Source organism: Mycobacterium pseudoshottsii JCM 15466 (assembly GCF_003584745.1).
Classification (GTDB): Bacteria; Actinomycetota; Actinomycetes; order Mycobacteriales; family Mycobacteriaceae; genus Mycobacterium; species Mycobacterium marinum.
This window is the reverse complement of sequence record NZ_AP018410.1, coordinates 1,211,099-1,268,769: the sequence shown is the minus strand read 5'-3', so window position 1 is coordinate 1,268,769 and position 57,671 is coordinate 1,211,099. Positions and strand designations below refer to the sequence as shown.

Here is a 57,671-nt window from a genome sequence, read left to right as displayed (position 1 = left end):
GCCGCCCGCGCTGGCACTACAGATCGTCCAACGTCACGGCTACGACATCGCACCCATCGATATCTGCGGCACTGACGGCGAAATGACCGTGTTGAGCTATGTCTGGCCCGACCAGCACGCCCGGATGAAGCGGCTGCGCGGCGCGATCGCCGTCGCGCGGGACGTCCCGGCACAGCTCGAACGCAAGACCGCCGCCGACGGCGTCGCCGGGCTGACGCTGCAAGACGAAACGCTGACGGTGTTGTGGCATTCGATCACCTGGCAATACCTGGCCGCCCAGGAGCGTGCCGCGATCCGCGACCGAGTCGCGGAGCTGGGCGCACAGGCCGGCCCCCGCTCACCCTTCGCCCACCTCACCCTCGAGCCCGCACGCGACGAGGGCGGTCGGCTCAAGTTCCTGGTACGTCTGGCCAGCTGGCCGTCCGGCGAGGCCCGGGTTCTAGGCCAATGCCATCCGCACGGGCCACCGGTGAACTGGCAGTAGCTTTCTCGGCGCGCCATCGCCCAGATTTCGTTAGCGTCGGCCACCGCACAAGCGGGCCACCCGGGCCGGCGCCAGGCGCCGGTATCCGCGCGGATGTCTAGCCCTGCGATTCGTCCAGCATCTCGGAGATGGGCACGGCGGCGGCGATTTTGGCACGTACCTTCATGACCTTGCCCGGCACCCCGCCACCGACCACGCCAACGAGCACACCATCACGCTCGTAGTAGGCAAGGAACTTTCGTCCGTCGTCCTCGACCAGGTGCACCACATCGGTCGAATGCGGCTCACCAAGGCATTGGATCTTGACGTCGTACTGGTCACTCCAGAAGTAGGGCACCACCACGTTCGAGGACACTTCGCGCCCCAACATCGCCGGCACCACTACCCGTGCCTGATCGGCTACATTGCTCCAATGTTCCACGCGGACTTGGTGTCCCATTTGATCCCGCCAGGATGCAACATCACCGAGCGCCCACACGTTGGGCGCGCTGGTACGTCCGGCGGCGTCACAAACCACGCCGTTATCGACCGCGATGCCGCTACCGTCGAGCCACCCGGTCGCCGGGTGCGAACCGATGCCGACAACCACCAGATCGGCGTCGAGTTGCGTGCCGTCGGCCAGCACCACGGTGTCGACATGGCCGTCGCCGCGGACCTCAGCCACCCCAACCCCGGTGCGAACATCGACGCCCTCACTACGATGCAGCCGCGCCACCAGCTCGCCGATCTGCTCGCCGAGCACCGCCGCCAGCGGCGTTGGCTGTGGTTCGACCAGCACCACCTCCACCCCGAGACCACGCAGACTGGCCGCCACCTCACACCCGATGAAACCGGCACCAATCACGACCGCGCGCTTGGCGGCCGAGGCGTGGCTGCGCAGCGCCATACATTCGTCAAACGAGCGCAGCACCCGAATGCCCTCGAGTTCGGGGAAGGCCGGAATGCGCCGGGGCACCAATCCGGTTGCGATAACCAGCTCGTCGTAGCCGAGCACCGTCCCGTCGGCCAGCGTCACGGTTTGCGCGGCGGTGTCCAAGCCGGTTGCCGCCGAGCCCAGCCGCAGGGTGATGCCCTTCTCGTCGTACCACTCGCGTGGCTTGAGCGACACGTCGTCGACCTCACTGCGCAGCACCTCTTTGGACAGCGGCGGTCGGTCATAGGGCAGGTGCACCTCGTCGCTGACGATCGTGAGCTGACCCTCATAGCCGGCCCGACGCAGCTGCTCGGCGGTGCGGGCGGCCGCCAGCCCGCCGCCGATGATCACAATCCCGTTGGCCGCCGTGGCGCCGGGATCCTGGGTCACACCTTCACTACTGGTCACGTGGTGTTCATACACGATGGCGTGTCAGTACTTCAAGGCGCCCTTGTCAACGGGGATCTGTGCCCCGCTCAGCGTGCCAGAGCCGTCGCCGGCCAGCCAGACCACGACATCGGAGACCTCCTCGGAGGTCATTAAACCTTTGTACTGCAATGGCATTGGCGGGAAGCTATGCAAGAAGCGGGGATGCTCGCCGAATACCTGCATCATCACGTCCGGCTCGATCATCGGCGTCTCGACCGAGTACGGATGAATGGAGTTGACCCGGATGTCGTACTCGCCGAGTTCGATGGCCAGGGTGTTCGTCAGCGCCACGAGCCCGTGCTTGCTCGCCGCATAGTGACCGTTGCCCGGTGTGGCCTTCAAACCTGCCGACGAGCTGACGACGATGATCGACCCGCCATTGCCAGCCTCGATCATCGCGGGCACCGCCGCGCGCAGCGTTCGCCAGGTGCCGCTGAGGTTGACGCCGATCACGGTGTCCCACTGCTCATCGGTGAGTTCCCAGAGCCTGCCCCAGCCCAACACCCCGGCATTGGCTACCACCACGTCAAGCCGACCGAATTCCTCGACCCAATCGGCGACCAGTTGCTGCAACGCCGCACTGTCGCGGACATCCGCCTGGCGCGCTAGTACCTTGCGACCTTCGCTCTCCACCGCGCGGATCGTCTCGCTGAGGTCTGCCGCGGTGGCCGGTGCGTAGGTGATGCTCTCGGATACCGGTCCGCAGATGTCCATGGCGATGATGTCGGCACCCTCGCGCGCCAACCGCACCGCATGCGATCGCCCCTGCGCGCGCGGCCCCGGTGACTAAGGCCACCCGTCCATCCAGTGATCCAGTCTGTGCAGCCACGTACACCCCTCTCGCCGAATGTCAGGCTAGCAGCGAAACTGAAACGTGTTCTAACGCGCCCGCCGGCGCTGGCATGTCGTGGCGTCCGGCACGCCACCGGCCCGACGCGCCTGGCGGGGCGCCAGGATTCGGCTCAGATCTCGGAGATGATCTGGGCACGCCTGCTGGCGTACTCCTGCGCGTTCAGCGCCCCACTGGCATGCAGCGATTCCAGCTCTTGGAGGCGCTCGGCGATGGAGGCTTGTGGGGTCGCACTCGGCTGGGCCGCACCCGCGGGCATCTGCTGCTGGGCCGCACGGCGCACCACCGCTTGGATCTGTTGGCGCAGGACCGGATTCGATCGGATGTCCACCATCCGGTTTAGCGGAATCCCGTTGGCCTTGAGGATCTGCAGAATCTCCATCAACGGACCGGCCTGTCCGCTGAGGTCGTATGTCCTGTTGTCTTCTGCGACGGTGAACTGTGCCGGGACCAGGCCGTTGACCAGCGCACTGCGCTCCCAGTCGATCAGGTATTCCCGAGTGGCGGGGTTGACCAGCACGACGAGTTTGCGCGCGGTGAGGTTGCCGAGGCGGGTCACGCTGGCGATGACCCGGTCTTCGCTGTCGAACGCCGCGATCCCAGGACCCGAGATATGCAGGTGGACCTTCACCAGGGGGCGGTCGTTGATCCGGGTGCCGGTCTCGGTCAGGCCGGTGATTTGGGCCAGCGCCAACACTCCGCTCTGCTCGAGCTCAGCGGACTTGGCCGCCGATTTCGCGCCGAAACTGGTCAGCGCCAGCGCAATCAACACATCGGCCACGGTGATGAGCAGGCCCACATACAACATCCACGACAACAGGCTGCCCACGTCGAGGGCAAAGTAGACGATCAGGAAAATCGGCCCGACCAGACCGCCGCAAAGCAGCACCAGCAACTGCATCTTCAGGTAGCGCGCCAGCATCTTGTTCTCCTCGGGTCGCCGGGAAATTGATGCCAGATTAGCGCCCTTTGAACTGGGCGAAGACCAAACACGACCGTCGGGTGGCGCCGGTGCCGCGATCGATGGCCGCCGACCGCGCACGTTGCACGGCGGCAAAGGTGATCCGGTTCTGGTGCAGGCAATTCGGCGGCGGGCAGACAAAAACCAGGCCCGGATAGCCGATCTCGGCTATCCGGGCCTGGTTTTGACTGGTGCTGGATCCGGTTGGATCTACTTGATGATCTTGACGACCCGGCCGGCGCCGACGGTGCGGCCACCTTCACGGATCGCGAAGCGCAGACCGTCGTCCATGGCGACGGGCTGGATCAGCTTCACCGAGATGTTGGTGTTGTCACCGGGCATCACCATTTCGGTGCCCTCCGGCAGCGTCACCACACCGGTCACGTCGGTGGTGCGGAAGTAGAACTGCGGACGGTAGTTGTTGAAGAACGGCGTGTGCCGACCGCCCTCGTCCTTGGACAGGATGTAGACCTGGCCCTCGAACTCGGTGTGCGGTGTGGTGGTGCCGGGCTTGACGACGACCTGACCGCGCTCGACGTCCTCACGCTTGATACCACGCAGCAGCAGACCGACGTTGTCACCGGCCTGGCCCTGGTCCAGCAGCTTGCGGAACATCTCCACACCGGTGACCGTGGTCTTGGTGCTGGTCGGACGGATGCCGACGATCTCGACTTCCTCGTTCACGTTGATGATGCCGCGCTCCACACGACCGGTAACCACGGTGCCGCGGCCGGTGATGGTGAAGACGTCCTCGACGGGCATCAGGAACGGGCGATCGGTCTCGCGGACCGGGTCCGGGATCGACTCGTCCACCGCGTCCATCAGCTGCTCGACGGACTCGACCCACTTCGGGTCGCCCTCGAGCGCCTTGAGCGCCGATACTCGCACCACCGGTGCGTCCTCGTCGAACTCCTGGGCGGCCAGCAACTCGCGGACCTCCATCTCGACCAGCTCGAGCAGCTCCTCATCGTCGACCGCGTCAGACTTGTTGAGCGCGACCAGGATGTAGGGCACACCCACCTGGCGAGCGAGCAGCACGTGCTCACGGGTCTGCGGCATCGGACCATCGGTGGCCGCAACCACCAGAATCGCGCCGTCCATCTGAGCCGCACCGGTGATCATGTTCTTGATGTAGTCGGCGTGACCCGGAGCATCGACGTGGGCGTAGTGCCGCTTCTCCGTCTGGTACTCCACGTGGGAGATGTTGATGGTGATACCACGCTGACGCTCTTCGGGCGCGTTGTCGATCTGATCGAACGCGCGCGACTCGTTCAGCTCCGGGTACTTGTCGTGCAACACCTTGGTGATAGCCGCGGTCAGCGTGGTCTTGCCGTGGTCAACGTGACCGATGGTCCCGATGTTGACGTGGGGCTTGGTCCGCTGGAACTTCGCCTTCGCCACTTCTGTGTCCTCCTGGACTGTTGGTGCTTAAAAAAGCAGTGTGTTGTTGATGTTTTCACTTATGCCGCGGAGTAACCGAGCCAGGTTACTCCCTGCCACCCTGGTGCCTTGCTCGGGTTCCCAACTCATACCGCCAGGCTCCCGGCTTGCCGGCCTTTACCTACTGCTGGGCTCCGTGCTCGTGGCTCACTCGCCCGTCGCCTTCGCGATGATCTCCTTCGACACGTTCGCCGGAACTTCGGCGTACGAGTCGAACACCATGGAGTAGTTCGCACGGCCTTGAGTCTTGGACCGCAGGTCGCCGACATAGCCGAACATCTCCGACAGCGGCACGTGCGCCTTGACGACGCGAGCACCACTCCGCTCCTCCATGGCCTGAATCTGACCACGGCGGGAGTTCAGGTCGCCGATCACATCGCCCATGTAGTCCTCGGGCGTGGTGACCTCGACGGCCATGATCGGTTCCAGGATCACCGGGTGCGCCGCTGCCGCGGCCTTCTTGAGCACCTGTGAACCAGCGATCTTGAATGCCATTTCCGAGGAGTCGACCTCGTGGAAGGCGCCGTCAAGCAGGGTGACCTTCAGGTTCACCAGCGGGTAGCCGGCCAGGACGCCGTACTGCATCGCATCCTGCGCACCGGCGTCGACCGACGGAATGTACTCCCGCGGGATACGACCACCGGTGACCTTGCTCTCGAATTCGTAAGTTGCACCGTCTTCGCCGGTGAACGGCTCGATGCTGATCAGCACCTTGGCGAACTGACCGGAGCCACCCGTCTGCTTCTTGTGGGTGAACTCGACCTTTTCCACCAGCCGCTTGATGGTCTCCTTGTAGGCGACCTGCGGCTTGCCGACGTTGGCCTCGACCTTGAATTCCCGGCGCATGCGGTCCACCAGGATGTCCAGGTGCAACTCGCCCATACCGCCGATGACGGTTTGGCCGGTCTCTTGATCCAGGTGCACCTTGAAGGTGGGGTCCTCCTCGGCGAGCTTCTGGATCGACAGACTGAGCTTCTCCTGGTCGCTCTTGGTCTTGGGCTCGATCGCGACCTCGATAACGGGATCGGGGAAGGTCATCGACTCGAGCACGATCTGGTTGTTCGGATCGCTCAGCGTGTCACCGGTGGTGGTGTCTTTGAGGCCGATCACCGCGTAGATGTGACCCGCCGACGCGGTCTCCACCGGGTTCTCCTTGTTGGAGTGCATCTGGAAGAGCTTGCCCAGACGTTCCTTCTTGCCCTTGGTGGAGTTGATGACCTGGCTGCCAGAGTCAACCTTGCCCGAGTACACCCGGACGTAGGTGAGCTTGCCGAAGAAGGGGTGCGTGGCGACCTTGAATGCCAGCGCCGAGAATGGCTCGTCGGTCGAGGGCTTGCGCACGACCTCCTCGTCCTCTTTGCCCGGCACGTGGCCGATGGCGGCCGGCACGTCCAGCGGGGAGGGCAGGTAGTCGATGACGGCGTCCAGCATCGGCTGCACACCCTTGTTCTTGAACGCGCTGCCACACAACACCGGATAGGCCTCCGAGGTGATGGTCAGCTTGCGGATCGCGCCCTTGATCTCGGCTTCGGTGAGCTCTTCGCCGCCGAGGTACTTCTCCAGCAGCGCTTCGTCGGTTTCGGCGACGGCCTCGAGCAGCTTGGTGCGGTACTCGTCGGCCTTCTCCTGCAAGTCCGCGGGGATGTCGACGACGTCGTACTTCTCGCCGAGCTTGGCGTCGGCGCTCCACACCTTGGCCTTCATCTCGACCAGGTCCACGACGCCTTCGAAGTCGCCCTCGGAACCGACCGGCAGCTGGATCGGGATGACGTTGGCGCCCAGCCGCTCCTCCATGGTGCGCACGGAGAAGTAGAAGTCGGCGCCGATCTTGTCCATCTTGTTGACGAAGCAGATGCGCGGGACGTCGTACTTGTCGGCTTGGCGCCACACCTGCTCGGACTGCGGCTCGACACCTTCCTTGCCGTCGAACACGGCCACGGCACCATCGAGCACACGCAGGCTGCGCTCCACCTCAACGGTGAAGTCGACGTGGCCCGGGGTGTCGATGATGTTGATCTGGTTGTCGTTCCAGAAACAGGTGGTGGCCGCGGAGGTGATGGTGATCCCGCGTTCCTGCTCCTGTTCCATCCAGTCCATGGTGGCGGCGCCGTCGTGCACCTCACCGATCTTGTAGCTGATACCGGTGTAGTAGAGGATGCGCTCGGTCGTCGTGGTCTTGCCAGCGTCGATGTGCGCCATGATGCCGATGTTGCGGACCTTGGTCAGGTCGGTCAGCACGTCCTTCTGTGCCACAGAAGTCTTCCCACTCTTTCGGTTGCTTAGTTAGCTATCAGTTGCCGCCGGGTTTGCTCCGACAGCTCGCCCCAGGACTCTTACCAGCGGTAGTGCGCAAAGGCGCGGTTCGCCTCGGCCATCTTGTGCGTGTCCTCACGCCGCTTGACGGAGGCACCCAGGCCATTGCTGGCATCCAGGATCTCGTTCGCCAGGCGCTCGATCATGGTCTTCTCCCGGCGTTGCCTCGAGTAGCCGACCAGCCAGCGCAGCGCCAGCGTGGTCGACCGGTCCGGCCGCACCTCGACGGGCACCTGGTAGGTCGCACCACCGACGCGGCGGCTACGAACTTCCAGCGCGGGCTTGACGTTGTCGAGAGCCCGCTTGAGGGTGATGACCGGATCGGTGCCGGTCTTGTCGCGCGCCTGCTCGAGCGCACCATAAACAATGCGCTCAGCGAGCGATTTCTTCCCCTGCAACAGGACTTTGTTCACCAGTTGCGTGACCAGCTGGGACCCGTAGACGGGGTCGTTGACCAGCGGACGCTTGGGCGCGGGCCCTTTGCGCGGCATTAGCTCTTCTCCTTCTTGGCGCCGTAGCGACTGCGAGCCTGCTTGCGGTTCTTGACTCCCTGGGTGTCCAGCGAACCGCGGATGATCTTGTAACGCACACCGGGAAGGTCCTTCACCCGGCCACCACGAACGAGTACCATCGAGTGCTCCTGCAGGTTGTGGCCCTCGCCCGGGATGTAGGCCGTGACCTCAACCTGACTCGTCAGCTTCACACGGGCAACCTTCCGAAGCGCCGAGTTCGGCTTCTTCGGGGTGGTGGTGTACACGCGAGTGCATACGCCACGGCGCTGCGGGCTGCCCTTCAGAGCCGCGGTCTTGACCTTGCCGATCTTGTCCCGACGACCCTTGCGGACCAGCTGCTGAATGGTTGGCATCTACCGGCTTTCTTTCTCGCTGTTCACGTTTGCTGCGGGCCCCGTAACACTGCCCGCGCTATTTTGAAGTTCCTGTACTGCAGTTATGCCCCGCAGCTGCACCCCGCGGCCGGGTGTGTTGCATACGATGGCCCCGAACTCAATCCGCTTGGCCGCCAAAAACATGGACATGCGAATTGGCCCGGCATCCACGCCCTCACGTCAGGCGCTGTAGGCCGCCAGGCACGAACAACCACAATACCCGCCTGCGGTTAGGCAGGTCAAAGCGGCGGCTGAACTGACCATAGAACAGCCAATCAAGCGCCCTCGGCCCGGCCCCACCCCACCCGCGAGACACTCGAGCCGCGGGCCGGCACCCAAGATCATCGGGCGACGTCAGAGCGATTCCGCGCCGGTATGCGAGATGCGCTTTTCCATCCCCGCCGCCAGGCGCAGCACCATGTCGGAGAAGACCGCGTCGGTGTCGATCTCTTCCATCAAACCGGTCATTTCGAGCAGCACGAACCCGTGCAGTGCCGACCAGAACTCCAGCGCAGCGTGGAAAGCCTGCTCGCCTTCGAGGCCATATGAGGACAACACGGCGATCACCGACGCGGCGGCGGCCCTGGTCGCGGCGGCGTACTCGGGGTCTTCGCCGCCCGGAGGCATCCGGGTGAATGCCGAGTACCGACCGGGGTGGTGGTGGGCATAGCTGCGATATGCACCGGCCATGACCAGCACCGCGTCATCGCGCGAACGCCCCTCGCCGACCCTGTTCAGCATCATGATGATGTCGTCGATCACCCGGACCCGCACCGCACCACGCAGGTCCTCGAGGCTGACCACGTGGTTGTACAGCGATGGCCCCTTGGTCCCCAACTGAGTCGCGAGCGCATTGATGGTCAGCGAATCCCAGCCCTCTCGATCCAGGAAGGTCAGGGCACCGTCGACAATGGCATCGCGGCTCAGCTTGGCGGGGCGCGACGTAGATTTCGCGGCCCGCGGGCACCCAGCCGCAGACGGCCCTTCCGCCGAAGCTGCCATGACTATCGCCCTTCAATTGCACTGGAGCTGGTCGCCGCCGCTGCGCGGCGAACTGCAGTTGAACTAATGACTCTAGTTGACCGGACCCACAACGACCGGGCCCGATGAGGCGGTGTCGGAGGTCGCCCGGGCAAAGCCGAGGCCGCACCGGTTGAAGCCGGTGCAAAATCCGTTGAAGGGCTGTCGCCGTGCCGGCCGGTACACCTAGGCTGAGTACACGGCTCAATCAAGTGCGAAGACGCGCCCGACGAAGGGGGCCCGCAGTGAAATGGACAACCGCCGCCGGATCGCTGGCGACCAGCGCGCTCGCCGTGGCTGTCCTGTCAACTGCCCCGCCGCCGGTCGCGAATGCCAAAAACGGTGACACCCATGTCACGGGGGAAGGCATCGTGCGCACGCTGGACTGCAACGACTCCACGTTGTTCGTCAACGGCACGGGGAACATCATCACCGCGAAGGGAACCTGTTGGGCGGTCACGGTTATGGGTTCGTCCAACACGGTCGTGGCCGACACCGTGGTCAACGACATCACCGCCTACGGCTGGGACGAAACGGTGTTCTTCCACAACGGCGATCCGTTCATCTGGGATCGTGGCCGTGAGCTGGGCATGGTAAACCGGCTTCAGCGAGTAGGCCCCTGAGGCCACACCAAGTAATCGTCCCCTCCCCCGCCTAGGAATTGAGGAGCCCATGCGCGCCCACCTACCGATGCCCCGACTGGCCGCGATCGCGCTGACGGCGATCGCCGTCCCAACAGTTCTCGGGCTGGCCGGCTGCAGTGAGACCGCCAGTCCCCCCGGGCCCTCCAGCACCTCCGGGTCAGCCACGCCGACGAGCGGCCCAACCGCGGCGCCGACCACCTCCGGCGGCCCGACCACGACCGCGTCGATCGAAATCGGCAACATGCTCAACTACGGATCGATCGGGACCACGGCCACCCTCGACTGCGCCGACGGCAAGTCGTTGAATGTCGCCGGCTCGGAGAACAACCTGACCGTGACCGGCACCTGCGCGACGGTGACCATCGGCGGGACCAACAACAAGATCACCTTCGACAAGATCGATCAGCGACTCACCGTCTTGGGCATCGACAACACGATCACCTACAAGGCGGGCGAACCCAAAGTCGACAACATCGGGTCGGGCAACAACATCGAGAAGGGCTGACGCGGGCCCACCGCGCGACGAGCGGCCCGAGCAGGGCCGAAGTTGGCGCTCAGGCGTCCCCCTCTTCGCCGCACTGGCCGTAACGCCCCAGGGCACCGGCGAGGACTTTCTCCATGTACGCCAACAGGTCCCGCATTTCATGCAGGCGTCGGCTTCGCTCCGGCGGGGCACCACCCAGTGCCTTGAGGCCGGTGTCCGCCAGGTTCTGCAGGTCGGCCATGGTTCGCAGACGCTCACGCTCGCCTGCCGCGAAGGCGTTGGGCCGCAACCGATAAAAGGTGCGCCGATCCCCGGCGACCGCGAGTCGCTCGATGAACCCGAATTGGATCAGCATCCGGGCAGTGGTGCTGATCCCACCACTACTGGCCGCCAACGCAGTCGCCAGTTCCTCTGAGGATTGGCGCTCGGGATCACACACCAATAGCCAGCCCAGCAATCGGCCCGCCAACCGAGTCAGACCGCTGGACTCGAAATATCCGCCCATCTGCTCGACGAATTCCATAATGTCAGCCTCGGTGCCGGCACGATCGACACCCTCGTTGACGCTCACAAATTTCACTGTACTCTGAAACCTTAGTAGATTTCATCTAGACTGCCCGGTAGGTCTACAACAACTTCATGCGCAGGAGGGGAAGCCACCGATGAGCGCTCCAGGCTTCACCACCGGGCAAGGCGATCGAAGCGGACCGCTTCGGGTCGGCAAGCCCATCTGCAAGATTCCTCGGGGAAGACGATGATTGGCATTCTCAAGCGTGCGTGGATACCGCTGCTCATTCTGGTTGTGGTCGCGATCGCCGGTTTCACGGTCCAGCGAATCCGGACCTTCTTTGGGGCCGATGGCATCTTGGTGACGCCGAAGGTCTTCGCCAACGACCCCGAACCGTACGACCCCAAGGTGGTGAAGTACGAGATCTCGGGCTCCGGTAGCTACGCCAACATCAACTACCTGGATCTGGACGCGAAGCCGCAGCGCATCGACGGCGCCTCGCTGCCGTGGTCGCTCACCTTACAGACCACGGCACCGTCGGCCGCCCCCAACATCCTGGCCCAAGGCAATGGCAGTTCGATCAGATGCCGGATCATCGTCGATGACGTGGTGAAGGACGAGAGGACCGCAACCGGCGTGGACGCCCTGACCTACTGCTTTGTGAAGTCCGCATGACCGCGACCACGACCGACACGCCGACCGACGTGGTCCCACCGGCCGAACACCCGCCCCGACCGTTCATCCCGAGGATGATCCGCACCTTCGCAGTGCCGCTCATCCTTGGCTGGGTGTTGCTCATCGCCGTCCTCAATAGCGTTGTGCCGCAACTGGAAGTAGTCGGGCAGATGCAGGCGGTGTCGATGAGCCCCGACGCCGCGCCGTCGATGATCTCGATGAAACACATCGGCAAAGTGTTCCGCGAGGGCGACTCCGACAGCGCGGCGATGATCGTGTTGGAAGGCCAGGAGCCGCTCGGCGCCGCCGCCCACAAGTTCTACGACAAGATGATCACCAAGCTTCGCGCCGACACCAAGCACGTCCAGTCGGTGCAGGACTTCTGGGGCGATCCGCTGACCGCGACAGGTGCACAGAGCGGCGACGGCAAGGCCGCCTATGTGCAGGTGAAGCTCGCCGGCAACCAGGGCGAATCCCTGGCCAACGAGTCGGTGGAAGCGGTGAAGACAATCGTCGACAGCCTGCAGGCGCCACCCGGCGTCAAGGTGTATGTCACCGGTTCGGCCGCGCTGGTCGCCGATCAGCAGCTGGCCGGCGACCGCAGCCTGCAGTTGATCGAGATGGTCACGTTCACGGTGATCATCGTGATGCTGCTGCTGGTCTACCGGTCGATCATCACGGCGGCGATCATGCTGACCATGGTGGTCCTCGGGTTGCTCGCCACCCGTGGGGGCGTGGCATTCCTTGGTTACCACCGGATCATTGGGCTCTCGACCTTCGCGACCAACCTGCTCGTGGTGTTGGCGATCGCGGCCGCCACCGACTACGCCATCTTCCTGATCGGCCGATATCAGGAAGCGCGCGGGCTCGGTCAGGACCGAGAATCGGCCTACTACACCATGTTCGGCGGCACTGCCCATGTCGTGCTGGGCTCAGGTCTGACGATCGCCGGTGCCACCTTCTGCTTGAGCTTCACCCGACTTCCGTACTTCCAGACCCTCGGTGTCCCACTGGCGATCGGCATGGTCATCGTCGTCGCCACCGCGCTGACCCTGGGTCCGGCGCTGATCGCCGTAATGAGCAGGTTCGGCAAGCTGCTCGAGCCCAAGCGAATGGCCCGGGTCCGGGGCTGGCGCAAGATCGGGGCCGCCATCGTGCGCTGGCCCGGCCCCATCCTGATCGGCGCGGTGGCCCTGGCGCTGGTCGGACTGCTGACCCTGCCCGGATACAAGACCAACTACAACGACCGCAACTACCTACCCGCCGACCTACCCGCCAACGAAGGCTATTCGGCCGCGGAACGCCATTTCTCCCAGGCCCGGATGAACCCCGAAGTCCTGATGGTCGAAAGCGACCATGACATGCGTAATTCGTCTGACTTCCTGGTGATCAACAAGATCGCCAAGGCCATCTTCGGCGTCGAGGGGATATCCCGCGTGCAGGCCATCACGCGGCCGGACGGCAAGCCGATCGAGCACACCTCGATCCCGTTTTTGATCAGCATGCAGGGCACCAGTCAAAAGCTGACCGAGAAGTACAACCAAGACCTGACCACCAGCATGCTGCAGCAGGTCAACGACATTCAGACCAACATCGACCAGATGGAGCGGATGCACGATCTCACCCAGCAGATGGCCGATGTCACCCACCAGATGGTCATCCAGATGAAGGGGATGGTGGTCGACGTCGAGGAGTTGCGTAACCACATCGCGGACTTCGACGATTTCTTCCGCCCGATCCGCAGCTACTTCTACTGGGAGAAGCACTGCTTCGACATCCCGGTTTGCTGGTCGCTACGGTCTGTGTTCGACACCCTCGATGGCGTCGACCTGATGACCGAAGACATCAACAATCTGCTGCCGCTGATGGAACGCCTGGACACGCTCATGCCCCAGATGACGGCGATGATGCCCGAGATGATCCAGACCATGAAAAGCATGAAGGCCCAGATGCTGAGCATGCACTCCACCCAGCAAGGGCTGCAGGATCAGATGGCCGCGATGCAGGAGGATTCGTCCGCGATGGGCGAGGCCTTCGACTCGTCGCGCAACGACGACTCCTTTTATCTGCCTCCCGAGGTTTTCAACAACCCCGACTTCAAACGGGGGCTGGAACAGTTCCTGTCCCCGGACGGGCACGCCGTGCGGTTCATCATCAGCCATGAGGGCGACCCGATGAGCCAGGCGGGCATCAACCACATCGACAAGATCAAGACCGCCGCCAAGGAAGCCATCAAGGGCACGCCGCTGGAGGGATCCACGATCTACCTCGGCGGTACGGCGGCGATGTTCAAGGACCTGTCCGACGGCAATACCTTCGACTTGATGATCGCCGGCATCTCCGCGCTCTGCCTGATCTTCATCATCATGCTGATCATCACCCGCAGCGTCGTTGCGGCCGCGGTGATCGTCGGCACGGTGGTCTTGTCGCTGGGCGCCTCGTTCGGGCTGTCGGTGCTGATCTGGCAACACATCCTCGGCATCGAACTGCATTGGTTGGTGCTGGCGATGGCGGTCATCATCCTGCTGGCCGTCGGCGCGGACTACAACCTGCTGCTGGTTGCCCGGCTCAAGGAGGAGATCCACGCCGGAATCAACACCGGCATCATCCGTGCGATGGGCGGCAGCGGGTCGGTGGTGACCGCGGCCGGACTGGTGTTCGCCTTCACCATGATGTCGTTTGCGGTCAGTGAACTGACCGTGATGGCTCAGGTCGGCACCACTATCGGCATGGGCCTGCTGTTCGACACCCTGATCGTCAGATCGTTTATGACACCGTCGATTGCGGCCCTGCTGGGCAAGTGGTTCTGGTGGCCCCAGGTTGTCCGCCAACGGCCAGCTCCGCAGCCGTGGCCCACGCCGGCACCGGCCACCACCTCCGTCTGAGTTCACCCAGCACGCAACCCGATGCGGCGCCCGCCCGGCGGCTCAACGGGTTGCGCTCAGTCGTGGCTCGCCTGGGCGCCGTGGCGACCGGCACCCGCGGCGAAGCGCCCGGCCCCCTCCAAGGCCTCGGCGGCCACTCGGGAAATGCTGGCGAATTCCAGATCGAGAGCCGCGGATTCGGGCAAGCCCCATTGCTGAAGCGCTGAGAGGCGATCCGATCGCAGGCATTGTTGCGGCAGCGCCGCCAGCTGGGCCGCCAACTCCTCGGCCGCTTGCCGGGCTTGTCCGTTGGGTACCACCCGATTCGCCAACCCGATTGCCAGCGCCTCGTCGGCCTGCACCGCACGACCGGTAAGGATCATGTCCATCGCCCGGCTGTGGCCGATCAGCCGCGGCAGCCGCACCGTGCCGCCGTCGATGAGCGGCACTCCCCACCGCCGACAGAACACGCCGAATACCGCGTCCTGTTCGGCCACCCGCAGATCGCACCACAACGCCAGCTCCAGTCCCCCGGCCACCGCGTAGCCACTGACCGCGGCGATCACCGGCTTGGACAGCATCATTCGCGACGGGCCCATCGGGCCCGGACCCGTCCGGTGCACGGCGTTGGCCTCCGCGGTGCCGAAAGCCTTCAAATCCGCTCCCGCGCAGAAGGTTCCGCCATTTCCGCACAAGACGGCCACCGAAGCGGATTCATCCCGGTCGAATTCGGCGAATGCCGAGTAGAGCGCGGCAGCCGTCGGACCGTTGACCGCGTTGCGCGCCTGCGGCCGGTTGATGATCACGGTGGTTACCGGACCGTTGCGCTCGACCTGTACTAGATCACTCACTTCGCCTCCAGGAGTTGGTTTGTGCCGCGGCGTTTCGCCAGTTCAGTGGCGAAGTCGTGGTAGGCGCTACGAAGCTGAGCCCCCGGCCACTTCGCGGGCAGCAGCTCCTCGGGCAACATCGGATCCGAAAGCAGGTGGCGCACCATCGCCGCGGCCAGGGCGAACTGTCCCGGAATGTCTGCTGCCTCTGCCATTTCGGCCATCTCGCCGAGCAGTCGGTCACCTACCCCAGCCCATTCGGTCAGGTCCCACAGTTGCCCGGCCAACTCGGCCGGGGCGTCGTCACGCGCCGTGAGCATCCGCACCCGCTCGGCGACGTCGGCGGCCAGTTCCAGGTCGAGATTGTCGGGACGCAGCCATACCCCTTCGCGCAGTTCTGCGAAACGCTTGTCGTGCATGGTTGTTCGCAGCGCAGCACGGGTTCGCGCATCCGTGCCGACACTGGTCACAATCACCAGGTGCCAGTTCCCCTGCCACGGCCGCACCCGCGGGCGCATGGCCTCGTCCTGCCGCGCTTGGCGCGCCAGCAACCGATCCGAGAGGCGATAGCCATCGGCCGAGCGGATCAGGTCGCCGCCGCTGACCATGCGGGTCAGGGCGACCCGCAGAGCCGTCTCCTTGATACCGAAATCGGCGGTGAGCCTGATCAATTCGCTGACACTGGCCCAAGCGGGATGAGCACCCAGCAAAACGCTGAGCACCACTGATCGCGCTGTCATCGCCGCCACGGTGGCACCCTTCTCAAACCGAAGACGCCCGGCGGCCGTAGTCTCCGAACGGCTCGTCTCGATGCTTCACCGCATCCCGGAAGCCATGCTCGACCGCGTCGGCGACAAAGGCGTGCCCCTCGGGGGTGTGCCGAGCCACGCCGTCGAACACCGTGCTGAGCATCCGGCTGTTGACCACCCCTTGCTGCAGCAGTGCCGAGTTGAGCGCCAGCTTGATCATGATCAGCTGATTGACCGGCAGCGCGGCGATCCGCTCGACCAGGCGCTCCGTGCGCTCATCCAGGTCCTTGGGGTCGGGGGCCTCGACCGCGAGGCCCCACTCGGCGGCCTGCGCACCGGTGATGCAATCGCCGGTGAACAACAGCCGTTTGGCGCGTTGGTCACCGAGCCGGTGTGCCCATAGGCCCGCCGCCGGAACACCCCATACCCGCGTCGGCGGGTAGCCGATTTTCGCGTCGGCGGCGGCGATCACCTGATCGGCGTGCAACGCGATGTCGGTGCCGCCCGCAACGCAGTAACCGTGGATCTTTACCACGGTCGGCTTGTCGGCATGCATCAGGCTGGAGAACCCGCGCACAAACCGGCTCATCATCTGATAGTCGATCATCGGGTCCCAGGGCTGATTGGGTAAGTGGTTGACGGCCTGGGCCTTGCCGTCGAGCACCGTTCCGCGATAGCCGCCCTCGGCGCCGGATGAGGACGACCCCTCGGCATAGGCCGACAGGTCAAATCCCGCGCAGAATCCCTCGCCCCGGCCGGACACCAGAATGACGTGCACCGCCGGGTCAAGATCGGCGCGCTCCACCAGCGCCGAGAGCTCCAATGGGGTGTCCGCGACGATCGCATTGCCCTTCTCGGGCCGATTGAAGGTGATCCGGGCAACCCGGTCGGTGACCTCGTAGGTCATCGTTTTCAGGTTGTCGAAGTCGACCGGCCTGATGGCATGTGTCATCTCGGGGCTCAGCCCTTGACCAGGGCACGTTCGAGGATGGGCGCGAGATCCAGGCCGGTGGGCATGGTCCCGAATGCCCCACCCCACTGACCGCCGATCCGGGTGGCCAGGAACGCCTCGGTCACCGCCGGATGCCCGTGCCGGATGAGCAGCGATCCCTGCAGCGCCAGGCAGATGTCCTCGGCGATCTTGCGGGCCCGGTAGCCAATGGTTTCCAGGTCACCCAGTTGGCGCCGCAGCCCCTCGACGTGGTTGTCCTGGCGGGCATCCTGGCCCGCGCTGTGCGCCAGTTCATCGAAGAGCACCTCGACGCATTCGGGCTTAGTTGCCATGGCACGCAACGTGTCCAGCGCACTGACGTTGCCCGACCCTTCCCAAATCCCCATCAGGGGCGCTTCGCGGTACAGCCGCGGCATGCCGGACTCTTCCACGTAGCCGTTGCCGCCCAGGCATTCCAGCGCTTCGGCGGCGTGCGGCGTGGAACGCTTGCACACCCAATACTTGCTGGCCGCCAATCCGATGCGGCGGAACAGCGCCTCGGTCTGGTCACCGCGCACCGCCTTGTCGGTGGCACCGGCCATGCGTATGGCCACGGTCGTCGCGGCCTCGGCCTCCACCGCCAAGTCAGCCAGCACATTGCGCATCAGCGGCTGATCGATCAGGTAGGCGCCAAAGGCCTTGCGGTGCTGGGCGTGATGCATCGCCCGGGTCAGCCCGGAACGCATGCTGGTGGCGCTGCCCAGGGTGCAGTCCAGCCGGGTGAGGTTGACCATCTCGATGATGGTCGGGACTCCGCGCCCCTCCTCCCCGACCAGCCACGCGGTAGCGCCGTCGTATTCGACCTCGCTGGAGGCGTTGGCATGGTTACCGAGCTTGTCCTTGAGCCGCTGCAGGAACATCCGGTTGCGGGTGCCGTCGGGCAGGATGCGCGGCAGCATGAAACAGGACAGTCCGCCTGGAGCCTGGGCGAGCACCAGGAAGATGTCACACATCGGGGCCGAGGTGAACCACTTGTGCCCGGTGAGCCGGTAGGTGCCGTCGGAGTTCGGGGTTGCCTGGGTGGTGCCGGCGCGCACGTCGGAGCCGCCCTGTTTCTCGGTCATCGACATACCGGCGGTGATGCCGGGCTTGGTGCTGGCCAGCCGCAGTTCCGGGTCGTATTCACGACTGGTCAGCAGGGGTTCGTACACCGCCGCCAGCTCCGGGTTGTAGCGCAGCGCGGGCACCACCGCATAGGTCATCGAGATGGGACAGATGTGGCCCGGCTCGACGGTCCACACCGAGGTTTTGGCGGCCCGCACCACGTGGGCACCCGGCCGATCATCGGCCCACGGCGCCGCGTGCAAGCCATGGCCGATCGCGGTGCGCATCAGCTCGTGGTACGCCGGATCGAACTCCACCTCGTCGATGCGATGACCGACTCGATCGTGGGTATGCAGGATCGGCCGGTTGCGGTCGGCCAGCTCACCCCAGCGCTGCGCTTGGGCGCTTCCCGAGATCGCACCGAGTTCACTCACCTCTTCCAGGCCCCACTGTCCGCCCTCCCGGATCAGCGCTTCGACCAGCATCGGCGACGTCGCGGGGTTGTGGTTCTCCAGCAGCGGAACCTGGTTGGTGACGACATGGGTATCTGACATGCGATCAATGTTACATTTTTCCAACAACCGCACAAAAGGTGTAATGCTGGTGATGGTCCGGCTACCGGGGATGCAGGGCGAAGAACTCCCACAGCATCTCGATGGCCGCCATCATCGATGCTGACCAGCACCACACTGCGGTTGTTCGCACAGCTTGCGACGGAGGTGGCAACCAGACCGCTGACCGTGGCGACCGGCGCGTCACACCGATCCACGTGGCGCCAGAACGCATTCAGGTCCGGCACCGGCGGCCCCGCAATATGGGAGGCGGCGCCGGCCCCGGCGCCCCCCGCGTAGCGAACCAGCGGATCTCCGGTGCCGTGGATGTGCATCACCGACACCGGATGTGGAGACCGGCACGGGTCTAGCTGCGTCCCCGAGACCGGGCCGATCGCCGCGAAAATGCCGGTGTTACAGGCCATGGTGTAGGCCATCATGGCGCCGTTGCTCATCCCCGCGGCATAGACCCGGTTCGCGTCGATGCCGACGTTGTGGGCGACGTCGGCCACCGCCGCACCGATGAATGCGACGTCGTCCACGCCATCGCGCGCGGACCGGCCGCAGCAGCCTCCGCCGTTGACGTTCCAGGCCCTGTTGAGTCCATCCGGATAGACGACCACGAACTTCTCCGAGTCGGCCAACTCATCCCAGTCGTAGGAGCGTTCGGCCTGGCGAGCATTGCCGAACCCGCCGTGCAGCATCACCACCAGCGCAGCACCCGCGGGCAATCCCTCGGGCTGGTAGAGCCGATAGGTGCGATCGACACCGCCAACATCGATCGTGTGGAAACTGGTGCCCTCGGCAAAGCCGGCGGGCGGCGGTGCTCCCCGGTGCCCACAGCCGGCCAGCGCCACCAGAACGGCCAGTAACGTGAACAAATGGCGGCGCACAGATTAACCGTAGGCGCCATTAGCCGTGGTTACGCGCCAACGAAGCCGAAAAAATTGCTGAAAATCAGCTGTTGAGTTTTTCCCGCAGGAACGCGATGTCATCCTTGCGGCCTTCTTCGGCGGTTTCGCAGATGATTGGGGCATCCGCGGCGCGTACCGCCGCCACGAGCAGTTCCGGATCGATTTGCCCGGCGCCCAGATTGGCGTGGCGGTCCCGACCCGATCCCGCGGCATCCCTGGAGTCGTTGCAGTGCACCAGGTCTATCCGGCCGGTGACGGCCTTGATCCGGTCCACACCATGAACCAGCTGCTCACCGGCCGCCCACGCGTGACAGGTGTCCAGGCAGAATCCGATGCCGGTGTCGCCGATGACGTCCCAGAGCCGGGCGATGGTGTCGAAATGACGCGCCATGGCGTGCTCCCCGCCGGCCGTGTTCTCCAGATACACCGGAACATCGGTCTGCAGTTGGTCAAGCGCCTTGCGCCAGCGCTGGAAACCCTCGTCGAGGTCGTTGTCGTCGGCGACGTGGCCGCCGTGCACGATCACCGCCGCCGCGCCGATGTCCGCGGCCGCATCACAGGTCTGCTGCAGGATCTTGCGCGAAGGGATGCGCACCTTGTTGTTCGCCGATGCCAGGTTGATCAGGTAGGGCGCGTGCACGTAGATCGGCAGCGCGGCGGCCTTGAGTTGTGCGGCGTCTTCACGGGGTTTGGGCGCTTTCCAGCTCTGCGGATTGCCCAGGAATATCTGCACTACCTCAGCGCCCTCGGCCTGAGCCGCGGCCAACGGATCCTGCGGACTGACATGCGAACCGATAAGCACGACGTCAGTCTAGCTAGGCACTGCGGTCGCCCAACTCGATGACATCGCTGTGGGCGACGGCCCGAGTTGCCATGGCGGACTTACCGTGCCCGATCGGTAAGCGCGTCCAGGTACTCCGACCAGCGGGTGCGGTCGACAAAACCGTAGTGGCCGGCTCCAGGCCAAACGCCCGCGGTGGCGTCGGGCAGCCGTTCGGCGACGCGTCTTGGCATGTCCGGCGAGATGATGTCGTCCGCGTCTCCGTAGAAGACGTCGAAATGCGCACGCACGTCCTCGAGCTCGAAGCCCCAATCCCACAGGGCCAGCGTCATCTCGTAGAGCCCTTCGCCGCCCTGCTGCGTCCCGGCGATGAAGTTGGCCTCAAACATTGCCCGCTGCGGCGGGTCGCACAGCAACGTCGGCGCGTCCGAGGCGTCCCTATGGGCCATGTTGTCCAGGTGGCCGCCGATGTCGCGCTGGGCCTTCCTGCTTTCGATGTGGTAGATCCACTTCAGCAGGCGCCGCAGGCGGCGAAGCCTGACAACGTATCTGAGGTCCCGCATGGCCAGCAGCTTGGCGAACCCGTCCTGGTCCAACGGCCCGACCGGTGCGGCCAGGACGCCGTGGGTGACTCGATCTGGCAGCCGCACCGCGATCGAAAGCGCGTGCGGGCTGCCACCCGAGTGGCCGGCGACCGCAAAGGCGCCAAGACCCAGGTGATCAGCGAGTTGCTCCATGTCCGCACCCCAATCCACCATCCTGCGGCCGGGCCGGGGCGTGGATCCTCCGACACCAGGCTGGTCGGCGGCAATCATCCACACACCCAGTGATGCGGTCAGATCGTCGTCGGGGTTTCGGATCACCGCCGAATCCGCGAAACCATGGCTGAAGATGACGGGCAGACCGCCGGGATCGCCGTAGGTCAGATACGTCAGTGTCCGGCCATCGGCCAGCGTGAGAGATTCCATCGGTCCTTCCCAGAATCACACCCGGCGTTTCCCATGACGCTAGGCCTACTGCCAACGTCTGGTCACGGGGTCTGCGGCCGGCCAGCACCGGCACACGCTCGGCGCGGGGCGCGTTGTGGTGGGGATAGGATGCCCGCGGGCCGCACTTTGCCAGTGCCCGTGAATTCGCCGGCGTCGTGGAGGATGAGGATTTGGCAATGCTTTCAGTCGGACGCGGCATCGCTGACATCACCGGTGAGGCGGCCGATTGCGGCATGCTCGGATACGGCAAGTCCGACCAGCGCACCGCCGGCATCCATCTTCGGCTCCGGTCACGGGCGTTTGTCTTCCGCGATGATTCCCAAGACGAGAACCCACGATTGCTGTTGGTGGTGGCCGAGCTGCCGATGCCCATGCAAAACGTGAATGACGAAGTGCTGCGCCGCTTGGCGGAGTCCTATGGCGACACCTACACCGAGCAGAACACCCTGATCACCACGACGCACACGCACGCCGGGCCCGGCGGGTACTGCGGATACCTGATGTACAACTTGACGACGAACGGTTTCCGGCCGGCGACCTTTGCCGCGATCGTCGACGGAATCGTCGAGTCGGTGACCCACGCCCATGACGACGTGGCCCCCGCCGAGGTGATGCTGTCGCATGGCGAGTTGCACAGCGCGAGCATCAACCGGTCCCCATCGGCGTTCGACCGCAACCCGGAGGCCGACAAGGCTTTCTTCCCCAACCGCATCGACCCCCAAACCACGCTCGTGCGTATCGATCGGGGCGAGCACACCGTGGGCGCCATCCATTTCTTCGCCACCCACGGCACCAGCATGACCAACCGCAACCGCATGATCTCCGGCGACAACAAGGGCTTCGCGGCCTACCACTGGGAACGCACCGTCCGCGGCGCCGATTACCTCGCCGGGCAGCCCGATTTCATCGCCGCTTTCGCGCAGACCAACCCCGGCGACATGAGCCCGAACGTCGACGGGCCGCTGCCGCCCGGCGCCGCGCCGCAATGTGCTCTGGAGAACACCCGCCAGATTGGGTTGCGCCAGTTCGAGGATGCCTCCACCCAATTGGGCGCCACCACATCCATCGGCACCGGCATCGATGCCCGGTTGACCTATGTCGATCTCAGCTCGGTACGGGTGCGCGGCGAATTCACACCGGATGGTCAGGAGCATCGCACCGGGTCTCCGACCGTCGGCGCCGGTGGCATGGCCGGAACCGAAGAAGGCAAGGGCTTCCAGGGCTTTCACCAGGGCCAAAACCTGTTCTGGGACAAGCTGTCCGGGGCCATGTTCCGATTGGCCGGGGCCCTCGGCGCGACGCAGGCCCCCAAAGGCATCGTGGTACCCGCGGGCCTGCCGAACCGGGTACATCCGTTCGTCCAGGAAATTGCGCCTGTGCAGTTGGTGCGCATCGGGCGGCTCTATCTCATCGGCATCCCGGGCGAGCCGACCGTGGTCGCGGGGCTTCGGCTACGGCGCACCGTGGCCTCGATCGTCGGCGCCGAGCTGGCCGACGTCCTGTGCGTCGGCTACTGCAATGCCTACATCCATTACCTGACCACGCCCGAGGAGTACCTGGAGCAGCGCTATGAGGGCGGCAGCACGCTCTTTGGCCGATGGGAACTGCCCGCCTTCATGCAGATCGTGGCCGGCCTTGCCGAGGCGATGCGAGACGGTCGGCCGATCGCGCCCGGTCCCCGTCCGCGGCTTGCCCGGCCACTGAGCTGGGGGCGTGCCGCCCCCGCCGATACCGGTTCGTTCGGAGCCGTCATCGCCGAACCCGCCGCCAGCTACCGCCCCGGTGAGGCGGTGCAAGCCGCATTCGTCAGCGCGCTGCCCTCCAATGATCTGCGCCGCGGCGACACCTACCTCGAGGTGCAGCGCCGCGAGGGCCAGGACTGGGCGCGAGTCGCCGACGATGGCGACTGGTCGACCAGCTTCCACTGGGAACGGCAAGGGCGAGCCGGCTCACGGGTCAGCATTCGCTGGGAGATCCCCTGCGACACCGCCCCTGGGCAATACCGCATCGTCCACCACGGGGCCGCGCGCAATGGGGTCGGCGCGCTGACACCGTTCACCGCGACGACTCGCGAGTTCACCGTCGGGTAGCTAGTCACTGCTGAGGTGGCCGCGCGGCAAGGTCAGCCACCCGCCCCACCGATCCCGGCGCCCCGTCGGTGCCGTTGCCGATCAACGGACGGCCCCAGCAACGCCTGGGTGGGTGCGTTGATCACATCCAGCGCTTCGTCGCGCGCAGTCCGCAGGATCGAGTGATTGGCGGCCTCGGCGTCTGCGTCGGCCAATATCTCCGGAACCGCCACGGCGTAAGACACCGATGTTCCCCCCTGCAGGTTATTCGGCGACTATTCGCGTCAATCGATACGCATTGGCGTCCGCAGCCCCCCAGGGCTCCGGCGTTGTTGATTAGCAGGCTTGTGAGCTGGGGAATTGTGGATTGAGGAGGTCTAGGCGGCGGTTGGCGGTCAAAGCGGTGATCCGGCAGGCTTCGGCGATGTTGTCGGCGCCGTTGAGGCGGTGCAGATTGATCGCGGTGTTGCGTAGCGTTGCTAGGGCCTGTGCGCCGTTTCCGGTATGTGCCCTTTGACGGTCTTCGTCGAAGGTGACGTCGCGTATCCAGTGCAGGCTGTTCTCGATTCCCCAGTGTTGACGCATCCAGGTCATGATCGCGGTAGGGCGGGCGTGCTCGAACGGCAGGCTGCAGATGGCATAGACCACCTCCACGCTGCGCTGGTCGGTGGCGGTGATCAAGCGTTCACGAGTGATCCGGATGATTTGTTTTGCGTAGGGGAAGCCGATTCCTCGTGCAGCGGTGATGATTTGCAGGGTGCGGGTCTCGACACGGCCGTGGCCGCGGGAGTCGTCGGTAGCGGCTGTGGGCACCTCGGCCCAGGGCAGCGCGGTGATACGCGCAAATATTTTGGCTTGGTTGGACTTGACGATCATCAGGTAGTGCGACTTCAAGGTGGCGCAGATCAACTTCGCGGTGACGACCTGGGTATGCATCGCATCCACGGTGACCAGCCACCGCAAGCTACCCGGCAGCAGCGTGAGCAGGGCACGTACGCAGGGAATTTCATTGCTTTTCTCGGCGACAGCGAGTTGACCGAGCACCAATCGGGCACGGTGGGCGAACACCGACACGAGATGCGTGGCTGTCGCTTTGGCGCGTAAAGCACCACGCAGCATCTTGCCGTCCAACGCGATCGGCACCAATCCACTGGGGTCGCTGCTGGCCACGTGTGCAGTGAAGTAACTGCCCATCCTGGCGTTGAGGTCGGCGGGGTCTAGCCGAGACAAAACAGCGCGGAAGGTCTTCTCACTGGGCCGCCGGAACCGGACCCCTAATTGGGCCAACACATCATCGGGAGCGGTGGCCGCCCATGTGGCAAAACCAGCATAGCCGCGCATCCCCGCGGCAGTGGCCAGAACCGCGATCGCCAACAAAGCCACCAGCGAATACCTCCGACCGCGTGGGTCCCTCAGGTCTGGCACCGAGGCCAACACATCGAGAAACTCCGATCCGATGAACTCGCTGCGCTCACCAGGACTCCAGCAGTCGAACACCTCTGGAACCGACGACACACGCAATACTGAAACGGTAGGCACGGGCAACTCCAGACCAACGACGAACAGTAACCAACTCGATCGTTCTCCAGATAGCCCGTGCCTACACTCCGGCCCCAATAGCGCGGCACCAAAGATCATCAACCCAGCTCACAAGCCTGCTAATCAACAACGCCGGAGCCCTGGGCGGGCCCCCGAAGATCCATTTGCGCATTATCGTTAGCAGGCAGGAAAATTCGCTTTCAAGTCGCATTCTCCACCTTTGTTGCGCCCCAAAAGACGCTGCTTGGAAAGCAATTGAATGGCGCGTTGTGACTTCCACTCGTATCACCGTCGCGCGAAATTCCATTGGCCGAAACGCGCCATTGTCCGCGGCCCCGAAAACGATCGCCGCCAGGCTGCGAGCAGGGGCGCGACGGGTGGCCGGACCTGCACACCCGGCAGTGCCACCTTGGCCCCCAGGTCGTTCCGGGGCCCGAATCCATCGAAATATGTTGTGGTGGAATTCTTTTCGAGCAATGCATGAGGAACTGCAGGGCCGCGTACCTGGATAGGGCGCGCCCCGGGGCGGATGAGACGGCTCTGCCCATCTCACATCGCTGCAGGTCTCGTACGGGCACGGCCGCAACGTCCACAGCGGTGCGCCGTCGGCTCTGGGCCGAGCGCGGCAAAGGGTGCCACTGCGACGGTGGTGCTACCGAGGCGAGTACTCATCCGCCCTCGGCAACCGACATAAGCAAGGCGACCCGAGGCCTAGGGCCTCGGGTCGCCTTCCCTGACGTCTAGCTACCGGTAGTCGCTGTAGCCGTAGTCGTCCAACGGAACCGCAGCACCGGTGGCCTGGCCGAAGTCCGGGCTGTAGTACTGGTCCTCGTAGGACGGGATCGTGTACGCCGCGGCACGGGCCTCTTCGGTCGGCTGCACCGCGATGTTGCGGTAGCGGTTGATACCGGTACCAGCCGGGATCAGCTTTCCGATGATCACGTTCTCCTTCAGACCGTTGAGCTTGTCGCTGCGGCAGTTGATCGCCGCATCGGTCAGCACTCGCGTGGTCTCCTGGAACGACGCCGCCGACAGCCACGAGTCGGTGGCCAGCGATGCCTTGGTGATACCCATCAGCACCGGACGACCGGCCGCGGGCTCGCCGCTTTCGGCCACCACCCGGCGGTTCTCCGCCTCGAACTCCGCACGGTCGATCAGCGAGCCGGGCAGGAACTCCGTCGCGCCCGAGTCGATGATGGTGACCCGGCGCAGCATCTGGCGCACGATCACCTCGATGTGCTTGTCGTGGATCGACACACCCTGCGCCCGGTAGACCTCCTGGACCTCGCGGACCAAGTGGATCTGCACCTCACGCGGGCCCTGCACACGCAGCACCTCGTGCGGGTCGGCAGAGCCTTCCATCAGCTGCTGGCCCACCTCGACGTGGTCGCCGTCGGAAAGCACCCGCTCCGAGCCGTCCTCGTGCTTGAACACCCGCAGCCGCTGCCGCTTGGACAGCTTGTCGTAGACGACTTCCTCGCCGCCATCGTCGGGGACGATGGTGATCTTGTAGAAGCGCTCACCGTCCTCGAGCCGGACCCGACCGGTGACATCGGCGATAGGCGCCTTACCACGCGGCACCCGAGCCTCGAAGAGCTCCTGGACACGCGGCAGACCGCCGGTGATGTCCTCACCCACACCACCCTGGTGGAAGGTACGCATCGTCAGCTGCGTGCCGGGTTCACCGATGGATTGGGCGGCGACGATGCCGACTGCCTCACCGATGTCGACCAGCTTGCCGGTCGCCATCGAACGTCCGTAGCAGGTCGCGCACACACCGGTGCCCGTGGTGCAGGTCAACACCGAGCGAACCTTGACCTGGGTGATACCCGCCGCCAGGCAGGCCTCGATCTCCGGGTCGCCCAAGTCCTCACCACGCGCCACAACGACATTGCCGGCCTCATCGACCGCGTCGGCGCCCAGGGTCCGCGCGTACGCCGAGGTCTCGATGTACGGGTCGCGGATCAGCGTGCCGTCGCCCTGACGCTCGGCCAGCTCGACCATGATGCCGCGCTCGGTCTGGCAGTCGTGCTCGCGCACGATCACGTCCTGGCTGACGTCCACCAGACGACGGGTCAGGTAGCCGGAGTCGGCGGTACGCAGTGCGGTGTCCGCCAAGCCCTTTCGGGCACCGTGGGTGTTGATGAAGTACTCCAACACGGTCAGGCCCTCACGGAACGAGGACTTGATCGGGCGTGGGATGAACTCACCCTTGGGGTTGGTCACCAGACCCTTCATGCCGGCCAGCGTTCGAGTCTGGGTGAAGTTACCCGTGGCGCCCGAGTCGACGATCGTGATGATCGGGTTGTCGGCCGGGTAGTGCTCGCGCAGCGCCTGGCCGACCTCGTCGGTGGCTTCCTTCCAGATCTCCACCAGTGCCTCGTTGCGCTCGTCATAGTTCAGAGCACCACGCTGGAACTGCTTCTCGACCTTCTCCGCCCGCTCCTCGTAGGAGTCGAGGATCTCCTTCTTGCGCGGCGGCACCAGCACGTCGGCCATCGAGACCGTGACACCACTGCGGGTCGCCCAGTAGAAACCGGAGTCCTTGAGCTTGTCGACGGTCTGCGCGACCACGATCATCGGGTAGCGCTCGGCCAGGTCGTTGATGATCGCGGCCTGCACCTTCTTGTGCATCTGCTTGTTCACGAAGGCGTAGCCCAGCGGCAGCAGCTCGTTGAACAACACACGACCCAAGGTGGTCTCGGCCGTCCACGCATCGCCCGGCTGCCAGCCGTTGTGGCCGAACAGCGCGTCCTCGATCTCGGCCGGGGGACGCAGTTGCGTCAGCCGCACCTTGATCTTGGCGCGGACCGAGAGCACGCCCCGGTCGGCCGCCATGATGGCTTCCGCCGGTGACGAGTACACACCCGTCTCCGGGCTGTCCTGCCCAGCGGGCTGGTAGGCACCCTTGTCACCCTCGACCTCGGTGGTCAGGTAGTACAACCCGGTCACCATGTCCAGTCGCGGCATGGCCAGCGGGCGACCCGAGGCCGGCGACAGGATGTTGTTACTCGACAGCATCAGAATGCGGGCCTCGGCCTGAGCCTCGGCGCTCAGCGGCAGGTGCACGGCCATCTGGTCACCGTCGAAGTCGGCGTTGAACGCCTCACACACCAACGGGTGCAGCTGAATGGCCTTGCCTTCCACCAGCATCGGTTCGAAGGCCTGGATGCCGAGGCGGTGCAGGGTGGGCGCGCGGTTGAGCAGCACCGGGTGCTCTGCAATGACTTCCTCGAGCACGTCCCACACCTGCGGACGCTGGCGCTCCACCATCCGCTTGGCGCTCTTGATGTTCTGCGCGTGGTTGAGGTCGACCAGTCGCTTCATCACGAACGGCTTGAACAGTTCCAGCGCCATCAGCTTGGGCAGACCACACTGGTGCAGCTTGAGCTGCGGACCGACCACGATCACCGAACGGCCCGAGTAGTCAACACGCTTACCGAGCAGGTTCTGGCGGAACCGGCCCTGCTTGCCCTTGAGCAGATCGGACAGCGACTTGAGCGGGCGGTTACCCGGACCGGTAACCGGCCGGCCGCGACGGCCGTTGTCGAACAGCGCGTCCACCGACTCCTGCAGCATCCGCTTCTCGTTGTTGACGATGATCTCGGGTGCGCCGAGGTCGATCAGCCTCTTGAGACGGTTGTTGCGGTTGATCACGCGGCGGTACAGGTCGTTGAGGTCGCTGGTGGCGAAGCGGCCACCGTCGAGCTGCACCATCGGGCGCAGCTCCGGCGGAATCACCGGCACCGCATCGAGCACCATGCCCATCGGGGAGTTGCCCGACTGCTGGAAGGCGGCGACCACCTTCAGGCGCTTGAGGGCACGAAGCTTCTTCTGCCCCTTGCCATTGCGAATGACGTCCCGCAGGATCTCGGCTTCGGCGTCGATGTCGAAGGTCTCGATCAGCTTCTGGATCGACTCCGCGCCCATGGCACCGGTGAAGTACTCGCCGTAGCGGTCCTGCAGTTCCCGGTAGAGGTTCTCGTCGACGATCAGCTGCTTGGGGGCCAGCTTGGTGAAGGTGCTCCAGATGTCCTCGAGCCGGTCCAGCTCACGCTGGGCCCGGTCGCGCAGCTGACGCATCTCGCGCTCACCGCTGTCACGAACCTTGCGCCGTGCGTCGGCTTTCGCGCCCTCGGCCTCCAGCTCGGCCAGGTCGGCCTCCAGCTTCTGGGCACGGGCTTCCAGATCGGCATCGCGCTGGTCCTCGACGGCCTTGCGCTCCACCATCATTTCGGCCTCGAACGTGGACAGCTCGTTGTGGCGCATTTCGTTGTCGACCGAGGTGATCACGTATGCGGCGAAGTAAATGATCTTCTCGAGATCCTTCGGCGCCAGGTCCAACAGGTACCCCAACCGCGACGGGACGCCCTTGAAGTACCAGATGTGGGTGACGGGCGCGGCCAACTCGATGTGGCCCATCCGCTCACGACGCACCTTGGCCCGAGTCACCTCGACGCCACAGCGCTCACAGATGATGCCCTTGAAGCGAACGCGCTTGTACTTGCCGCAGTAGCACTCCCAGTCGCGAGTCGGTCCGAAGATCTTCTCGCAGAACAGGCCGTCCTTCTCGGGCTTCAAGGTCCGGTAGTTGATGGTCTCCGGCTTCTTGACCTCGCCGTAGGACCACTGACGGATGTCCTCCGCGGTAGCCAGGCCGATCCGGAGCTCATCGAAGAAGTTGACGTCTAGCACGTAACTCCCTTTCCCCTTGCGGGTTTAGTAACTACTAGCTGGTTCCAAAAGATCAAGCGAGATCTTCGACAGACGCAGATTCGTTGCGAGACAGGTTGATTCCGAGGTTGGCCGCGGCCCGTTCGAGGTCTTCGTCCTCACCTTCGCGCAGCTCGATCGCTGCACCATCGGACGAGAGCACCTCGACGTTGAGGCACAGCGATTGCAGCTCCTTGAGCAGCACCTTGAACGACTCGGGAATACCCGGCTCGGGGATGTTCTCGCCCTTGACGATCGCCTCGTAGACCTTGACGCGTCCGACGGTGTCGTCGGATTTGATGGTCAACAGCTCCTGCAGCGTGTACGCCGCGCCGTAGGCCTGCATGGCCCAACACTCCATCTCACCGAACCGCTGGCCACCGAACTGCGCCTTACCACCCAACGGCTGCTGGGTGATCATCGAGTACGGGCCGGTGGAACGGGCGTGGATCTTGTCGTCCACCAGGTGGTGCAGCTTCATGATGTACATGTAGCCAACCGTCACCGGGTACGGGAACGGCTCGCCGCTGCGGCCATCGAACAGCTTGGCCTTGCCGTCACCGTCGACGAGCACCTCGCCGTCACGGTTGGGCAGCGTGGCCGACAGCAGGCCTTGGAGCTCGGCCTCCTGCGCGCCGTCGAACACCGGGGTGGACACGATGCTGTCCGGTTGAGCCGAGAGCAGGTTTTCGGGCAGCTTGCCCGCCCACTCCGGCACTCCGTTGGCGACGTCGATGTTCCAGCCGGACTTGGCGACCCAACCAAGGTGGGTTTCCAGAATCTGACCGATGTTCATCCGTCGCGGCACACCGTGGGTGTTCAGGATGATGTCGACCGGCGTGCCATCCGGCAGGAACGGCATGTCCTCGGCGGGCAGGATCTTGCCGATGACGCCCTTGTTGCCGTGACGACCGGCCAGCTTGTCACCGTCGGAGATCTTGCGCTTCTGGGCCACGTAGACGCGGACCAGTTCGTTGACACCGGCCGGCAGCTCGTCGTCGTCCTCGCGGGAGAACACCCGAATGCCGATCACCTTGCCGGACTCACCGTGCGGCACCTTCAGCGAGGTGTCGCGGACCTCGCGGGCCTTCTCACCGAAGATCGCCCGCAGCAGCCGCTCCTCCGGGGTCAGCTCGGTCTCACCCTTGGGGGTGACCTTGCCGACCAGGATGTCGCCGTCGCGGACCTCGGCACCGATGCGCACGATGCCGCGCTCGTCCAGGTCGGCGAGCACCTCATCGGAGACGTTCGGGATGTCCCGGGTGATCTCCTCGGCGCCCAGCTTCGTGTCGCGCGCGTCGATCTCGTGTTCCTCGATGTGGATCGAGGTCAGCACGTCCTCTTCGACCAGGCGGTTGGACAGGATGATGGCGTCCTCGTAGTTGTGTCCCTCCCACGGCATGATCGCCACCAGCAGGTTCTTACCCAGCGCCATCTCACCGTTTTGAGTACACGGACCGTCCGCGATCACCTGGCCGGCCTCGACGCGCTCACCAGCGTCCACGATGGGGCTCTGGTTGGCGCAGGTGCCGTGGTTGGAGCGGGCGAACTTGCGCATCCGGTAGGTGTGCCGGGTGCCGTCGTCGGCCATCACGGTGATGTAGTCGGCGGACACCTCCTCGATCACCCCGGCCTTGTCGGCAACGACGACGTCGCCGGCGTCGATCGCCGCGCGCAACTCCATACCGGTACCGACCAGCGGTGCCTCGCTGCGCACCAGCGGGACCGCCTGGCGCTGCATGTTGGCACCCATCAGGGCGCGGTTGGCGTCATCGTGCTCGAGGAACGGAATCATCGCGGTGGCCACCGACACCATCTGGCGCGGCGACACGTCCATGTAATCCACCTCTGACGAGGGCACGTACTCGACCTCGCCCGCCTTCCGGCGGACCAGCACGCGCGGCTCGACGAAGCGGCCCTGCGCGTCGATCGACGAGTTGGCCTGCGCCACGACGTGGCGGTCCTCCTCGTCGGCGGTCAGGTAGTGGATCTCGTCGGAAACGACCCCGTCGACCACCTTGCGGTAGGGCGTCTCGATGAACCCGAACGGGTTGACCCGGGCGTACACCGACAGTGAACCGATCAGACCGATGTTCGGCCCTTCCGGCGTCTCGATCGGGCACATCCGGCCGTAGTGCGACGGGTGCACGTCACGAACTTCCAGACCGGCGCGCTCACGGGACAGACCGCCCGGCCCCAGCGCCGAGAGGCGGCGCTTGTGGGTGAGACCGGAGAGCGGGTTGTTCTGGTCCATGAACTGCGACAGCTGGCTGGTTCCGAAGAACTCCTTGATCGCGGCAACGACCGGACGGATGTTGATCAGCGTCTGCGGCGTGATCGCCTCGACGTCCTGGGTGGTCATCCGCTCCCGGACCACCCGCTCCATCCGCGACATGCCGACCCGGATCTGGTTCTGGATCAGCTCACCCACCGTGCGCAGCCGGCGGTTGCCGAAGTGGTCGATGTCGTCGGTCTCGACCGGCACCTCGACACCGCCCGGAGCGGTCATCGCGGTCTGGCCCTCGTGCAAGCGGACCAGGTATTCGATGGTGGCGACGACGTCTTCCACGGTCAGCGTCGAGCTGGTGATGGGCTGGCCGGCGTTCAGGCCGAGCTTCTTGTTGACCTTGTACCGACCCACGCGAGCCAGGTCGTAGCGCTTCTCCTTGAAGAACAGGTTCTCCAGCAGGGTCTGCGCGGACTCCTTGGTCGGCGGCTCGCCCGGACGCAGCTTGCGGTAGATGTCCAGCAGCGCCTCATCGGTGCCGGCGGTGTTGTCCTTCTCCAGCGTCCCCATCATGATCTCGGAGAAACCGAACCGCTCGTGGATCTGCTCGTTGAACCAACCCAGGGCCTTGAGCAGCACGGTAACCGGCTGGCGACGCTTGCGGTCGATACGCACGCCCACGGTGTCGCGCTTGTCGACGTCGAATTCCAGCCAAGCACCACGGCTGGGAATCACCTTGACGCTGTGCAGCAGCTTGTCGGTGGACTTGTCGATGGTCTCGTCGAAGTAGACACCCGGCGACCGGACGAGCTGGCTGACCACCACACGCTCGGTCCCGTTGATGATGAAGGTGCCCTTCTCGGTCATCATCGGGAAGTCACCCATGAACACCGTCTGGCTCTTGATCTCACCGGTGTTGTTGTTGATGAACTCGGCCGTGACGAACAGCGGGGCCGCGTACGTCATGTCCTTGTCTTTGCACTCATCGACCGGTGCCTTGACTTCGTCGAAGCGGGGGTCGGAGAACGACAGCGACATCGATCCGGAGAAGTCCTCGATCGGCGAGAGCTCGTAGAGCACCTCTTCAAGCCCACCTACCGGGGTGGCGTCACCGCGCTGGGCAGCCGATTCGCGCCAGCGCTGCGAGCCGATCAGCCACTCGAACGAATCGGTCTGAACGTCCAGCAACCCGGGCACTTCAAGCGGTTCGCGAAGCTTGGCAAACGAAACCCGGTTGGGCGCCCCCGGTACGGAGCTGTTTGAAGAACTTTGCGGGCGACCCTGATGGAGACTAGCGTCTGTCTGGCGGAAATCAGCCAAGATGCGTCCTTCCAGCACCTCGTGCGACTAACGAGGACCAAGAAGAGTCCGGTGCGAGCCGGTGCCCACCAAGCCTGTTCGCCGCAGATAATTGTGTCGGTTTTGGCCGGCGAACGAACTACCCGGATCTCACGCACGCAACCGAACGGCTGAGCCGCAAGCGGCTCAGGCTAGGACCACAACGTCAAGTGGCGGGTGAGGTGGGCAGGAAGTAGCCAGCGCAACGTCCAACAATAGCGCAGGACGGCGCATTCCTCAAATGCCCATGACAATTACCTATCCGCGGGCATCGGCGCTGGCTGGCGATCTCGACTTCCCTCGGACACATAGGACACATAGGACACATAGGACACATAGGACACATGCTGACCAACAGATTGACCCGTTTGCGCCCCGCCGTCAAGGGGGACGGGCCGCAAGTTACGCCGAGTTATCCGGAATTTCGGCAACCTCGACTCGCTGAACCGGTTCAGCCCACATGCGCCGGACGACACGCCGGGCAGCGTCTGCCAACACGGGCTTGCGCCGCCCCGGATACCGACGATTTGGCCCACCCAAACCCCGACGTAGGTTCCCCGGAAACGCAATTCGGATTTGCCGCCCGCGGCCGCGCGACGCGCTAGACCCTGGACGGCGGTCAGCGGTGGGTGCCCTCGAGGTCCTCGAGGATTGCCGCCTGGGCGTCCTTGGGCAGCGTGTGCAGCATCTCGCGAACCCGTGCCTGGCGGCGGGCGACGGCCTTACGTTCCGGCATGCCCGGAGTCGCTTGGATCTGCGGTGGCACACCCTCGATGTCCTCGGTGCCGCCGGCGTGCTGTCCGGCGTCGATCATGGCCTGCTCTTCGGCCATGGTGGCCTCGTCCTTTTCCTCGGACATGCCGATCGGGCCGATGCGGCGGCCGTTGAGGAACTGCCGAACCACGGGCTCATCGCTGGTGAGCAGCACCTCGCGGGGGCCGAACATGACCAGGTGCTTACGGAACAACATGCCCATGTTGTCCGGCACGGTGCGCGCGATGTTGATGTTGTGCGTCACGATCAGGATGGTGGCATCGATCTGGGCGTTGATGTCCATGATCAACTGGCTCAGATAGGCGGTACGGACGGGGTCCAGACCCGAGTCGGGCTCGTCGCAGAGAATGATCTGCGGGTCGAGAACCAGCGCCCTGGCCAGGCCGGCGCGCTTGCGCATACCACCGGAGATCTCACCGGGGAACTTCTTCTCATCACCGGCGAGACCGACCATGGCCAGCTTCTCCATGACGATGTCACGGATTTCGCTTTCCTTCTTCTTGGTGTGCTCACGCAGCGGGAAGGCGGTGTTGTCATAGAGGTTCATCGACCCGAACAGCGCACCGTCCTGGAACAACACACCGAACAACGTCCGGATCTCGTAGAGCTCCTTGGCCGAACATTCGATGATGTCGGTGCCATCGATGAGGATCGAGCCGCGCTCTGGGCGCAGCAGACCGATGAGGGACTTCAGGAACACCGACTTGCCAGTACCGGAGGGACCAAGCAACACGCTGACCTCCCCGGCCGGGATCGTCAGCGTGACGTCTTCCCAAATCCTCGAGGATCCGAAGGACTTTGTCAGTCCGTTGACCTCGATAGCGACGCCCATGGGAAATCCTTCCAATGCCGATGCCCGTGACCTGCACCGTTGATGTGGCTTGAGTCACTGTAGCGCACGTCATGGGCGGGATATCAGGGTTGGATAGATAACAAATCTCCCGCAGGCCACGCCAGCCACCCGCAGGCACCGGTCACACGCCCGTTACGCGCCCGTCATTGGGCGCCGGTCATGTCGAGGCCGACCAATTGCCATGGAAGCCTAGCGGCACCCGCTGCGGAAGATGCACGCACGCCGCCAGCTCCAGCGTCTGGGCGTCCAGCAACACCAGCTGCCCCTCGTCGGAGCCACGGTGATAGCCGTATCCCATCAGGACCCCGTGATCCTCGGCGGCGGCCGTCGGGCTCGGCACGAAGGCCATCTCACCAAGCAGCAGGTCCGGATCGAGCGGGGCGACTTGGCTGGACCCGGTCGCATAGTCCTGCTTGTACAGCGAGGTCGACATGTCCGACGTGCCACCCGTGAGGTAACCGCCGTCCACGCCCAGGGTGTAGCCAAACCGGTGCCGCTTGCCCAACAACGTCTCGTTGATCCGGGGAAACTCCTGGGACCGGTCGTCACGGCACTCGGTGCTGACCGCGCCGGTGGTCAAGTTGATCACCCAGCGATCCAGCGAGGGACTGGTATCTCCGGGGCCACGACGGTCACGGTCGAACATCCGCCGGTAGCGGACCACGTCGAGTATCAACACCTCGGCCCCATCGCGGTGCTCCGAATACGCGTTGAGCGGGTGGTAGACGTAGCAGGGCTCGATATCAAACCATCTGACATCCCGGTTACCACCCTCCCGGGGCATGACCCCGATCCGGGCCGGGTAGGCGGGGTTCCATGCGTAGGGCAGCTGGTTGGACGGCTTGGGATTGCGGTTCAGCATTGCCGCGATCGGGCTGGGCACCCGGACATTTCCGATCAACGAGGCCATCACCAGCCGGGCCGGCACCCCGAGCCAGCTGGGCATTTTCACCTGCATCACCTGTGCCGAGTCGAAGGTGACCGGCAGGTCGTAGATCACGACGTACTTATCGGTCAGCGAGAAGTCGTGCATCATCGGCGACCCGGTGACCTCGATGTCAACGGTGCGACGCGCCCGCCCCTGGGTGTCGATCACCGAGTACTGCACCGTGTGCCCGCGGGTAAACGAGTAGGACACCGCGTGCAGCTCGCCGGTCTGGGGGTCGCGGTGCGGATGGGCGGTGTAACCGCCGGGCAGGGTGCCGTCGAAGTCGCAGGTGCCCACGGTGTCGAAGTCGTCGGTGAGCTCATAGTTTGCGACGCCCCCCTCCACCAGGGCGAGGGTGCGCCCAGCGTGGCTGAGCACGTTGGTGTTGGCCCCCAGCCCCAGCATGCCCGCCCGGGGGTCAAGCCTGGCGGGCGGCGACTCCCCCAGCGCAGCACATACCGGCATGCTGCGCACCCAACGGTTGCGGTACCAACTGGCCCGCCCGTCGCGCAGCGCGACCCCGTGCACCATCCCGTCGCCGGTGAACCAGTGGTAGGTGGCGGGGTTGACCTCCGCCACCGGGTTGGGCCCATTGCGCAGATAGCGCCCGTCGAGGTAGTCGGGGATGCGCCCGGTGACCTCCAGGTCGGTTGCGGTCACTTCGGCGCGCACGGGGGCCAGAAAGCCCTCGAGATAGGGATTCCGGGGTTGGGCGCTGCGCATGGTCGTCACGTCTGAGCTACTATAATATTGTTATTTCTCTGTTATTGAGACCGTACGCTCCCAATGAGAAGATGGCAATGATGATTGGAGAAACAACGTCACCGACCCAACGTAGCGGCGTTCGCGACGAGATGCTGCATGCCGCCGTCGCGCTGCTCGACGCGCACGGACCCGATGCGCTGCAAACCCGCAAGGTGGCGGGGGCCGCCGGCACCTCCACGATGGCGGTCTACACCCATTTCGGCGGAATGCCCGAACTGATCGCCGAAGTCGCCGATGAGGGCTTGCGACAGTTCGACACCGCGCTCGCGGTGCCACCATCCGATGACCCAGTGGCCGATCTGGTGGCCACCGGCGCCGCCTATCGCCGGTACGCCATCGAGCGCCCGCACATGTATCGGCTGATGTTCGGCAGCACCAGCGCGCACGGCATCAACGCGCCCGCACAAAACGTCCTGCCCCTGACGATCTCGCAGATCGAGCAGCGCCATCCCAGCTTTGCGCACGTGGTGCGGGGTGTCCGGCGGTCGATGCTGGCCGGGCGAATCACCGTGAACGGCGGGGACGACCGCAATCGGGCGGCGGCACCCGATGGTCTGGCCACGGACGTTCCCGACGCGGAGATCGTCGCGACCGCTGCCCAGTTCTGGGCACTGATCCATGGGTTCGTGATGCTCGAACTAGCCGGCTTCTTCGGCGATGAGGGAGCGGCCATCGAGCCGGTACTCGCGTCGATGACAACGAACTTGCTTGTCGCGTTGGGAGATTCGCCCGAGCTGGCAAAGCGGTCGCAGCGCCTGGCGACCGGCGCGGGCTGAATACAGCAAACCCCCGGAAACCAGGAACGGCTCCGGGGGTTTGCGTGGGTTCTGCGTGCAGACCTACTTGACGCTGACGCTGGCGCCAGCGGCCTCGAGCTTGGCCTTGGCCTCCTCGGCGGCCTCCTTGGCGACCTTCTCCAGCAACGGCTTGGGTGCGCCGTCGACCAGGTCCTTGGCTTCCTTGAGGCCCAGGCCGGAGACGATCTCACGGACCACCTTGATGACGCCGATCTTCTTGTCACCGGCGGCCTCGAGGATGACGTCGAATTCGGACTGCTCCTCGGCGGCCTCAGCGGCACCGCCGGCCGGGGCGGCACCAGCGGCCGCGACAGCGACCGGGGCGGCCGCGGTGACCTCGAAGGTGTCCTCGAACTTCTTCACGAAGTCGGAGAGCTCCAGCAGGGTCATTTCCTTGAACGCGTCGAGCAGCTCGTCGGTCGAGAGCTTTGACATGGTTTGGGTCCCTTCCTAGTTTCTTGGGGGTTTCTTGGGTTATTTGGTGGTTTCTCGATACAGGTGGCTATTCGGCGTCGGTCGCCGTGTCAGTCGCCTCGGGGGCTTCGGAGGCTTCAGCGGCCCCCGCGGCTTCAGGAGTCTCGGTAGCTGCGGCCGGCGCCGAGCCGGGCTCCGCTGCCTTCTTCTCCTGCAGCGCCGCCGCCAACCGGGCGAACTGCGAGGCCGGCGCATTGAACAGCCCGGCAGCCTTGGCGAGGTTGCCCTTCATCGCGCCGGCCAGCTTGGCCAACAACACCTCGCGGGTCTCCAGGTCGGCGATCCGCTCAACTTCGGCGACGGTCAACGCGTGACCGTCCATGTAGCCGCCCTTGATGACCAGCGCCTTGTGTTCCTTGGCGAAGGTCTTGAGGGCCTTGGCCGCGTCGACCGGCTCGCCCTTGACGAACGCGATCGCGGTGGGGCCCGCGAACAGCTCGTCGAGGCCTTCGACACCGGCCTCCGAAGCTGCGCGCTTGATAAGGGTGTTCTTGGCTACGGCGTAGGTGGCCGACTCGCCCAACGACCGGCGCAATTCGGCCAGGTTGGAGACCGTCAAACCACGGTATTCGGTAATGACAGTTGCGGTCGACGCCTTGAAGTGCTCTGCGATGTCCGCAACGGCAGTGGCCTTGTCAGCCCTGGCCATGCATGCCTCCTGAAGTCGAAGTCCGGTGGAAGTTTCCGGTATTAGCTGGTGCGACGTGTCGTCTGTGATCGCCGCAAAACGTCGAACGCCCCGGCGCAGGATGCGGCCGGGGCGTGAATGCGCGCCAGCACACGGGCCGGCGATACTTGCCTCGTCCTCCTGCGTGGGCCGCCGGGATTACTCCCGGACCTTCAACCGATTTCTCGGTGACCGACGGTCTTCGGTGGATCGGACACCACAATAGCGCGGCCCGCCCGATCAGCCAAAACGGGCGAGTATGCCCCCCGCAGCGCCGCACGGGAAGTTGGGCCCGAACCGCCACGCGAGGCCGCCCAAGCCACTTCAGCTACTCCAGCCACTTGAGTAACGCGGATCTATGGGGCGTGGCCGCCGGCCCCGCCGGTGCCTCCACCACCGCCGGTGCCGTCCTGGTAACCCACATCGCCGGGCAGGCCGGGCCAGCCGGGATAGTCCGAACCGTCGATATGTGCCACACCACCGTGACCGCCTTGACCGCCGTGACCACCCGGCTGCCCATGCAGGGCGTGGCCGCCGTCGCCGCCGTTACCCGACACCCCGCCAAAACTGTTACCACCGGTGCCGCCGAAACCGCCGTTGCCGGCCTTGCCGACCAGCGAGGCGTGGGCGCTGCCGCCTCGGCCACCGTTGCCGCCGTTGCCGGCGTTGAAACCGGATCCGCCGTTGCCGCCGTAGCCACCGTCGCCGGGGTGGCCGCCGCCGTCGGGATTGTCTCTACTGCCATCGCCGCCATGGCCGCCATGACCGCCATGACCGCCATGACCGCCATTGCCCATGATTCCGTCGTCGCCCGGGGCGGCGTGGGTGGAGCCGTCACCACTGATTCCGCCGGTGCCACCGACACCGCCCGCCGCGCCGTAACCACCGTTGCCACCGTTGCCACCGTTGTGCCCGTTCTCGAACCCGATGGGATTCGGACCGGAACCGCCGTTACCACCGTTGGCGCCGTTACCGCCATTACCGCCGGCGCCCCCCGAACCGCCGGCACCGTCGGCGCCGTCGAGGAATCCGGGTGCGTGGGACACACCGCCCGCGCCGCCGTCACCGCCGTTGCCACCGTTACCCGCGTGACCGCCTCTGCCGCCCGATTCGCCGTCCGTGCCGGTACCGGCCTTCCCCGACAACCCCGTGGCGCCATCACCGCCGGTGCCGCCCTGACCGCCGACGCCACCTGACCCGCCGGCACCGCCGACACCACCCTTTGCACCACCGCCGCCGCCGGCACCGCCAGCACCACCGTGCCCGCCATCACCGGCATTGAACCCGTCTTCACCCGCGGTTCCGCCATGGGCGCCCGGACTACCTGCCCCGCCCGCACCGCCGTTACCGCCGACTCCTCCGTTGCCATAGGCACCGCCGTCGCCGCCCCGGCCGCCGGCGCCGCCAGCACTACCGGCCCCGCCTTCGACGCCGACGGCGCCGCTGCCGCCGTGACCGCCGTTGCCTCCGTTACCGCCACTGGTCGGGCCAATCCCGTCAAGGCCGGCGGTACCTGCAACAGAGCCGCCCCCAGCGGCGCCACCCTCGCCCCCAGCACCCGGATCGCCACCTCGCCCACCATCGCCGCCAGCCAACCCCGAGCCCGCCGCGGCATCGGCACCACGGCCGCCATCACCGGCCACGCCCCCGCTCCCGCCGTGGCCTCCGTCACCACCGGCGCCCTGGAGGCCATCGGAGTAGCCGCCCGCCTGCGCATGACCTGCGTCGCCACCGGTGCCGCCGGCCCCACCATTCCCGCCGGCACCGCCAACCCCGCCGGCACCGCCGTTCATGTCTATGCCGATGTGCCCGGCCAGGCCGGTGGTGCCGGCACCACCATTCCCGCCGATACCGCCGGCACCACCCGCGCCGCCGTCGCCGCCATCGCCGGCGAGGGCGCCACCGCTACCGCCGGCACCACCATTCCCGCCGGCACCGCCGGCCTCGCCCGCGAAGCCAGCCTCACCGGGGAGCAAACCTGAGGCCCCCGCTTCACCGGCCTTGCCCACACAGCCGTCACCACCGTCTCCGCCGTGGCCGAACAGCCCGCCGTTACCACCAGCCCCGCCAGCCCCACCCGATTTGCCAGCCGCTATCGCGTCGGCGCCGCGGCCCCCGGCGCCACCATTACCACTGATCGGACGCGCCCCCTCCGCGCCGTGGGCACCTGTCACGGAGCCGGCCCCACCGGCTCCCCCGGCCCCGCCGACACCCGCGTTGCCGCCGTCGCCCCCTGCACCTCCGATACCGGTACCGCCGGCAAACGTGCCCGCCGCGCCTCGGCCACCGTCGCCAGCCAATCCACCGGCACCGCCGGCTCCGCCGGCACCGCCAGCGCCCCGCTGACCCAGAAAACCGCCCTCGCCGCCGGTCCCGCCAACTCCGCCGGTCCCGCCAACACCACCGTCGCCGCTAGTTCCGCCGGCGCTGCCCAGGACAACCCCGTCCCCGCCGGCACCACCCGCACCACCGGTGCCCCCGACACCGCCGAGCCCCCCGACGCCCCCGTTGCCGACCAACCAGCCACCGCGACCACCGGCACCGCCGTTGCCCGCGTGGCCGCCCGCACCACCGGCGTCACCAGCCCCGCCGGAAAGGCCAGCACCACCATCGCCGCCGGCACCACCGGCGCCACCGAGGCCGTACAACCCCGCGGCTCCCCGGCACCACCATCACCACCGTTGGTACCGTTCGCGCCGCCGGTCGCACCCACGGCCGAGACTCCACTGACTCCGCCGGCGCCGCCGGCACCGCCATGGCCGAGTAGACCCGCGGACCCGCCGGCCTGACCTACTCCACCTGAGCCACCGTTACCACCGTTGCCCCACAACAACCCCCCGTTGCCGCCCGCCTGCCCGCTACCGGGCGCGCCGTCGGTGCCGTTGCCGATCAACGACCACCCGAACAACGCTTGAGTGGGCGTATTGATCATGTCCAAGACGCACTGCTCGACGGTCTCCAAACCGGCTACCGCCGATATGTTGGCAGCTTCAGCTTCCGCATAGCCCCCCGAGGCGGCGGCCAGCATCTGCACAAACCGCCGGTGAAACAGCGCCACCTGAGCGCTGAGCGACTCGTACTCGCGCCCATGAGCGACGAACAATGCCGCCAGCGCCACCGAGACCTCATCCACCCCGGGAGGCAGCACGGCCGTCGTCGCACCAGCCGCCGCATTGGCCTCATCGATCGATGACCCAATCTGTGTCAAGGCCGCCGCACCATCGATCACTAGCTCCGGCGAAACACTCACAAACGACATGACCCCACCCCCATCAGCCCAGCCAAGAATGCCGCCCCAAGCGACTGCCAACACGCTATACACGCAGGTAAACGGCGTACAACGCGAATCGACGGCACCGCCAAAAACTGAACAATGCCCGGCGCAGCGCCCGGCCGGCACGCGTCTCACCGCGGCAACTCAACCGGCAACAACGACGGCCAAAGCGCGGGGTTGCGTCTCACCGCTAAGACGCATCAATGAGCTCGAGCGCGGGAACCGCGTCTAGCCAGGGGCCACTAATTGCCGGCTCGTCGCCCAAGAAAAACCGCCGTCGGGATTGCGCGACACCGGCGTGAAATCAGCACGACACGAGGACGAGAAACCCCCGTAACATCGGGGACCCCAACTCGTCTGTGCGAGGGGTCGGCCGGGACGCGGACGTCGTTCGCCACAGCCGGCTAGCCGAGCCCGGCAAGGCGGGCGGCACCGACCAGACCGGCCTGTCCGCCTAGCTCGGCGGGCACAACGCGCAGGCCGGCCAAGAAGTCCAGCCCGAGGTAGTCGGCCAATGCCGCGCGCAGCGGGTCGAATAACAGGCGCCCGGCTTTGGCGACCCCTCCCCCGATGACAACCCGGTCGAGGTCGCACACCGCGCCCACCGAGGCGATCATGGCGGCCAGGCCACGGGTGCCCCGGCGAAAGGCCGCCAGCGCCACGGCATCTCCGGCGGCTGCCGCGGCCGCCAATTCCCGGGCGCCCGCTTCGGGCCGCGCCGACCAACCGTTGGCCCGAGCCCATCGAACCATCGACGGGCCAGCGGCGATCGTCTCGACACAGCCACGGCCACCGCAGGAACACCGCAGGCCATCCTGATCGACCACGACATGCCCCACGTGTCCCGCGTTGCCGGTGCGGCCCGGATACGGGACGCCGCCGAGCACCAGCCCCCCGCCGACACCGGTGGACACCACCATGCCCAACAGGAAACGTGCTCCCCGTCCCGCACCCAGCCAGTGCTCGCCGAGCGCCATGCAGACCCCATCGCCGCCCAGCCGCACCGGCACATCGGGCACCATGGCCGCAACCCGGTCTCGCAGCGGGAAGCCGCGCCAGGAGCCGATATTGATCGGGCTGACCGTCCCGCTATCCAGGTCGACCGGCCCGGCCGAGGCGATGCCCACCGCAGCCACCGTGGCGTCGGCCACCCGCAATGCCTCGACGATCGCCTCGGCGACCGCGGCCCAGACCTGCTCGGCCGCGCATCGCGCCGGGGTCGGCACCTGGGCGGTGTGCACCAGCGCGCCGTCGACGTCGGCCAGCCCGACGGCGACCTTGGTGCCGCCGATGTCCAGACAGAGGGTCAACATGAGCGCTCAGTGCCGGTGGGTGTTGTCGGGTTGGCGCGGATCGCCGGGATGCTCATAACCCGGGGCCAGTTGGACCAGCGCGGCACGGCGCCCGTCCAGCCACACCCGGAACGCGCGTCGGCGCGCGGCCCCCAACAGGTGCTCGGCGATCGCGTCGCGCACCCGCTCCAGCGGCGGGGCGGCCACCGGCGGGACATGCCAACCGTGCCGCCCCGGCACCGGAGCCGCAAACCGCAGCGGGTTGCGGGCGTGGTAGGCGGCCACCTCGTCGTCACCGACCCGGACGTCCGCCGTGACCTCGGCGAACAGCGCCCGCACCCGCGGATCGGCAAGCACCGCAGCGGCCACACTGCCGATCTCCAGGCGCGCGGTGACATCGGGCAGCAGTTCGGCCCCCGACGGCGCCGGATGCCCGGTGACGCCGCGCGCTGTGGCTTCGTCGGCAAGCACCCGCTCGGTCGCGATCAATTGCGCCAGCCAGCGCCGCAGCTGCCGCCCCTCGCTGGTGCCGCTGACCGGCAGTGCGGCCGCCCGCGGGCCGTTGCGCAGCCGCGCTTCGCGCGCGTCGACCTCACCGACGGCAATGGGTGCGCCCGCGACGGTCGCGACCAGGGAACCGGTCATGTCACCGTCACCCGTACCGCTGGGGAGTAGACCAGTCGGCCGGCGCAGCCGACCCGCACCAGCGCCCACCACTGTCCCGGGGCCAGCCAGCCCGGCGGGGCCACATCGAAGACGAGTTCGGCGCTGCCGCAGGCAGGCAGCACGGCCCCGGCCGCGGCCGGGGCCATCCACTCCCAGGTGCCCCAGGGGCTGATGAGGTGCGCCTCGAGCGTCAGGTCGGTTTGGGCGCGGCTGCCGACGGTCACCGCAAGCCGGGCCGAACTTCCGGCGGCCAGCTCCAGGTCGGCCGGTTCCTCGGCGAGATAGACGAGCTGGCTGAGATCGGTCCCGACGGCCACCACACAGACATCCTCGACCATCTGCCGCCACGCCGCCGGGACTTCCGGCTCGGTAATGCTCAACTGGGCGCGCACCGGATACAGCCCGGGTCCGGCGGTGGCCGGAATCCTCACCATGACGTTGGTCTCCACATACTCACCGGCGCCCAAGTCGAACGGCAACCGGCGGGGTGCGACCGACCAGCCATCTGGAAACCGCACCTCGATCAGGCCACACAGCGAGGAATCGGTGCAGTCGCTGGCGGTGGTCAAACGCAACGTCACCTGGCTTCCCGGCTCGGCCGTCACCTGCTCGGGGTGCAGGTAGGCGACGGCGGGTAGCCCGCCCAGTGGTGCGGGGCCCCGATTGTGCAGCCAATACCGCGCGTAGAGCGGTTGAGCCGCCTCGTGCTGCGGCGCAAGCGCGTCAGAACACGACAGCACCGCGGGCATCTCGAGCCGGGCCAGCGTGGTGGCGACATGAAAGCCATGCAGATTAACCCCTGGGGTAGCTCGCTGCGGATGCTCGAGCAGGTCAGCCATCCGAAGCTCGCTCAGCTCGCCCAATTCGCAGCGCAGCGTCACCGGCGCCGCCGCCCCGGTGGTTTCCACCAGGCGCAGCGTCACCGCGGCGGGGTCGACGGACCGGGCACTGCCGGCGGTCAGCGGGTTACCCGCCGCCTTGAGCGCGCCCAGCTGCACCGAGCCGGCCGGCTCGATCTCTAGCAGCGATCCGACCTGCGCCAGCTTGCCCGCGCGGTCGCGCGCAGTCACGGCCAGCAATGGTTGGGAGAACTCAGCGCTGCGGGCCGGGATGTCGGCGCGCCGCCAATCGCCGTCGGCGCAGACCAGGGCGTAGTCGAAATCGTGGGTCCAGTGTTGCAGCTGGAAGTTGGAGCCGTCGGGCGCGGTGCGGCGGGGCTCGTCGATCCAGACCCTGGACGGCCAGCCGGTGCAGGACCGCATCAGCGCGGTATGCAGGGTGCCCTCGGAGTCGACGGCAAAGCTGGGCATTCCGCGGTTGAACAACGCGATCGTGCGGGCCTCGAACGGTTCCATGTCTGCCGGCGCCTGCTGCCGGACGGAGATCTCGGCATCGGCCAGATCGTCGACCAGCGCGGCGATCGCCGCGGCGAGATCCGTGTCGTCGCGACCGTCGATCACCAGCACCGGCAGCGCACGTGGCGCGCGCAGGTCCGCCCCGGGCACCCAGACCGACGCCAACGAGGTCGCGGCCGGCACCCACACCCGGGCCCGCCCGCCGCTGGCCAACTGGCGCTCCAACTCGGCGGTGTAGCCCGGATCCGCGTCCGCCAGCACGGCCTTGGTGAACACGTTGCGCGCGGGCCCGCCCAGCGCGATCCGGACGTCGGGCAAATTGGAGTCCACGTCGAGGTTTCCGTAGCGCGGTTTGTCGGCGCCGCTGCAGGTGGCCGTCACACCGGCGCGCACCAGCGCGACCATCAGCTCGCGCGCCAGCGGGCCCGATGTCGCCTCCGAGGGGGACACCACCTCGGCCACCAATACCGCGCGCACCGCGTCGCTGCCGGCGCGGACCCACACCGCCGAGGACAATCCGAACCAGCCGTAGGCCGGGTTGTCCAATGTCCACAGGTGTTGGGCCGTGTCCACCGACCGAGCTCCCGATTCACCGACCGGGTGCAGCAGCGCGAAACCTCGCCCGACGACGGCATCGCCCACCTCGCTGACCGCCATCGCGCCCGGCACCGGGCAGGGCCACCGCAAGCGCACCAGCTGGTCGTTGCCGCTGAAGTCATCGATGGTGGTGCGACAGTCCACCCGGGCCACGCCCCGCCACAAGGTCAGGGTCTGGGTATAACGCAGCAGCGTGCCGATCCGGCCTCGCACCACCAGCCGCTGCCCAATCGGGCAGCGGTAGCCGCGCACTTCGGCGGCCGATTCCGACGAGCACACCACCGGCCCGTTGGGCAACAGATGCCACGGGCCCTCGCCCTGCGTCGGGTGCGATGGATATTCCTGGTAAACCGCAAGCTCGTTGCCCACCCGCCCGTCCGCGATGAGCTGGCGGTGGTCCCGCACCAGCGATTCCACGCCGCCACCGCGTTCGGGATCCACGCGCAGGCGGTAGTGCTCGTTGGCGATCTCGGTCCCGGTTACCGGTTCCCAGCCCGTAGCCGCGTCGGTCGGGATCAACTGGTAGGTCTTCCAGCCCAGCGAAGGGACATCGCTGGCCAGCCAGCTGACGGTCCGCCCGTCGGCATCGACGTGCGCCGGGGTGTGTGCACCGTCGGGTCCGCGCACCGCCACGCCGGCGCCCAACGGCCGCTGCAGCTCAATCGTGACGATGTCGGTGCGCCGCCGGGTCAACGGGTTCCACACCACGACCGCCTCCCCCGGGCCGGCCACCGCGCGCGAGAGCAGCTGCAGCGAGTTGTCCCGGACGGTGCGGCCGATCTCCCACGCGTCGCGCCATCCGGTGAGTAGATCCAGATAGACCTGGTCGGACTCGGAGCCGGTGATGGCGTCGTGATGTGCCCCGTAGGCCAGTTGCACCCACGCTTTGGCCAACGCCGCCTGCGGATACGGGGCACCGCAGAGGACCCCGGCGAACACGGCGAAGCGCTCGGCCTGCAGGACCGCGTTCTCGGCGGCCCGGTTGGCTTGTTTGGTGTCGATGTAGGACACGTCTTTGCCCGTATAGATCGGGTTCATGTCGCGCGTCTGCGGCGACGCGACCGCACCACGGTCGGCCAGTTCGGCACGCACCGCGGCAAAAAACTCCCTCGGCAGGCCGCAGACAAATCGCGGCCAGGTGTAGCGGGCGGCCCAGTCGCGGTGGATTTCGCTAACCCACTTGTTCGGCGGGGTGTAGTCGGTTCCGACCGGCAGCAGCACGTTACGGGTCAAGGCGACCCTTTTGAGCTCGTCGAAAAGCGCGTAGGTGGCCGCCGCGGCCTCAGCCAGCGAGCTCGACGAGTCCATCCACCAGCCCGCCGAATAGTGCGCCGGCATGTAGTGGGTGAGCAGGCCCCGACCCGATGGCGAAATCCACTCGAACTCGCTGCAAAACTGCATCCGTTCGACACCCTCGCCCCGGCCGCCCTGCGCGGGACCCCATTGGTGGTGCGGTCCACGCGCCCACGAGCTCGACGTCAAGCCGGCGTCGGCGGCCATCCCCGGGAACTGTGGGTCGTGGCCGAACACGTCGAGCTGCCATGCGGTGGCCGGGTCGGCGCCCAGCACGTCACGCTGAAAACCGATGCCGTGCACCAAATTACGAATGGTCGTCTCTGGGCTGGTGAGGTTTGTGTTGGGTTCGTTATAGGTTCCGCCCATCACTTCCACCCGGCCCTGCGCCAGAAACCGGCGCAGGTCGGCACGGTCCTGCGGATGGGTGTCCCAGTACGGCTTGAGGTAGTCGACTTCGGCCAGCACGAACTTGTAGTCGGGATCGCGGCGCGCCATCTCGAGATGGGCGTGTACCAGCTCGAACCCGTTGGTCTGACGGGCGCGCCCGGGCGGGTCTTCGTGCCACTGGCTGGTGTAGGCCCCCTGGGTGTTCCACCACACCGGGTCGTAGTGGAAGCGGCTGACCATGAACATCGTCCAGCCCGGCTCGGCCACGGTGAACGTGAATGTGAATGTGCAGGCTGCGCCGGCGGAACCCGCCCAGACCCGCGCATCCCGCCGTTGTCCCACGACGGGGTCCTTGAGCACAACCGGCACCTCGAGGATTTCGGCCCCCACCGCGGCGAGGGCCTGTCCGCTCAGGCCGGCACCGTCGACACGGATTGATGTCGGCTCGGTGCACTCGGCGATCCTCACCCGGACCAGCTGCAGTGGGGCATCCGGCGGGCCCACGAAAAGTTCGGTCGATTCCGCCGAAACCACCTGCATGACCGCACCCTACGGCGCCGTGGCGACTCGACAAAGCTATTGGGCAACCCTTTGGCGGCCCTTTGGCACAGCATGTCGACCATCGAATGCTGCCCGTGTTCGCTACGTTGATCAACCGTGGCGGATGTGAGCGACATCGATCCGTGCTACGCAACGATCGCTGAGCTTTCGCACGCGTTCGCGACTCGGGCGCTCTCTCCGGTGGAGGTCACCAGAGCGCACCTGCAACGCATCGACCGGCTCAATCCCGTGCTGCACCCATATATGACGGTGCTGGCCGACAGCGCACTCGATGAGGCGAGACAAGCCGAGGAACAGATCGCACGCGGTAACCACCGCGGCCGGCTGCATGGTGTTCCGATTGCCGTGAAGGATCTCTGTTTTACCCAGGGGATCCCAACCACCGCGGGCATGGCGATCCATCGGGATTTCAGACCCAGCTACGACGCAACGGTGGTTTCCCGTTTGCGGCGGGCCGGAGCGGTGCTGCTGGGGAAGCTGCATATGTGCGAGGCCGCCGGCGCCGAGTACCACCCGGATTTCCCGGCGGTGGTGAACCCGTGGAGCGCCGAACGCTGGGCCGGAGCGTCGTCCAGCGGCTCGGCCGTGGCCACCGTCACCGGGTTGTGCACGGCCAGCCTCGGCAGCGACACCGGCGGGTCGATTCGCACTCCGTGCACGATGACCGGAGCCACCGGCCTCAAGCCGACCTGGGGACGCGTCAGCGTCCACGGTGTGTTCGCGATGGCGCCGTCACTGGACACCATCGGACCGATGGCGCGAAACGCCGAGGACACCGGCCATGTGTTGCGGGCGATCGCCGGTGCCGACCCGCAGGATCCAACCGCCACCAGAGTTGGGGTACCCGAGTACGTGACGGGTTCACCCGAGATTCGCACCGTGCGGATCGGGTTCGATCCGGAGTACGCGCTCGGCGGGGTCGAGCCCGATGTGGCGCGGGTGGTCCGCACCGCGCTGCGCGTGCTGGCGGACCTCGGCGCGGACATTCGCGAGGTGTCGCTGCCGTCGACCGCGGCGCTGGCGGCCGGGTGGGGGGCTTATGTGGGAGCCCAAATCGCCGTCGTGCACGAGCGGACCTATCCGTCCCGATCCGCGGAGTACGGCCCATTCGCAAGCCAGCTCCTGGACGCCGGTCACGCGGTGTCCGGCATGGAGATCGCCCGCATCCAGCGCGAGCGAAACCTGTTCGCCGGGAGACTGGCGGCGCTGTTCGAGGATGTCGACTTGCTCGTCGCGCCCGTCTTGCCGCTGGCGAACCTGACCCTCGATCGGTTCAGGGAGTTGCTGTTCAATCCCGAGACTCTGCCGGACTTGCTGCGCTTCACCGGACCGTTCAACTTCTCCGGCAGCCCGACGATCACCCTGCCGGGCGGCTTCGATTCCCACGGCGGACCGATCGGTTTCCAATTCGTGGCTCGACACTTCGATGAACCGCTGCTGATCCGGGCCGGGCGAGCCTTTCAAAGCGCCACCGACTGGCATCTTCGCCACCCACCCGTGCAATGAGCCTCGTGCCGCCGCGACGCGGGCGTCGCGGCGGTAGGTAGAAATGAGGCGTGCGCACCAGCAGCGGCGTTGCGCGCCGCGAGACGACTACGGGCGACGTCGAACTGTTCTACGAAGAACTGGGCGACCCGAGCGGTCAGCCGGTGCTGCTCATCATGGGTTTGGGCGCCCAGCTGCCGATGTGGCCGGACGAATTCTGCGCCCGCCTGGTCGCGGCCGGCTACCGCGTCATCCGATTCGATCATCGCGACACCGGTCTGTCGGCCAAGATGCGCGGGATGCGCGCACCGGGCTCGGTCTACCGACGGATAGGGCGCTACCTGCTGGGCCGGCCCAGCCCGGTGCCCTACACCCTGCTCGACATGACCGAGGACGTTGCGGCCCTGCTGGACCACTTGTCCATCGCCCGGGCACACGTGGTGGGGGCGTCACTGGGCGGCATGATCGCCCAGATCCTGGCCGCCGATCAGCCCCAGCGAGTGGCGTCGTTGGGAATCATCATGTCGACCACCGGAAAGGCGTTCTCGGCGCCACCGGCGTGGCGGGTCATCAAGCTGGCGTTCGGCCAGCCCGGCCCGAACGCGTCTGCCGAAGAGAAGCTGGCATTCGAGGTGCGCAACGTCGCCGTGTTCAACGGGCCCAACTTTTTGCCGCCTCAAAGCGACCTGCGCCAGCGCGTGCGGCTACTCGCCGACCGCTGCAACTACCCGCCAGGCATGCTGCGCCAGTTTGATGCCGTGCTGGGCACCGGCAGCCTGCTCGGGTACAGCAAGGCGATCACTGCGCCGACGGTGGTGCTGCATGGTTCGGCAGACCCGATGGTGCGGCTGCGCAACGGGCGGGCGGTCGCCGCGGCGATCCCGGACGCACGCTTCGTCGTTGTCGACGGAATGGGCCATGATCTCCCCCAGCCGGTATGGCGCCCAATATTGTAAACCCTTACCGAAAACTTCTCGCGAGCCGCGCCGCCGCACGTGTAATCATTGCGAAATTCCGGCCTGATTTTCGCAATGGAGGCACGCTCGGCGAGCATTACCCAGCGCGTGAATGGGCTCACAACAATTGTGACTTGACACTGTCGATTTGGCACACTGCTCAAATGACTACTACCAAACACCGCGAGGTGGCCAAGCTGGACCGGGTGCCGTTGCCGGTCGAAGCGGCCCGGGTAGCCGTCACTGGTTGGCAGGTCACCCGCACCGCGGCTCGCTTCGTCACGAAGCTGCCGGGCAAAGGATTCGCCTCGTCCTGGCAGCAGAAGATCATCAAGGAGATCCCGCAGACGTTCGCCGACCTGGGCCCGACCTACGTCAAGTTCGGTCAGATCATCGCGTCCAGCCCGGGAGCGTTCGGCGAGTCACTGTCGCGGGAATTCCGCGGACTGCTGGACCGGGTGCCGCCGGCCGACACCGACCAGGTGCACAAGCTGTTCGTCGAGGAGCTCGGCGCCGAACCGGCCGAACTGTTCGCCGCTTTCGAAGAAGAGCCCTTCGCATCGGCCTCCATCGCGCAGGTCCACTACGCGACGCTCAAGACCGGCGAGGAGGTGGTGGTCAAGATCCAGCGCCCGGGCATCCGCCGCCGGGTGGCCGCCGATCTGCAAATCCTGCAGCGCTTTGCTCAGGCCGTCGAACTGGCGAAATTGGGCCGTCGACTCTCGGCTCAAGACGTTGTCGCCGACTTCTCCGACAACCTCGCCGAGGAGCTGGATTTTCGTCTCGAGGCGCAGTCGATGGATGCCTGGGTCGCACACCTGCACGCGTCCCCGCTGGGCCGCAACATCCGGGTGCCACAGGTGCACTGGAACTTCACCAGCGAACGGGTGCTGACGATGGAGCGGGTGCACGGCGTCCGCATCGACAATGTCGCCGCCATCCGCAAGGCCGGCTTCGACGGCACCGAGCTGGTCAAAGCGCTGCTGTTCAGCGTGTTCGAGGGCGGGCTGCGGCACGGGCTGTTCCACGGCGACCTGCACGCGGGCAACCTCTACGTGGACGAGGAAGGCCGCATCGTCTTCTTCGATTTCGGCATCATGGGCCGCATCGATCCGCGCACCCGATGGCTGCTGCGTGAGCTGGTGTACGCGCTGCTGGTGAAGAAGGACCACGCCGCGGCCGGCAAGATCGTGGTGCTGATGGGCGCCGTCGGGACGATGAAGCCCGAGGCGCAGGCCGCCAAGGACCTGGAGAAATTCGCCACGCCGCTGACGATGCAGTCGCTGGGCGACATGTCCTACGCCGACATCGGTCGTCAGCTCTCGGCGCTGGCCGACGCCTACGACGTCAAGCTGCCTCGCGAGCTGGTGCTGATCGGCAAACAGTTCCTCTACGTCGAGCGGTACATGAAGCTGCTGGCTCCGAAGTGGCAGATGATGTCCGATCCGCAGCTGACCGGTTACTTCGCCAATTTCATGGTCGAGGTGAGCCGCGAGCATCAGGGCGACTCCAGCGACGCCAGCGGCGATGCCAGCGACGTCGAGGCGTAGCGAATCGCGATGGAAATCCGCACCGGCTATGCCCAATCAGGGGTCGGATCGGGGGCCACGTCCGAGCGGCAGCCCGCCGGTGATCTGAAGCTATACTACGAGGACATGGGCGACATCAACGCCCCGCCCGTCCTGCTGATCATGGGCCTCGGCGCCCAGCTGTTGCTGTGGCGCACCGGGTTTTGCCAGAAGCTGGTCGACCAGGGCCTGCGTGTCATCCGCTACGACAACCGCGATGTCGGCCTGTCCACCAAGATGGAGCAGCCCAGCGCCAGGCAACCCCTGATGCCGCAGTTGATCCGCTCCTGGCTGGGCCGGCGCAGCCAAACGCCATACACGCTGGAAGACACGGCCGACGATGCGGCGGCGCTACTGGACCACCTCGATATCGAGCGGGCCCACATTGTCGGGGCCTCGATGGGCGGCATGATCGCCCAGATCTTCGCCGCACGCTTTGCCGAGCGGACCAACTCGCTGGCGGTCATCTTCTCCAGCAACAATCGCCCGTTTCTGCCGCCGCCGGCACCCCGGGCCTTGCTCGCGGTGCTCAACGGCCCGCCCCCGGGCTCGCCGCGCGAAGTGATCATCGACAACGTCGTGCGGGTCACCAGGATCACCGGCAGTCCGGGTTACCAACCGACCGAGGAGTGGATTCGCGCTGACGCCGCGGAGAACTACGACCGCAGCTACTACCCGTGGGGCATCCGCCGACAGTTCAGCGCGGTCCTGGGCAGTGGCAGCCTGTTGGGCTACAACCGCCGGACCGTGGCACCCACCGTGGTGATCCACGGACGCGCCGACAAGCTGATGCGCCCCTTCGGCGGGCGGGCCGTCGCCAAAGCCATCAACGGCGCCCGGATGGTGGAATTCGACGGGATGGGCCATGACCTGCCACGGCAACTCTGGGACCAGGTGATCGGCGTCCTCACGGGCAACTTCGAGCAGGCCGAATAGCCCGTAATAGGGCGCCCGGTATCTGATACGGCTTTCTCACGACCAGTTTCGGTGATTGCCGCCGAGCGGTACCGTTGGCGCAGGAGGTTGCGCCAAATGGCCGAACTGAAACCGTATTTTGAAGACTCCCAAGCAACATACGACATTTCAGACGAATTCTTCGGCCTGTTCTTGGACCCCACCTGGGTATATACCTGCGCCTACTTCGAGCGCGACGACATGACCCTCGAAGAAGCTCAATTGGCGAAGCTCGATTTGGCGTTGGACAAGCTGCACCTCGAGCCCGGGATGACCCTGCTCGACGTCGGCTGCGGCTGGGGCGGTGCGCTGGTCCGGGCGGTCGAGAAATATGACGTCAACGTCATCGGTCTGACCCTCAGCCGCAACCACTGCCAGCGCAGCCAGGACCGGCTGGCCGCGCTCGGCACCAAGCGGCGGGCCGAGGCGCGGCTGCAGGGCTGGGAAGAGTTCGACGAGCAGGTGGACCGGATCGTCTCATTCGAGGCGTTCGATGCCTTCCGCAAAGAACGCTATGGCGCATTTTTCCAGCGCTCCTACGACATCCTCCCTGCTGGCGGCAGCCTGTTGTTGCACAGCCTGTTCACCTACGACCGCAGGTGGCTACACGAACAGGGCATAGCCCTGACCATGAGCGATCTGCGGTTCCTCAAGTTCCTGCGGGAGTCGATTTTCCCGGGCGGCGAGGTGCCGTCCGAATCCGACATCGTCGACAATGCCCAGGCCGCCGGTTTCGCCGTCGAACAGATCCAACTCATACAGCAGCACTACGCGCACACCCTGGACATCTGGGCCGCCAATCTGGCGGCCGCCCGGGATCGGGCCATCACCGTGCAGTCCGAACAGGTCTATGACAACTTCATGCACTACCTCACCGGATGCGCCGAGCGATTCCGCCGAGGCCTGGTCAACGTGGGCCAGTTCACCCTCACCAAATAGCGGCGAAGGAGGCGCTCACCACACTGGTTCGCGGTTTCGTGTGTCACCCCCGAATCGGATAACATCCCCCCAGAACGCTAGGGGGACGTTCCGGTGCCAATGCGCGCACCGCAGGGTCGGTTTCGGCCCGGAAAGGCATCAGGGTCATGGCCAAAGAGCTAAAGCCGCATTTCGACGACGTACAGGCGCATTACGACCTATCCGACGATTTCTTCCGGCTTTTTCTGGACCCCACCCAGACCTACAGCTGCGCCTACTTCGAGCGCGATGACATGACGCTGGAAGAGGCGCAGATCGCCAAGATCGACCTGGCGCTGGGCAAGCTGGGCTTGGAGCCCGGCATGACACTGCTCGACGTCGGCTGCGGCTGGGGCGCCACCATGCGCCGCGCGATCGAGAAATACGACGTCAACGTCGTCGGCCTCACCCTGTCCAAGAACCAGGCCGCCCACGTGCAGAAATCGTTCGACCAGCTGGACACCGCACGCACCCGGCGGGTGCTGCTGGAGGGCTGGGAGCAGTTCGATGAGCCCGTCGACCGTATCGTCTCGATCGGCGCGTTCGAGCACTTCGGTCACGACCGTTACGGCGACTTCTTCACCCTGGCCCACAACATCTTGCCCAGCGACGGGGTGATGCTGCTGCACACGATCACGGGGCTGACCTTCCAGCAAGCCACCGACCGCAGCATGCCGTTGACGTTCGAGATAGCCCGGTTCATCAAGTTCATCGTGACCGAGATCTTCCCGGGCGGGCGGTTGCCGTCGATCGAGAAGGTGGCCGACCATTCGTCGAAGGCGGGCTTCACGCTGACGCGCCGCCAGTCGCTGCAGCCGCACTACGCCAGGACCCTGGACCTGTGGGCCCAAGCCCTGCAAGCCCGCCGGGACGAGGCCATCGAGGTTCAGTCCGAAGAAGTCTATGAGCGCTACATGAAATACCTGACCGGCTGCGCCGACGGCTTCCGCGTCGGTTACATCGACGTCAACCAGTTCACCCTGGAGAAGTCGTGATATCGCGGCGGTCCGATTCGGATCGACGCGGACCAGCGGGAACGCCGTCAAATGCATAGGAAACGCTTCGCCGCGTGTAGGGTGCCGATGAATGGTCACCTCGTGAGGGTGTCGGTCCCGATCGGGAGGGCAAATGTCCGGTAAAGCAGTAGCCGCTTCGCGCAAGCGGTCCAATCTCGACGATGTTCAGGCTCATTACGACCTGTCCAACGAGTTTTTTGCGCTGTTCGTGGACCCGACCAGGACCTACAGCTGCGCCTACTTCCCGCGCGAGGACATGACCTTGCAGGAAGCGCAGATCGCCAAGATCGATCTGACGCTGGACAAGCTGGGACTGACACCCGGGATGACGTTGCTCGACATCGGTTGCGGCTGGGGTTCGGTGCTCAAGCGGGCCGTCGAGAAGTACGACGTCAACGTCGTCGGGCTGACCCTGTCCAAGAACCAGCACGCGTACTGCCAGCAGGTACTCGACGAGGTCGACACCAATCGCTCCCACCGGGTCCTGCTGCGCGACTGGGCGGAATTCGATGAGCCGGTTGACCGTATCGTCACCATCGAAGCGTTGGAGCACTTCGGCTTTCACCGTTACGACGACTTCTTCAAGTTCACCTACGAGGCCCTGCCCGCCGACGGTGTGATGCTGCTGCACGCGATCACCGGGTTGCACCCCAAGCAGGTCATGGAGCGCGGCATCCCGTTGACCATGGAGATGGCCAAGTTCATCCGGTTCATCGTGACCGACATCTTCCCGGGTGGGCGGTTGCCGATGATCGAGACCGTCGAAGAGCACGCGGACAAGGTGGGGTTCAAGGTGGCCCGGCGGCAGTCGCTGCAACTCGACTTCGCCAAGACACTGGACTTCTGGGCCGAGGCCTTGGAGGAGCGCAGGGACGAAGCGATCAAGATCCAGTCAGAAGAGGTCTACGAGGGGTACATGAAGTACCTGACCGGCTGCGCCCGCGCATTCCGGATCGGCTACATCGACTGCAATCAGTTCACTCTGGCCAAGTAGACTTTCCTGCCACAGTAAGGGGTACGGGCGCGGGCTAACCTTCCGCGCCGCCAGTTAATGCGAGAATCCCGTACGGGCGCATAGTCAGGGCGAGGCTTCGCGGGTGCGTCGGAGCTGCGAACATCAGGAGAACAGGACGACAATGGCTGAAATTCCGCCGACACCAACGAAGATGCGGACGCGCTCGGAAGACATCCAGGCGCACTACGACGTCTCCGACGATTTCTTCGCCCTGTTCCAGGACCCCACCCGGATCTACAGCTGCGCGTACTTCGAGCCGCCGGAGCTCACCCTCGAAGAAGCCCAGTACGCCAAGATCGACCTCAACCTTGACAAGCTGGACCTCAAGCCGGGCATGACCCTGCTGGACATCGGCTGCGGCTGGGGCACCACCATGAAGCGCGCGGTCGAGCGGTTCGATGTCAACGTGATCGGCCTGACGTTGTCCAAGAATCAGCACGCCCGCTGCGAGAGTGTGCTGGGCGAGATCGACACCAACCGCTCACGGCAGGTGCGGCTGCACGGCTGGGAAGACTTCAACGAGCCAGTCGACCGGATCGTCTCGATCGAGGCCTTCGAGCACTTCGGGCACGAGAACTACGACGACTTCTTCAAACGATGCTTCGACATCATGCCCGAGGACGGCCGGATGACCGTCCAGAGCAGCGTCAGCTACCACCCCTTCGAAATGGCCGCCCGCGGCAAGAAGCTGACCTTCGAGACGGCGCGCTTCATCAAGTTCATCGTGACCGAGATCTTCCCGGGCGGGCGGTTGCCGTCGACGGGGATGATGGTCGAACACGGCGAGAAGGCTGGTTTCGTCGTCCCCGAGCCGCTTTCGCTGCGCCCCCACTACATCAAGACGCTGCGGATCTGGGGCGACAACCTCGAGGCCAACAAGGAAAAGGCCATCGAGGTCACCTCCGAAGAGGTTTACAACCGCTACATCAAGTATCTGCGCGGCTGCGAACACTACTTCACCGACGAGATGCTGGACTGCAGCCTGGTGACCTACCTCAAACCAGGTGCGGTTAGCGCCTGATTTCCGCGTATCCGGGCGCGGGTGTCGGATTGCCGCCACCTTGTTCGGCAAAAGGGTAGAGAGTGAGACAACGGGTTTCGCTCGCTATCCGGAGGTGACCGCAAATGCACTACTTCGCCTTGTTGATCAGCAAGGAGCGCGACCGCACACCCAGCGAGGGGGGCAGCCGAGATGGCGGCCTACGAAGCGTTCCATGCCCAGGCCGCCTCGGCGATCCGCGGCGGCGACGCGCTACTATCCGCCGCTGACGCCGCGCAGATCACCGGGGGCCCGAATGCGCCGGTCATTACCGACGGCCCGTTCGCCGAAGGCGCCGAGGTCGCGGGCGGATACTACGTATTCGAAACCGAGAACCTCGATGAGGTACTCGAACTGGCCCGTGCTATTCCGGCCGCCAAGTACGGTGCGGTTGAGGTGTGGCCGATGGCCGGGCCGGGTCTGCCCACACAGCCACTGCAGGGCAGCAATTGGATTGCGCTGTTGCTCGAGCCGCCCGAGCGAGCGGTCGCGCCCGGCACCCCGGAGTGGGAGGCAATGGCCGCACAGCACCAGCAGTTCGGCGCGGCGGCCAGCGAGCACATCAAGGCCGGCGCCGGCCTGCATCCGCCGTCCACGGCCACCACGGTGCGGGTGCGCGATGGCCAGGTTCTCATCACCGACGGCCCGTATGTCGAAGGCGCCGAGGTCGCCAATGGCTACTACGTGCTCAGCGCCGCAGACCGGGACGAGGCCGTCAAGTTGGCATCGATGATCCCCGCCTCGACCGTGCTGGTGCGAGGGCTGGCCGGCGTTTCGGGCCTCTAGCCT

Annotated in this window: 39 protein-coding genes and 5 pseudogenes (1 of these 44 cut by a window edge); 16 read left to right on the top strand and 28 right to left on the bottom strand. The window is 65.8% G+C overall.

The features are described from left to right. A protein-coding gene (locus tag MPSD_RS05720) for a DUF2332 domain-containing protein (protein ID WP_015354670.1) crosses the window boundary here: on the top strand, positions 1 to 484 show its end. 578 nt of this gene lie to the left of the window's left edge; only the last 484 of its 1,062 coding nucleotides appear in the window; its start codon lies off the left edge, out of view; the stop codon is at positions 482 to 484. Between the two features lie 97 nt (positions 485 to 581). Here the strand turns inward: MPSD_RS05720 and MPSD_RS05715 are convergent, their stop codons facing one another. From MPSD_RS05715 to MPSD_RS05680, 8 genes and pseudogenes are all read right to left on the bottom strand, one after another. Further along, entirely contained in the window at positions 582 to 1,820 is a 1,239-nt protein-coding gene (locus tag MPSD_RS05715; protein WP_020788576.1) for an NAD(P)/FAD-dependent oxidoreductase, read from the bottom strand. A gap of 9 nt (positions 1,821 to 1,829) precedes the next feature. Further along, positions 1,830 to 2,655 (bottom strand): annotated as a pseudogene (locus MPSD_RS05710) (mycofactocin-coupled SDR family oxidoreductase). Positions 2,656 to 2,788: 133 nt separating this feature from the next. Next, complete coding sequence (locus MPSD_RS05705) at positions 2,789 to 3,598, bottom strand: SHOCT domain-containing protein (protein ID WP_020788578.1); 810 nt, start codon at positions 3,596 to 3,598, stop codon at positions 2,789 to 2,791. 249 nt (positions 3,599 to 3,847) lie between these two features. Beyond that, on the bottom strand, positions 3,848 to 5,038 hold the full coding sequence (tuf, locus tag MPSD_RS05700) for an elongation factor Tu (protein ID WP_011739036.1): 1,191 nt from the start codon (positions 5,036 to 5,038) through the stop codon (positions 3,848 to 3,850). Between the two features lie 186 nt (positions 5,039 to 5,224). Beyond that, on the bottom strand, positions 5,225 to 7,330 hold the full coding sequence (fusA, locus tag MPSD_RS05695; protein ID WP_012392922.1) for an elongation factor G: 2,106 nt from the start codon (positions 7,328 to 7,330) through the stop codon (positions 5,225 to 5,227). An 80-nt stretch (positions 7,331 to 7,410) separates the two neighbouring features. After that, a complete protein-coding gene (rpsG, locus tag MPSD_RS05690) occupies positions 7,411 to 7,881 on the bottom strand; it encodes a 30S ribosomal protein S7 (protein WP_012392921.1) in 471 nt (156 codons plus the stop codon). Beyond that, a complete protein-coding gene (rpsL, locus tag MPSD_RS05685) occupies positions 7,881 to 8,255 on the bottom strand; it encodes a 30S ribosomal protein S12 (RefSeq protein WP_003879423.1) in 375 nt (124 codons plus the stop codon). Before rpsL ends, rpsG begins: the two co-directional genes overlap by 1 nt. Before the next feature lie 375 nt (positions 8,256 to 8,630). Then, a complete protein-coding gene (locus tag MPSD_RS05680; RefSeq protein WP_086085432.1) occupies positions 8,631 to 9,278 on the bottom strand; it encodes a TetR/AcrR family transcriptional regulator in 648 nt (215 codons plus the stop codon). Between the two features lie 263 nt (positions 9,279 to 9,541). Between MPSD_RS05680 and MPSD_RS05675 the strand changes: the two genes are divergently transcribed. Beyond that, complete coding sequence (locus MPSD_RS05675) at positions 9,542 to 9,919, top strand: DUF3060 domain-containing protein (protein ID WP_012392920.1); 378 nt, start codon at positions 9,542 to 9,544, stop codon at positions 9,917 to 9,919. Positions 9,920 to 9,968: 49 nt separating this feature from the next. Beyond that, positions 9,969 to 10,445: a DUF3060 domain-containing protein gene (locus MPSD_RS05670; RefSeq protein WP_012392919.1), complete on the top strand. Its 477-nt coding sequence runs from the start codon at positions 9,969 to 9,971 to the stop codon at positions 10,443 to 10,445. 49 nt (positions 10,446 to 10,494) lie between these two features. On the opposite strand, the gene MPSD_RS05665 is transcribed toward MPSD_RS05670, so the two are convergent. Next, positions 10,495 to 10,995, bottom strand: coding sequence for a GbsR/MarR family transcriptional regulator (locus MPSD_RS05665; RefSeq protein ID WP_012392918.1), 501 nt, complete (start codon positions 10,993 to 10,995; stop codon positions 10,495 to 10,497). 183 nt (positions 10,996 to 11,178) lie between these two features. Between MPSD_RS05665 and MPSD_RS05660 the strand changes: the two genes are divergently transcribed. Both MPSD_RS05660 and MPSD_RS05655 read left to right on the top strand, forming a co-directional pair. After that, a complete protein-coding gene (locus tag MPSD_RS05660; protein ID WP_086085433.1) occupies positions 11,179 to 11,607 on the top strand; it encodes an MmpS family transport accessory protein in 429 nt (142 codons plus the stop codon). Further along, the gene (locus MPSD_RS05655; protein ID WP_020788581.1) at positions 11,604 to 14,492 is read left to right on the top strand and encodes an MMPL/RND family transporter; all 2,889 of its coding nucleotides are present in this window, start codon (positions 11,604 to 11,606) and stop codon (positions 14,490 to 14,492) included. Before MPSD_RS05660 ends, MPSD_RS05655 begins: the two co-directional genes overlap by 4 nt. Before the next feature lie 56 nt (positions 14,493 to 14,548). On the opposite strand, the gene MPSD_RS05650 is transcribed toward MPSD_RS05655, so the two are convergent. From MPSD_RS05650 to MPSD_RS05620, 7 genes and pseudogenes are all read right to left on the bottom strand, one after another. Continuing rightward, entirely contained in the window at positions 14,549 to 15,322 is a 774-nt protein-coding gene (locus tag MPSD_RS05650) for a crotonase/enoyl-CoA hydratase family protein (RefSeq protein ID WP_012392916.1), read from the bottom strand. Further along, positions 15,319 to 16,050: a PaaX family transcriptional regulator C-terminal domain-containing protein gene (locus tag MPSD_RS05645; protein ID WP_020788582.1), complete on the bottom strand. Its 732-nt coding sequence runs from the start codon at positions 16,048 to 16,050 to the stop codon at positions 15,319 to 15,321. Before MPSD_RS05645 ends, MPSD_RS05650 begins: the two co-directional genes overlap by 4 nt. A gap of 13 nt (positions 16,051 to 16,063) precedes the next feature. Then, the gene (locus tag MPSD_RS05640; RefSeq protein ID WP_012392914.1) at positions 16,064 to 17,002 is read right to left on the bottom strand and encodes a crotonase/enoyl-CoA hydratase family protein; all 939 of its coding nucleotides are present in this window, start codon (positions 17,000 to 17,002) and stop codon (positions 16,064 to 16,066) included. An 8-nt stretch (positions 17,003 to 17,010) separates the two neighbouring features. Then, positions 17,011 to 18,639 (bottom strand): acyl-CoA dehydrogenase family protein, encoded by a 1,629-nt coding sequence (locus tag MPSD_RS05635; protein ID WP_086085434.1) that lies wholly within the window; start codon positions 18,637 to 18,639, stop codon positions 17,011 to 17,013. Positions 18,640 to 18,700: 61 nt separating this feature from the next. Next, positions 18,701 to 19,529 (bottom strand): annotated as a pseudogene (locus tag MPSD_RS05630) (extracellular catalytic domain type 1 short-chain-length polyhydroxyalkanoate depolymerase). A gap of 64 nt (positions 19,530 to 19,593) precedes the next feature. Next, a complete protein-coding gene (locus tag MPSD_RS05625; RefSeq protein WP_012392911.1) occupies positions 19,594 to 20,352 on the bottom strand; it encodes a deoxyribonuclease IV in 759 nt (252 codons plus the stop codon). 80 nt (positions 20,353 to 20,432) lie between these two features. Further along, the gene (locus MPSD_RS05620; RefSeq protein ID WP_020788586.1) at positions 20,433 to 21,299 is read right to left on the bottom strand and encodes an alpha/beta fold hydrolase; all 867 of its coding nucleotides are present in this window, start codon (positions 21,297 to 21,299) and stop codon (positions 20,433 to 20,435) included. A gap of 197 nt (positions 21,300 to 21,496) precedes the next feature. Here MPSD_RS05620 and MPSD_RS05615 point away from each other — a divergent pair, with 197 nt between their 5' ends. Next, entirely contained in the window at positions 21,497 to 23,410 is a 1,914-nt protein-coding gene (locus MPSD_RS05615; RefSeq protein ID WP_015354659.1) for a neutral ceramidase, read from the top strand. Between the two features lie 49 nt (positions 23,411 to 23,459). Here the strand turns inward: MPSD_RS05615 and MPSD_RS30685 are convergent. The 6 genes and pseudogenes from MPSD_RS30685 to MPSD_RS05575 form a co-directional block, all read right to left on the bottom strand. Then, positions 23,460 to 23,547, bottom strand: a pseudogene (locus MPSD_RS30685) (PE family protein); the annotation flags it as partial. 178 nt (positions 23,548 to 23,725) lie between these two features. Then, complete coding sequence (locus MPSD_RS05605; protein ID WP_420811874.1) at positions 23,726 to 24,928, bottom strand: ISAs1-like element IS2404/ISMul1 family transposase; 1,203 nt, start codon at positions 24,926 to 24,928, stop codon at positions 23,726 to 23,728. Between the two features lie 744 nt (positions 24,929 to 25,672). Then, on the bottom strand, positions 25,673 to 29,623 hold the full coding sequence (locus MPSD_RS05590; RefSeq protein ID WP_020788589.1) for a DNA-directed RNA polymerase subunit beta': 3,951 nt from the start codon (positions 29,621 to 29,623) through the stop codon (positions 25,673 to 25,675). Between the two features lie 52 nt (positions 29,624 to 29,675). After that, positions 29,676 to 33,188 carry a DNA-directed RNA polymerase subunit beta gene (gene rpoB / locus MPSD_RS05585; protein WP_223161171.1) on the bottom strand — a complete coding sequence of 1,171 codons (3,513 nt, stop codon included), beginning with the start codon at positions 33,186 to 33,188 and terminating at the stop codon, positions 29,676 to 29,678. 637 nt (positions 33,189 to 33,825) lie between these two features. Beyond that, a complete protein-coding gene (locus tag MPSD_RS05580) occupies positions 33,826 to 34,812 on the bottom strand; it encodes an ABC transporter ATP-binding protein (RefSeq protein WP_020788591.1) in 987 nt (328 codons plus the stop codon). A 178-nt stretch (positions 34,813 to 34,990) separates the two neighbouring features. Continuing rightward, complete coding sequence (locus MPSD_RS05575; protein WP_223161173.1) at positions 34,991 to 36,484, bottom strand: carotenoid oxygenase family protein; 1,494 nt, start codon at positions 36,482 to 36,484, stop codon at positions 34,991 to 34,993. Between the two features lie 77 nt (positions 36,485 to 36,561). Here MPSD_RS05575 and MPSD_RS05570 point away from each other — a divergent pair, with 77 nt between their 5' ends. Next, positions 36,562 to 37,302, top strand: a complete 741-nt coding sequence (locus MPSD_RS05570; protein ID WP_020788593.1) for a TetR/AcrR family transcriptional regulator — start codon at positions 36,562 to 36,564, stop codon at positions 37,300 to 37,302. Between the two features lie 63 nt (positions 37,303 to 37,365). On the opposite strand, the gene rplL is transcribed toward MPSD_RS05570, so the two are convergent. The 6 genes and pseudogenes from rplL to MPSD_RS05540 all read right to left on the bottom strand — a co-directional run bounded on the left by rplL (position 37,366) and on the right by MPSD_RS05540 (position 47,871). Beyond that, positions 37,366 to 37,758 (bottom strand): 50S ribosomal protein L7/L12, encoded by a 393-nt coding sequence (gene rplL, locus MPSD_RS05565; RefSeq protein WP_012392902.1) that lies wholly within the window; start codon positions 37,756 to 37,758, stop codon positions 37,366 to 37,368. Positions 37,759 to 37,825: 67 nt separating this feature from the next. Continuing rightward, a complete protein-coding gene (gene rplJ / locus MPSD_RS05560; protein ID WP_011739013.1) occupies positions 37,826 to 38,446 on the bottom strand; it encodes a 50S ribosomal protein L10 in 621 nt (206 codons plus the stop codon). Positions 38,447 to 38,820: 374 nt separating this feature from the next. Then, a pseudogene (locus tag MPSD_RS05555) lies at positions 38,821 to 41,723 on the bottom strand (PE family protein). Positions 41,724 to 42,142: 419 nt separating this feature from the next. Further along, on the bottom strand, positions 42,143 to 43,051 hold the full coding sequence (locus tag MPSD_RS05550) for an ROK family protein (protein WP_086085064.1): 909 nt from the start codon (positions 43,049 to 43,051) through the stop codon (positions 42,143 to 42,145). A 6-nt stretch (positions 43,052 to 43,057) separates the two neighbouring features. Continuing rightward, entirely contained in the window at positions 43,058 to 43,675 is a 618-nt protein-coding gene (locus MPSD_RS05545; RefSeq protein WP_020788598.1) for a DUF7158 domain-containing protein, read from the bottom strand. After that, complete coding sequence (locus MPSD_RS05540; protein WP_086085063.1) at positions 43,672 to 47,871, bottom strand: glycoside hydrolase family 38 N-terminal domain-containing protein; 4,200 nt, start codon at positions 47,869 to 47,871, stop codon at positions 43,672 to 43,674. The genes MPSD_RS05545 and MPSD_RS05540 overlap by 4 nt, the downstream gene beginning before the upstream one ends. A gap of 126 nt (positions 47,872 to 47,997) precedes the next feature. On the opposite strand from MPSD_RS05540, the gene MPSD_RS05535 reads away from it, so the two are divergent. From MPSD_RS05535 to MPSD_RS05495, 9 genes and pseudogenes are all read left to right on the top strand, one after another. Beyond that, positions 47,998 to 49,398, top strand: coding sequence for an amidase (locus tag MPSD_RS05535; RefSeq protein WP_232022761.1), 1,401 nt, complete (start codon positions 47,998 to 48,000; stop codon positions 49,396 to 49,398). Between the two features lie 50 nt (positions 49,399 to 49,448). After that, positions 49,449 to 50,333 carry an alpha/beta fold hydrolase gene (locus tag MPSD_RS05530; protein WP_020788601.1) on the top strand — a complete coding sequence of 295 codons (885 nt, stop codon included), beginning with the start codon at positions 49,449 to 49,451 and terminating at the stop codon, positions 50,331 to 50,333. Positions 50,334 to 50,497: 164 nt separating this feature from the next. Continuing rightward, positions 50,498 to 51,883, top strand: a complete 1,386-nt coding sequence (locus MPSD_RS05525) for an ABC1 kinase family protein (protein WP_012392896.1) — start codon at positions 50,498 to 50,500, stop codon at positions 51,881 to 51,883. A gap of 9 nt (positions 51,884 to 51,892) precedes the next feature. Then, complete coding sequence (locus MPSD_RS05520) at positions 51,893 to 52,837, top strand: alpha/beta fold hydrolase (RefSeq protein ID WP_020788602.1); 945 nt, start codon at positions 51,893 to 51,895, stop codon at positions 52,835 to 52,837. Between the two features lie 96 nt (positions 52,838 to 52,933). Continuing rightward, positions 52,934 to 53,794 carry a mycolic acid methyltransferase MmaA1 gene (gene mmaA1 / locus MPSD_RS05515; RefSeq protein WP_086085061.1) on the top strand — a complete coding sequence of 287 codons (861 nt, stop codon included), beginning with the start codon at positions 52,934 to 52,936 and terminating at the stop codon, positions 53,792 to 53,794. A 146-nt stretch (positions 53,795 to 53,940) separates the two neighbouring features. After that, positions 53,941 to 54,807 (top strand): cyclopropane mycolic acid synthase MmaA2, encoded by an 867-nt coding sequence (gene mmaA2, locus MPSD_RS05510; protein WP_086085060.1) that lies wholly within the window; start codon positions 53,941 to 53,943, stop codon positions 54,805 to 54,807. A 133-nt stretch (positions 54,808 to 54,940) separates the two neighbouring features. After that, positions 54,941 to 55,822, top strand: coding sequence for a methoxy mycolic acid synthase MmaA3 (mmaA3, locus tag MPSD_RS05505; protein ID WP_020788605.1), 882 nt, complete (start codon positions 54,941 to 54,943; stop codon positions 55,820 to 55,822). A 142-nt stretch (positions 55,823 to 55,964) separates the two neighbouring features. Further along, positions 55,965 to 56,864: a hydroxymycolate synthase MmaA4 gene (gene mmaA4, locus MPSD_RS05500; protein WP_015354646.1), complete on the top strand. Its 900-nt coding sequence runs from the start codon at positions 55,965 to 55,967 to the stop codon at positions 56,862 to 56,864. Positions 56,865 to 56,968: 104 nt separating this feature from the next. Then, positions 56,969 to 57,668: pseudogene (locus tag MPSD_RS05495) on the top strand (YciI family protein). Positions 57,669 to 57,671: the final 3 nt, after the last annotated feature.

Excerpts from the sequence above, each read along its gene's own strand:
- MPSD_RS05705 (WP_020788578.1), bottom strand. The coding sequence starts at position 3,598 with ATGCTGGCGCGCTACCTGAAGATGCAGTTGCTGGTGCTGCTTTGCGGC.
- rpsG (WP_012392921.1), bottom strand. The coding sequence starts at position 7,881 with ATGCCGCGCAAAGGGCCCGCGCCCAAGCGTCCGCTGGTCAACGACCCC.
- rpsL (WP_003879423.1), bottom strand. The coding sequence starts at position 8,255 with ATGCCAACCATTCAGCAGCTGGTCCGCAAGGGTCGTCGGGACAAGATC.
- MPSD_RS05680 (WP_086085432.1), bottom strand. The coding sequence starts at position 9,278 with ATGGCAGCTTCGGCGGAAGGGCCGTCTGCGGCTGGGTGCCCGCGGGCC.
- MPSD_RS05670 (WP_012392919.1), top strand. The coding sequence starts at position 9,969 with ATGCGCGCCCACCTACCGATGCCCCGACTGGCCGCGATCGCGCTGACG.
- MPSD_RS05660 (WP_086085433.1), top strand. The coding sequence starts at position 11,179 with ATGATTGGCATTCTCAAGCGTGCGTGGATACCGCTGCTCATTCTGGTT.
- MPSD_RS05655 (WP_020788581.1), top strand. The coding sequence starts at position 11,604 with ATGACCGCGACCACGACCGACACGCCGACCGACGTGGTCCCACCGGCC.
- MPSD_RS05640 (WP_012392914.1), bottom strand. The coding sequence starts at position 17,002 with ATGACACATGCCATCAGGCCGGTCGACTTCGACAACCTGAAAACGATG.
- MPSD_RS05635 (WP_086085434.1), bottom strand. The coding sequence starts at position 18,639 with ATGTCAGATACCCATGTCGTCACCAACCAGGTTCCGCTGCTGGAGAAC.
- MPSD_RS05620 (WP_020788586.1), bottom strand. The coding sequence starts at position 21,299 with ATGGAATCTCTCACGCTGGCCGATGGCCGGACACTGACGTATCTGACC.
- MPSD_RS05615 (WP_015354659.1), top strand. The coding sequence starts at position 21,497 with ATGCTTTCAGTCGGACGCGGCATCGCTGACATCACCGGTGAGGCGGCC.
- MPSD_RS05580 (WP_020788591.1), bottom strand. The coding sequence starts at position 34,812 with ATGGGCGTCGCTATCGAGGTCAACGGACTGACAAAGTCCTTCGGATCC.
- MPSD_RS05575 (WP_223161173.1), bottom strand. The coding sequence starts at position 36,484 with ATGCGCAGCGCCCAACCCCGGAATCCCTATCTCGAGGGCTTTCTGGCC.
- MPSD_RS05570 (WP_020788593.1), top strand. The coding sequence starts at position 36,562 with ATGATGATTGGAGAAACAACGTCACCGACCCAACGTAGCGGCGTTCGC.
- rplL (WP_012392902.1), bottom strand. The coding sequence starts at position 37,758 with ATGTCAAAGCTCTCGACCGACGAGCTGCTCGACGCGTTCAAGGAAATG.
- rplJ (WP_011739013.1), bottom strand. The coding sequence starts at position 38,446 with ATGGCCAGGGCTGACAAGGCCACTGCCGTTGCGGACATCGCAGAGCAC.
- MPSD_RS05550 (WP_086085064.1), bottom strand. The coding sequence starts at position 43,051 with ATGTTGACCCTCTGTCTGGACATCGGCGGCACCAAGGTCGCCGTCGGG.
- MPSD_RS05545 (WP_020788598.1), bottom strand. The coding sequence starts at position 43,675 with ATGACCGGTTCCCTGGTCGCGACCGTCGCGGGCGCACCCATTGCCGTC.
- MPSD_RS05540 (WP_086085063.1), bottom strand. The coding sequence starts at position 47,871 with ATGCAGGTGGTTTCGGCGGAATCGACCGAACTTTTCGTGGGCCCGCCG.
- MPSD_RS05525 (WP_012392896.1), top strand. The coding sequence starts at position 50,498 with ATGACTACTACCAAACACCGCGAGGTGGCCAAGCTGGACCGGGTGCCG.
- MPSD_RS05520 (WP_020788602.1), top strand. The coding sequence starts at position 51,893 with ATGGAAATCCGCACCGGCTATGCCCAATCAGGGGTCGGATCGGGGGCC.
- mmaA1 (WP_086085061.1), top strand. The coding sequence starts at position 52,934 with ATGGCCGAACTGAAACCGTATTTTGAAGACTCCCAAGCAACATACGAC.
- mmaA2 (WP_086085060.1), top strand. The coding sequence starts at position 53,941 with ATGGCCAAAGAGCTAAAGCCGCATTTCGACGACGTACAGGCGCATTAC.
- mmaA3 (WP_020788605.1), top strand. The coding sequence starts at position 54,941 with ATGTCCGGTAAAGCAGTAGCCGCTTCGCGCAAGCGGTCCAATCTCGAC.
- mmaA4 (WP_015354646.1), top strand. The coding sequence starts at position 55,965 with ATGGCTGAAATTCCGCCGACACCAACGAAGATGCGGACGCGCTCGGAA.